49 protein-coding genes and 1 riboswitch (1 of these 50 running past the window's edge) are annotated in these 57671 nt (G+C 63.2%); of the genes, 32 read left to right on the top strand and 17 right to left on the bottom strand.

Annotated features, from left to right (window positions below):
* Positions 1–216 carry the beginning of a hypothetical protein gene (locus NK214_RS10265; protein WP_253314407.1) on the bottom strand. Its footprint begins 231 nt before the window's first position, so the window shows 216 of its 447 coding nt (coding positions 1–216); the start codon lies at positions 214–216; its stop codon lies beyond the left edge, outside the window.
* A 793-nt stretch (positions 217–1009) separates the two neighbouring features.
* On the opposite strand from NK214_RS10265, the gene NK214_RS10260 reads away from it, so the two are divergent.
* The 8 genes from NK214_RS10260 (at position 1010) to NK214_RS10225 (ending at position 8491) form a co-directional block, all read left to right on the top strand.
* Positions 1010–1222, top strand: a complete 213-nt coding sequence (locus NK214_RS10260; protein ID WP_107800125.1) for a hypothetical protein — start codon at positions 1010–1012, stop codon at positions 1220–1222.
* The gene (locus NK214_RS10255; protein WP_107800126.1) at positions 1219–2055 is read left to right on the top strand and encodes a formate/nitrite transporter family protein; all 837 of its coding nucleotides are present in this window, start codon (positions 1219–1221) and stop codon (positions 2053–2055) included. The genes NK214_RS10260 and NK214_RS10255 overlap by 4 nt, the downstream gene beginning before the upstream one ends.
* A gap of 227 nt (positions 2056–2282) precedes the next feature.
* Complete coding sequence (pflB, locus tag NK214_RS10250) at positions 2283–4541, top strand: formate C-acetyltransferase (protein ID WP_107800127.1); 2259 nt, start codon at positions 2283–2285, stop codon at positions 4539–4541.
* A gap of 200 nt (positions 4542–4741) precedes the next feature.
* Positions 4742–5218, top strand: a complete 477-nt coding sequence (locus NK214_RS10245; protein WP_253314406.1) for a VOC family protein — start codon at positions 4742–4744, stop codon at positions 5216–5218.
* Between the two features lie 406 nt (positions 5219–5624).
* The gene (locus tag NK214_RS10240; protein WP_253314405.1) at positions 5625–6278 is read left to right on the top strand and encodes a hypothetical protein; all 654 of its coding nucleotides are present in this window, start codon (positions 5625–5627) and stop codon (positions 6276–6278) included.
* 248 nt (positions 6279–6526) lie between these two features.
* Positions 6527–7000 (top strand): VOC family protein, encoded by a 474-nt coding sequence (locus tag NK214_RS10235; RefSeq protein ID WP_253314404.1) that lies wholly within the window; start codon positions 6527–6529, stop codon positions 6998–7000.
* A 193-nt stretch (positions 7001–7193) separates the two neighbouring features.
* A complete protein-coding gene (locus NK214_RS10230; protein ID WP_253314403.1) occupies positions 7194–7865 on the top strand; it encodes a DUF6610 family protein in 672 nt (223 codons plus the stop codon).
* A gap of 5 nt (positions 7866–7870) precedes the next feature.
* The gene (locus NK214_RS10225; RefSeq protein ID WP_253314402.1) at positions 7871–8491 is read left to right on the top strand and encodes a hypothetical protein; all 621 of its coding nucleotides are present in this window, start codon (positions 7871–7873) and stop codon (positions 8489–8491) included.
* 187 nt (positions 8492–8678) lie between these two features.
* On the opposite strand, the gene NK214_RS10220 is transcribed toward NK214_RS10225, so the two are convergent.
* A complete protein-coding gene (locus NK214_RS10220) occupies positions 8679–9119 on the bottom strand; it encodes a hypothetical protein (RefSeq protein ID WP_253314401.1) in 441 nt (146 codons plus the stop codon).
* 559 nt (positions 9120–9678) lie between these two features.
* On the opposite strand from NK214_RS10220, the gene NK214_RS10215 reads away from it, so the two are divergent.
* Complete coding sequence (locus tag NK214_RS10215) at positions 9679–10353, top strand: M24 family metallopeptidase (protein ID WP_253314400.1); 675 nt, start codon at positions 9679–9681, stop codon at positions 10351–10353.
* 297 nt (positions 10354–10650) lie between these two features.
* Here the strand turns inward: NK214_RS10215 and NK214_RS10210 are convergent, their stop codons facing one another.
* The 3 genes from NK214_RS10210 to lhpI all read right to left on the bottom strand — a co-directional run bounded on the left by NK214_RS10210 (position 10651) and on the right by lhpI (position 13994).
* Entirely contained in the window at positions 10651–11796 is a 1146-nt protein-coding gene (locus NK214_RS10210; protein ID WP_253314399.1) for a branched-chain amino acid ABC transporter substrate-binding protein, read from the bottom strand.
* Positions 11797–11876: 80 nt separating this feature from the next.
* Positions 11877–12893 carry a proline racemase family protein gene (locus NK214_RS10205; RefSeq protein WP_253314398.1) on the bottom strand — a complete coding sequence of 339 codons (1017 nt, stop codon included), beginning with the start codon at positions 12891–12893 and terminating at the stop codon, positions 11877–11879.
* Between the two features lie 189 nt (positions 12894–13082).
* Positions 13083–13994 (bottom strand): bifunctional Delta(1)-pyrroline-2-carboxylate/Delta(1)-piperideine-2-carboxylate reductase, encoded by a 912-nt coding sequence (gene lhpI / locus NK214_RS10200; protein ID WP_253314397.1) that lies wholly within the window; start codon positions 13992–13994, stop codon positions 13083–13085.
* 176 nt (positions 13995–14170) lie between these two features.
* On the opposite strand from lhpI, the gene NK214_RS10195 reads away from it, so the two are divergent.
* Positions 14171–14950 carry a FadR/GntR family transcriptional regulator gene (locus tag NK214_RS10195; RefSeq protein WP_253314396.1) on the top strand — a complete coding sequence of 260 codons (780 nt, stop codon included), beginning with the start codon at positions 14171–14173 and terminating at the stop codon, positions 14948–14950.
* A 141-nt stretch (positions 14951–15091) separates the two neighbouring features.
* Here NK214_RS10195 and NK214_RS10190 read toward each other — a convergent pair whose 3' ends face one another.
* A complete protein-coding gene (locus NK214_RS10190) occupies positions 15092–16225 on the bottom strand; it encodes a hypothetical protein (RefSeq protein WP_253314395.1) in 1134 nt (377 codons plus the stop codon).
* A 450-nt stretch (positions 16226–16675) separates the two neighbouring features.
* Here NK214_RS10190 and pflA point away from each other — a divergent pair, with 450 nt between their 5' ends.
* The 3 genes from pflA to pta all read left to right on the top strand — a co-directional run bounded on the left by pflA (position 16676) and on the right by pta (position 20953).
* Positions 16676–17467, top strand: coding sequence for a pyruvate formate-lyase-activating protein (gene pflA / locus NK214_RS10185; protein ID WP_235087924.1), 792 nt, complete (start codon positions 16676–16678; stop codon positions 17465–17467).
* A 92-nt stretch (positions 17468–17559) separates the two neighbouring features.
* Complete coding sequence (locus NK214_RS10180) at positions 17560–18753, top strand: acetate/propionate family kinase (RefSeq protein WP_043594375.1); 1194 nt, start codon at positions 17560–17562, stop codon at positions 18751–18753.
* 115 nt (positions 18754–18868) lie between these two features.
* Positions 18869–20953, top strand: a complete 2085-nt coding sequence (gene pta / locus NK214_RS10175) for a phosphate acetyltransferase (protein ID WP_253314394.1) — start codon at positions 18869–18871, stop codon at positions 20951–20953.
* A gap of 74 nt (positions 20954–21027) precedes the next feature.
* Here the strand turns inward: pta and NK214_RS10170 are convergent, their stop codons facing one another.
* The gene (locus NK214_RS10170; RefSeq protein ID WP_227107787.1) at positions 21028–22149 is read right to left on the bottom strand and encodes a hypothetical protein; all 1122 of its coding nucleotides are present in this window, start codon (positions 22147–22149) and stop codon (positions 21028–21030) included.
* A 227-nt stretch (positions 22150–22376) separates the two neighbouring features.
* Here NK214_RS10170 and NK214_RS10165 point away from each other — a divergent pair, with 227 nt between their 5' ends.
* Positions 22377–22781, top strand: coding sequence for a DUF3995 domain-containing protein (locus tag NK214_RS10165; RefSeq protein WP_107800141.1), 405 nt, complete (start codon positions 22377–22379; stop codon positions 22779–22781).
* Positions 22782–22965: 184 nt separating this feature from the next.
* On the opposite strand, the gene sph is transcribed toward NK214_RS10165, so the two are convergent.
* A complete protein-coding gene (gene sph, locus NK214_RS10160; protein WP_253314393.1) occupies positions 22966–24486 on the bottom strand; it encodes a sphingomyelin phosphodiesterase in 1521 nt (506 codons plus the stop codon).
* 325 nt (positions 24487–24811) lie between these two features.
* Here sph and NK214_RS10155 point away from each other — a divergent pair, with 325 nt between their 5' ends.
* Positions 24812–25627 (top strand): class I SAM-dependent methyltransferase, encoded by an 816-nt coding sequence (locus NK214_RS10155; RefSeq protein WP_107800143.1) that lies wholly within the window; start codon positions 24812–24814, stop codon positions 25625–25627.
* A 21-nt stretch (positions 25628–25648) separates the two neighbouring features.
* On the opposite strand, the gene NK214_RS10150 is transcribed toward NK214_RS10155, so the two are convergent.
* Both NK214_RS10150 and NK214_RS10145 read right to left on the bottom strand, forming a co-directional pair.
* A complete protein-coding gene (locus tag NK214_RS10150) occupies positions 25649–26380 on the bottom strand; it encodes a transglutaminase family protein (protein WP_253314392.1) in 732 nt (243 codons plus the stop codon).
* Positions 26381–26668: 288 nt separating this feature from the next.
* Positions 26669–28009, bottom strand: coding sequence for a glutamine synthetase family protein (locus tag NK214_RS10145; protein ID WP_107800145.1), 1341 nt, complete (start codon positions 28007–28009; stop codon positions 26669–26671).
* Between the two features lie 403 nt (positions 28010–28412).
* Between NK214_RS10145 and NK214_RS10140 the strand changes: the two genes are divergently transcribed.
* Positions 28413–31736: a DUF748 domain-containing protein gene (locus NK214_RS10140; RefSeq protein WP_253314391.1), complete on the top strand. Its 3324-nt coding sequence runs from the start codon at positions 28413–28415 to the stop codon at positions 31734–31736.
* Between the two features lie 241 nt (positions 31737–31977).
* Positions 31978–34836, top strand: coding sequence for an adenosylcobalamin-dependent ribonucleoside-diphosphate reductase (locus NK214_RS10135; protein WP_253314390.1), 2859 nt, complete (start codon positions 31978–31980; stop codon positions 34834–34836).
* A gap of 69 nt (positions 34837–34905) precedes the next feature.
* Here NK214_RS10135 and NK214_RS10130 read toward each other — a convergent pair whose 3' ends face one another.
* The 4 genes from NK214_RS10130 to NK214_RS10115 all read right to left on the bottom strand — a co-directional run bounded on the left by NK214_RS10130 (position 34906) and on the right by NK214_RS10115 (position 40328).
* The gene (locus NK214_RS10130; RefSeq protein ID WP_253314389.1) at positions 34906–35766 is read right to left on the bottom strand and encodes a hypothetical protein; all 861 of its coding nucleotides are present in this window, start codon (positions 35764–35766) and stop codon (positions 34906–34908) included.
* Positions 35767–36111: 345 nt separating this feature from the next.
* Positions 36112–36699: a hypothetical protein gene (locus tag NK214_RS10125; protein ID WP_253314388.1), complete on the bottom strand. Its 588-nt coding sequence runs from the start codon at positions 36697–36699 to the stop codon at positions 36112–36114.
* A gap of 212 nt (positions 36700–36911) precedes the next feature.
* The gene (locus tag NK214_RS10120; RefSeq protein ID WP_227107802.1) at positions 36912–37934 is read right to left on the bottom strand and encodes a magnesium transporter; all 1023 of its coding nucleotides are present in this window, start codon (positions 37932–37934) and stop codon (positions 36912–36914) included.
* Between the two features lie 82 nt (positions 37935–38016).
* A riboswitch (M-box (ykoK) riboswitch) is annotated at positions 38017–38190 on the bottom strand.
* A 551-nt stretch (positions 38191–38741) separates the two neighbouring features.
* Entirely contained in the window at positions 38742–40328 is a 1587-nt protein-coding gene (locus tag NK214_RS10115) for a PAS domain-containing methyl-accepting chemotaxis protein (protein ID WP_253314387.1), read from the bottom strand.
* 311 nt (positions 40329–40639) lie between these two features.
* Here NK214_RS10115 and NK214_RS10110 point away from each other — a divergent pair, with 311 nt between their 5' ends.
* Positions 40640–41845, top strand: a complete 1206-nt coding sequence (locus NK214_RS10110; RefSeq protein ID WP_253314386.1) for an EAL domain-containing protein — start codon at positions 40640–40642, stop codon at positions 41843–41845.
* A gap of 41 nt (positions 41846–41886) precedes the next feature.
* Here the strand turns inward: NK214_RS10110 and NK214_RS10105 are convergent, their stop codons facing one another.
* Positions 41887–43086, bottom strand: coding sequence for an NnrS family protein (locus NK214_RS10105; protein ID WP_253314385.1), 1200 nt, complete (start codon positions 43084–43086; stop codon positions 41887–41889).
* Positions 43087–43183: 97 nt separating this feature from the next.
* Complete coding sequence (locus NK214_RS10100; RefSeq protein WP_253314384.1) at positions 43184–44512, bottom strand: PAS domain-containing methyl-accepting chemotaxis protein; 1329 nt, start codon at positions 44510–44512, stop codon at positions 43184–43186.
* A gap of 273 nt (positions 44513–44785) precedes the next feature.
* On the opposite strand from NK214_RS10100, the gene NK214_RS10095 reads away from it, so the two are divergent.
* Positions 44786–45490 (top strand): glutathione S-transferase N-terminal domain-containing protein, encoded by a 705-nt coding sequence (locus tag NK214_RS10095; RefSeq protein WP_253314383.1) that lies wholly within the window; start codon positions 44786–44788, stop codon positions 45488–45490.
* Positions 45491–45701: 211 nt separating this feature from the next.
* Here NK214_RS10095 and flgA read toward each other — a convergent pair whose 3' ends face one another.
* Entirely contained in the window at positions 45702–46376 is a 675-nt protein-coding gene (gene flgA / locus NK214_RS10090) for a flagellar basal body P-ring formation chaperone FlgA (protein ID WP_253314382.1), read from the bottom strand.
* A 177-nt stretch (positions 46377–46553) separates the two neighbouring features.
* Between flgA and flgB the strand changes: the two genes are divergently transcribed.
* From flgB to NK214_RS10025, 13 genes are all read left to right on the top strand, one after another.
* Positions 46554–46913, top strand: a complete 360-nt coding sequence (flgB, locus tag NK214_RS10085; protein WP_039755772.1) for a flagellar basal body rod protein FlgB — start codon at positions 46554–46556, stop codon at positions 46911–46913.
* Between the two features lie 3 nt (positions 46914–46916).
* Positions 46917–47342: a flagellar basal body rod protein FlgC gene (gene flgC / locus NK214_RS10080; RefSeq protein WP_107800156.1), complete on the top strand. Its 426-nt coding sequence runs from the start codon at positions 46917–46919 to the stop codon at positions 47340–47342.
* Entirely contained in the window at positions 47339–48022 is a 684-nt protein-coding gene (locus NK214_RS10075; protein WP_107800157.1) for a flagellar hook capping FlgD N-terminal domain-containing protein, read from the top strand. Before flgC ends, NK214_RS10075 begins: the two co-directional genes overlap by 4 nt.
* 38 nt (positions 48023–48060) lie before the next feature.
* A complete protein-coding gene (locus NK214_RS10070; protein ID WP_227107813.1) occupies positions 48061–49239 on the top strand; it encodes a flagellar hook protein FlgE in 1179 nt (392 codons plus the stop codon).
* 16 nt (positions 49240–49255) lie between these two features.
* Positions 49256–49987, top strand: a complete 732-nt coding sequence (locus NK214_RS10065) for a flagellar basal body rod protein FlgF (protein WP_048415605.1) — start codon at positions 49256–49258, stop codon at positions 49985–49987.
* 64 nt (positions 49988–50051) lie between these two features.
* A complete protein-coding gene (gene flgG, locus NK214_RS10060) occupies positions 50052–50840 on the top strand; it encodes a flagellar basal-body rod protein FlgG (RefSeq protein ID WP_253314381.1) in 789 nt (262 codons plus the stop codon).
* On the top strand, positions 50837–51487 hold the full coding sequence (flgH, locus tag NK214_RS10055; RefSeq protein ID WP_048415603.1) for a flagellar basal body L-ring protein FlgH: 651 nt from the start codon (positions 50837–50839) through the stop codon (positions 51485–51487). The genes flgG and flgH overlap by 4 nt, the downstream gene beginning before the upstream one ends.
* 119 nt (positions 51488–51606) lie before the next feature.
* On the top strand, positions 51607–52707 hold the full coding sequence (locus NK214_RS10050) for a flagellar basal body P-ring protein FlgI (RefSeq protein WP_256477420.1): 1101 nt from the start codon (positions 51607–51609) through the stop codon (positions 52705–52707).
* Positions 52707–53153, top strand: coding sequence for a flagellar biosynthesis protein FlgJ (locus NK214_RS10045; protein ID WP_107800161.1), 447 nt, complete (start codon positions 52707–52709; stop codon positions 53151–53153). The genes NK214_RS10050 and NK214_RS10045 overlap by 1 nt, the downstream gene beginning before the upstream one ends.
* Positions 53154–53161: 8 nt before the next feature.
* Positions 53162–54529, top strand: a complete 1368-nt coding sequence (gene flgK / locus NK214_RS10040; protein WP_107800162.1) for a flagellar hook-associated protein FlgK — start codon at positions 53162–53164, stop codon at positions 54527–54529.
* A gap of 10 nt (positions 54530–54539) precedes the next feature.
* On the top strand, positions 54540–55448 hold the full coding sequence (gene flgL, locus NK214_RS10035; protein ID WP_107732399.1) for a flagellar hook-associated protein FlgL: 909 nt from the start codon (positions 54540–54542) through the stop codon (positions 55446–55448).
* 11 nt (positions 55449–55459) lie between these two features.
* The gene (locus tag NK214_RS10030; RefSeq protein ID WP_253314380.1) at positions 55460–56497 is read left to right on the top strand and encodes a hypothetical protein; all 1038 of its coding nucleotides are present in this window, start codon (positions 55460–55462) and stop codon (positions 56495–56497) included.
* A gap of 122 nt (positions 56498–56619) precedes the next feature.
* Positions 56620–57525, top strand: a complete 906-nt coding sequence (locus tag NK214_RS10025; RefSeq protein ID WP_255701212.1) for an ion channel — start codon at positions 56620–56622, stop codon at positions 57523–57525.
* Positions 57526–57671: the final 146 nt, after the last annotated feature.

The following is a 57671-nucleotide window of genomic DNA, read 5'->3' as shown; positions in this document are numbered from 1 at the left end:
GCTGCGGCGAGTGGTTTGCCCATCCGGTTTTTGCTGGATAACTTGATGAATAAAATGAATTAATTCGGTTTTGACGTCTGGGGGCGGGGATGGGGAGACGGTGCTGGGCGCCGCCGCTTGCGTCAAGACATTTGCTATATCAGCAGAGCCGAGGGCGGCCGGTAGAGTATCATAATATGAAATCTGAGCAGCCAAATCGTTTTCGAAAACGAACAAAAATATTTCAAAACGAACATTATTTGGTTGGTTTCCAACATGTCACTAGCGTTCAAACGATCGTTTTTCTATTATCCATATGATTTATATGATGTTTTTTATTGTTTGTTATCGCGCTTGCCATCCGCCTAAGAGCCTGTTCAACGTCAACCAGGCAAGGCCTTGCCGCCGAAGAAGCGGAATACGCAAGGGGCGCATGGGCGCTCTGAAGCCGGTTTCAAGGCCTCGCTCGGACCGTCCCGCTGACGCGCGGCAGGCGGTGAATCGCCTCTTAGGAGCGGCAAACACTCAAGTTTTACGGCTGAAGCAAGGCGCGCCAACGCCGGCGCGACGGGAATCGCTCAAGTCGGCGTACGCGGCATCGGGGTTGCTTGGCCGCGCTAGCGGTTCAAGACCGCGCGATTAGGGGCAAGGCCAGGCGCGGCGGTCTCAAGGGCGGAAGGCGCCAGGGACGCATGCGCATCCTCAAACCGCGATTGCTGTGCCGCGTCCCGTCTGGCGCGGCGGCTCTTCAATGGCTGCGCAATAGGCTGTCAACGTCTCGCGAGCCGGAGCGAGACAGGGCGGAAACCGTTGAGAAAGCGGGATGCGCGCGCGGTGCGTCAGCATTTCGAAGCGGCGCTCGCCGCGCCGCGTCTTGTAAAGCGCGGCAGGCTTTGAACCGGATCTAAGGAGAGCCGGCGGCTGAGCCGCGGCGGAGACGGCAAATCCATTGCCGGGCATGTTGTAAAAAGAAAGGCTTGAGCGAAAGCGTGCCAAGGAAAGGCTTGCGTTTGATAGTTATCAAACAACAATGATGCAATACGAACATAAAATTTTCGTGAATCAACAATCAGGGCAAGCGCAGACGCGGGAACCAATCAAGGATGACAGCCAACCAAGCCAATGCCGGAAGCAGGCTGGGCCGGGCAAAATCCGGCAAAACCTGAAAACGGCATCAGCAGTTGATAGGCATTGCATCAAGATGGACCCGCGGCTGGCGGCGTTGCCCAAGCTCGCGAAATGAAAAACATGAATCACGCCTCCACACTCGCCTACGTCGCGGCAGAAGCCGCCGCCAAACAGACCGTGCTGCGTCAGCACCCCGGCCGCTATCTATTGAGCGCCGGCATGGCCGGCGCGCTGATCGCCGTGGTGCTCAGCGTCAGCCTCAAGCTGGGCCAGGTCTTCTTCGCCGTCGGCTCCCCCGGCTACTACATCGCCGTGGCCGGCTTCTTCGGCGTGGCCCTGGTCAGCATCATCGTCTGCAAGCTGGAACTGTTCACCAGCAATGTGATGTACTTCAGCGTGGGCGTGCTCAGCGGCGACTGCCGCGTCTGCAACCTGCTGCGCAGCTGGACCATGGTCTACCTGGGCAATCTGCTGGGCGTGTTGCTGTTTACCGCCGTGTTCGCCGGCGCCGGCGGCATGGGCAGCCTGCCGGCCGACCACCTGCTGTTCAATGTGGCCGCGCACAAAGTGCACGCCGGCGGCTGGGAAATCTTCTGGAAGGGCGCGCTGTGCAACTGGGTGATCTGTCTGGCGGTATGGGTGCCGCTGCGCATGGCCGGCGACGCCGCCAAGATGCTGATGATCCTGCTGCTGGTCTTCGTGTTCTTCTTCTCCGGCTTTGAGCACAGCATCGCCAATATGGCCTTCTTCTCACTGGCCCTGCTGCACGGCATGCAAGGCCTGGACGCCGCCGCCATCCTGCACAATATGATTCCGGCCACCCTGGGCAATATCGCCGGCGGCGCGCTGGGCGTGGGCCTGGTGGTTTACCTGCTGGAGCGCCACACCCTGCCGGCGCGGCGCGAAGCCGCAAAACCGGCCGCGGCGGCGCTTGGAACGAGTGTTTGATGTTCGTTTTCGAATGTAATGCGCCGGCTACAATGACGGCGTGTTGATGTGGTTTTTCATGGCATTGAAAATAAAGCGTTTTTTAAGAGATTTTGCCGCCGACTCGGGCGGGGCCGCACGCGCGTTTTAGTCTGTGGCAGTTGATCTTTATCAAACGATTTTTTTCGAAACCGAATGTACAATATGTTCAGTACTCAACATTTACTGATAGTTACTAGGAGGCACACATGGATGCTCTGAATCGTGACGCGACTCAAGCCAACCCCTGGCGCGATTTCACCGGCGGTGAATGGCAAAGCAAGGTGGATGTCCGCAACTTCATCCAGCTGAACTACAAGCCGTTTGAAGGCGACGCCAGCTTCCTGGCGCCCGCTACCGCGCGCACCCAAAAGCTGTGGGACACCCTGAGCGAGTTGCTGAAAGAAGAACGCGCCCGTGGCGTGCTGGATGTAGCCGCTGACCGCGGCAGCTCCATCACCGCGCATGACGCCGGCTACATCGACCAAGCCAGCGAAGTCATCGTCGGCCTGCAAACCGATGCGCCGCTCAAGCGCGCCATCATGCCCAACGGCGGCCTGCGCATGGTTGAGAACGGCCTGGAAGCCTTCGGCTTCAAGCTGGACCCGGTCATCAAGGACGTGTGGACCCACTATCGCAAGAGCCACAACCAGGGTGTGTTCGACACCTACACCCCGGACATCATGGCCGCGCGTAAATCCGGCGTGATCACCGGCCTGCCGGACGCCTACGGCCGCGGCCGCATCATCGGCGACTACCGCCGCGTGGCCCTGTACGGCACCGACTTCCTGCGCGCCGAACGCCAAAAAGTATTCCATGAGCTGGACGACGCCGTTTTCAACGAAGACGTGCTGCGCCTGCGCGAAGAACTGTCCGAACAATTCCGTGCGCTGGACGAACTGAAGCAGATGGCCGCCAAGTACGGCTTCGACATCAGCCGCCCGGCCGTCAACGCCCGCGAAGCGGTGCAGTGGACCTACTTCGCCTACCTGGCCGCCGTGAAAGAACAAAACGGCGCCGCCATGTCCTTCGGCCGCGTCGCCACCTTCCTGGACGTCTACATCGAGCGCGATCTGGCCTCCGGCGCGCTGACTGAAGAACAAGCCCAGGAAATGATCGACGACCTGGTGATCAAGCTGCGCATCGTGCGCTTCCTGCGCACCCCGGAATACGATCAACTGTTCTCCGGCGACCCGACCTGGGTGACCGAATCCATCGGCGGCATGGGCGAAGACGGCCGCACCCTGGTGAGCAAGAGCAGCTTCCGCTTCCTCAACACCCTGTACAACCTGGGCCCGGCGCCGGAACCCAACCTGACCGTGTTGTGGTCCACCCAGCTGCCGCGCGGCTTCAAGGACTTCTGCGCCAAAGTGTCCATCGACACCAGCTCCATTCAGTACGAAAACGACGACCTGATGCGTCCGCACTGGGGCGACGACTACGGCATCGCCTGCTGCGTGTCCGCGATGCGCATCGGCAAGCAAATGCAGTTCTTCGGCGCCCGCGCCAACCTGGCCAAAGCCATGCTCTACGCCATCAACGGCGGCGTGGATGAAAAGTCCGGCGTGCAAGTGGCCAAGGGCTTTGAGCCGATCAAGAGCGACGTGCTGACCTACGACGAACTGATGCCCAAGTTCGACCTGCTGATGGACTGGCTGGCCGCGACTTACGTCAAGGCGCTGAACTGCATCCACTACATGCACGACAAGTACGCCTACGAACGCATCGAAATGGCGCTGCACGACCGCGACATCCTGCGCACCATGGCTTGCGGCATCGCCGGCCTGTCCGTGGCCGCCGACTCCCTGTCCGCCATCAAGCATGCCAAAGTGCACATCATCCGCAACGAAGCGGGCCTGGCGGTGGACTACAAGATCGAAGGCGACTACCCGGCTTACGGCAACAACGACGACCGCGCCGACAGCATCGCGGTATGGCTGACCGAAACCTTCATGGACAAGATCAAGGCCCAGCCGCACTTCTACCGCAACGCCATGCCGACTCAGTCCGTGCTCACCATCACCTCCAACGTGGTGTACGGCAAGAAAACCGGCAACACCCCGTGCGGCCGCCGCGCCGGCGAACCGTTCGCCCCGGGCGCCAACCCGATGAACGGCCGCGACGTGAAAGGTTTTGTCGCCGCGGGCGCATCGGTAGCCAAGCTGCCGTATGAAGCCGCGCTGGACGGCATCAGCTGGACCGCCTCCGCCACCCCGGACGCATTGGGCCATAGCGAAGAAGAACGCGTTGCCAACCTGGCCAACTGCCTGGACGGCTTCTCCGACGCCGGCGGTTTCCACGTCAACGTCAATGTGTTCAAGCGCGAAACCCTGATGGACGCGATGGAACACCCGGAGCTGTACCCGCAACTGACCATCCGCGTGTCCGGCTATGCGGTGAACTTCGTCAAGCTGACGCGCGAGCAACAGCTGGACGTGATCAACCGCACCTTCCACGGCAGCATGTAAGTCCAACGCCGCTGGCCACCGCGACGGCCAGCCGGCACAGCGCCAAGCCTCCCTTAGGGGAGGCTTTTTTTATGCGCGCGGCGAGATCGCCAAAATTGTCTACCATGACAAATGTATGTTTTGGGCATGCGGCCATTGCTTATTCTTGTGCATGGCAATGGCCTGTCTTTGAGCGATATGAGCCAGCAAAGGGAAGGGGAATGGGCAAAAACACCATCTGCCTGTGGTACGACCGCGACGCCGAAGACGCCGCGCGCTTCTACGCCGCCACCTTCCCGGACAGCCGCGTCGGCGCGGTGCTGCGCGCGCCCGGCGACTACCCGGCCGGCAAAGAAGGCGATGCGCTCACCGTGGCATTCACCGTGCTGGGCATTCCCTGTCTGGGTATCAACGGCGGCCCAGCCTTCAAACATAGCGAAGCCTTCTCCTTCCAAGTGGCCACCGAAGACCAGGCCGAAACCGACCGCCTGTGGCAAGCCATTGTCGGCAACGGCGGCCAGGCCAGCGCCTGCGGCTGGTGCAAGGATAAATGGGGCCTGAGCTGGCAAATCACCCCGCGCGTGTTGACCGAGGCGCTGGCCGATCCAGACCGGGCCGCCGCCAAGCGGGTGTTCGACGCGATGATGGAGATGGTGAAGATTGATATTGCGGGGATTGAGAAGGCGAGGAGGGGATAGTTGTTATTTTTCAGGTGGCTGTTGACGGCCAAAAGTGGCTGATTTCGGGCAGCAACACGCCATCGACTCACTCCTGAGCCCAATGCTTTTCTTGTTTCAATTGCGTAGAACGTGTTTACGATCTTGCGAGCAAGAGCGAGACAAGGTGAAAACGGCTGAGAAAGCGGAATGTACAAGTGGTACATGAGCATTTCGAAGGCGTACTCATCGTGTAACGTTCCACGCAGCGCAGCAGATCGTAAACAGGTTCTTAGAAGCGTCAGGCGCCTGCTACAGGAAATTTAAAGGGGCCAGATTGCAGTTGCATGCCTTTCGCCGATCGTTCTTCGAGCAGGACTCACTTCGAATATCCGGCTCGGTCAGTCGAAGCTGGTTATGAAAACCGAGAATAAGCAAGGAGCATGTTGTGGCTATCACCCTCGTTTTGGCTTGCAAACAAAGTGACTTCAACGCACGGCATAGTGGCTCCTGCGAAGGCATTTCCTTTTATTTCTGCATGCGCGCGCTCGACTTGGGTCCGGTGCCGGGACTTGCCGACATGTTGGAACAGCGGAATATCGGTCGGAAGGTTGAGCGCATCATGGCTCTGCAGGACCAGATCTGTGATGGCCTCATGACATCCGGCGCCTATGAAACCGACATTGACGACCAACCGATCAGCGACCCCAGAGGGGGCAACCTTCCCGGTATTCGCAATCAGGGCAAGGCCATCCAGGCGTTTCATAACCTGTACTCACAGGAGGCGCAGACCCTGGGCTGCAAGTCGATTGGAACCTTGTCTTCCTTCTTCGAGGGAGGCTTCGTCCAGTTGCTGACGCACACCATCGAGCTGTTGGTGAGCAGCAGGCGCGGCGCGGCCCTGATCGCCATGCAAAGCGCTACGCCCCACTCTGTGGCGCTTGCCTATGACGGTAGCGATCTCTATTTCTTCGATCCCAATTCTGGCGTTCACACATTGACGAACCTCGCCACGGCAGCGACGGAACTGGAGAACCACCTGATGACCTACTATGCCGTCCCCTCCTGCGTTCACGTCAATATGTTCAAGCTGAACCACTGAAACGAACTTCCCAGTGAACGGTTGGGGACAGGTCCATTTGATGGGCGGACTAGCCGCTTGCGGCCCTCCGCGAGGGACAGCTAGGGGGCGTAAGAGGCCGTAAGCTAAGCAATTATTATTTCAGAAAGCGTCACGCCCCAAAGCAAGCCCCGGCCAAAGCCGGGGTTCGTTCTTCCTTACTTCTTCTCTATCCGCCGCACTGAGCGGTTTTCCATGCTCTTGCGTTTGATCTGTGCCCGCTGCTGGCGATGCCGTTCGTCAATGTCCTCGCACCCGTCCACCTTGCGCGCGGCCTGCGTGAGCATGGTTTTCAGATGCTTGAAGAAGCCCGCCTGGTAGCCGCGCTGCTGCAGCCTGCGGAAGTCGATGCCGCGGCTCAGGAGGCTTTTTTATGCGCGGCTGTTTTGGATCAATGCCGCAAAAAATGCCTATGTGCTATAAAGTGGTCTAATTTATACGTCATTACTTCTGGTCGGGTGGCCGCCGAAGACCAGGCCGAAACCGACCGTCTGTGGCAAGCCATCGTCGGCAACGGCGGCCAGGCCCGCGCCTGCGGCTGGTGCAAGGATCAATGGGGCCTGAGCTGGCAAATCACGCCGCGCGCGTTGACCGAGGCGCTGGCCGATCCGGACCGCGCCGCCGCCAAGCGGGCGTTCGACGCGATGATGGGGATGGTGAGGATTGATATTGCGGGGATTGAGAGAGTTCGGAGGGGGCTATGACTTGAAGAGTGACTAACTTGTGTGCAGGTTTTATTTTTGTCTTTCAAATATATGGTTTCGTTATTCTTTTGATAGGGTGGTGAGGGTGTATATGTGCGATGTGTCAGTAGAAAGGCAGGGCGGGGTTTGAATTTTATTGTGGTCATCCAATTTTTTGAAAATGTTGCAGCTCGAACTAATATGTGGCAAGAATATGAATAATAAAGCAGGGCCAATCAAATTTGTGGCTCATAGTAAACGTGTTATAGATCTCGCGAGTCAGTATGGTTGGAGGCCAGGAGCTCGGTATACAAACACAAGAGATGTTCGTCACACTAATTTCGCCGGAGTTGGTTTTCTTGATATTCAATGGAAGCGATATGATTTCAATCGCCATCTTGATGCAGTAGTGAAGCTGCGTCCATTCATGACTGTTGCGCGCGATATTGAATCAGTTTTGCAGCTTGATGATATATTGCGAGAGGCAATGGAACTCAAGCGACATGCAGTACATGTGGTGCTAGTACCTAAAGACCCTAAGCTCCATGGTCGTTTTGAAGAGCTTCTTCCGAAGCCGTTTATCTTAGGTTTTAGTGTGCCTACACGCTATGGGGGTACTCCTCTGGCTCCTGTGAATTTTAATCGGCCGGTGCACCTTTTAGGCGGAAGGCCTGATGTTCAACTTCATTATGCACAAACAATGCCTGTGGCATCTGTGGATTGTAATCGCTTTACACTAGATGCTGCATTTGGAGACTACTTTGATGGGGAGATATTTCGACCACATCCAGATGGAGGCTATGAGCGTTGCCTTAGGGATTCAATAAGGAATATTACCTCTGGGTGGTCTGGGTACGAAGCTGCTGATTTGTCAGGGTTAGGATAAATATTATGGAAAATGATCGTAAAGAATTTTTGATTCAAATGTACAATCAGATGTTTAATGATATTAATCGCCATATTATGGTTGTGTGGCAGTCGGTTGGTGTTCTTGTTGGTGCATTTGCAATATTCTCTTTGGTTGAAAAAAATGTTGTTAGCCTTGATGTGGCTGTTTCTTTGATTGTGCTGCTTTCCGCTTGGCTTATTGCTCATCTTTTAGATGCCGGCTACTGGTATAATCGAAATCTTGTTATTATTGCCAATATAGAGCGCCAGTTTTTGACCAAGGATGATTTAAGGGAAATTCATTATTACTTTGGGGAGCATCGACCTAAAAATAGAATGATCACTCATCTAAGGATTCAAATGGCACTAGGGTTAGGTTTGGTGGTTCTTGTTGTTGGCTATCATGCTTCCAAGCAAGTTTTGCCAAATTTTTTATGTACATCCTGTGCTTTTGAGTTTTCATGCTGGCTCCCTTATTTGATGCTGTTGGCTTCTGCTTGCTATGTGTGGCAGGTGAGCAGAAAGAGCGATGAGAGCTACGAAGAATTCATAAGAAACTCTCCAGGAATTTTGGTTGATACAACCTCAGTTGAGTATGGAGTCGGGCACGGGCATGAAGGCTAGTGGACTTTTTTGTTCTGAAGTTACTTCTGATGGAAGTTGCACTCCTAATTCTGGGTTTAAAGTTGTAATTGAGATGTGTGTTGTCACGAATTAAAAATCTATACGGGGTTATGTGGCATCGTTTTTTAAAGTGTTTTCATGAAGTAAGGAAGAACGAACCCCGGCGTTGGCCGGGGTTCGTTCTTCCTTACTTCTTCTCTATCTTCCGCACCGAGCGGTTTTCCATATTCTTGCGTTTGATCTGCGCCTGTTGCTGGCGGTGTAGTTCGTCAACGTGCTCGAACACGTCCACCTTGCGCGCGGCCAGCGTGAGCATGGCTTCCAGATAGTTGAAGAAGCCCACTCGGTAGCCGCGCTGCTCCGGCTTGCGGAAGTCGATGTCGCGGGTGATGCGCGCCAGCAGGCTTTGGCCGCAATAGCCGGGGTTGTCCTTCAGCCATTGGACGAAGTGCGCGCCGCATTCGCGGCCATAGGCGCAGTCGGCGGCGTAGTCCGGGTGGGCGGCCGGCATCTGCCAGTAATCGGCTTGCGGCCGTCCTGGGCGTCGGGACACGAAGGGGAGCAGGGTTTCGCGCGCTTCCAGCGAGGCTTGGCGATAGCGGCGGCGAGTGGGAAAGGTTTTCGACATGGTGTTTCTCCTGCGCTGACACAAGATAAACCACCTGCCTGTGAGTCGTTGGGTAGGTATAGGCAGGCGCGAGACAGGATTGGCGTACCGAGAAACAAGGAATCGGTGAGCGCTAGGCGCTCTCCCACCACGCACCCGCCAGCCATGCATGAAGTACAGACGTAGAGCGGGTACGGATGAAGGCGCAGACGCGCCTTCATCCCCCTGTTTCGAACGGGACGCCAATCCCGGTGCCGTGAATAACAGCACCCGGCGATTGTTACCGAGTGGGCCGGCAGGGTCAAGCCAGCGGGGACGCGAGAGCAGGGGCTGGCAGGAGGATTTGTCCGTGATTTGAATGTCATGATTCTGCTGCGTTGCGGTATACTTCACTGCCCATTTCATCACTTTATTTTTTGAACGTGTTTACGTTCTCGCGAGCAAGAGCGAGAGCAGGCGAAACCGGCTGAGGAAGCGGAATGTACTCGTGGTATATGAGCATTCCAAAGCGGTACTCACCGTGTCACCTCTCATGCAGCGCAGCAGATCGCAAACAGGTTCTTAAGACAGGGCATTTCTCATGACCACAGTCTCTCTCCCTCCGGAAGCGGTGGGCAGCGCTTTCTCCCTGGACAAAATGATCGTCGCCCGCGACAAAACCATGGCGGCGGTGCGGCGCATCGCCGCGCAGATCCGCCCCGGCATGACCGAACAGCAGGCCAAGGATTTGGCCAAGGCTGAGCTGGAAAGCATGGGCATGGACCGCATCTGGCACGGCATCATCATCCGCTTTGGCCGCAGCACGCTGAAAATCTTCAAGCAGCAGATCGACCCGGACAATGTGCTGCTGGACGACGACATCTTTTTCATTGATCTGGGCATTGTCTGGGACGGCCATGAGGGCGACGCCGGCGATACCTTCGTGGTCGGCGACAACGCGCGCAAGCAGGCCTGTGCGGAGGCGGCGCGCCAGCTGTGGCAGGAGGTGGCGGACAAATGGCGGCGCGATCGCCTGGCCGGCCCAGCCTTGTACCAGTACGCGGCGGAGCGCGCCGAGGCAATGGGCTGGCGGCTGAACCTGGACATCAAGGGCCACCGGGTATCGGACTTTCCGCACGCCATTTACAAGGCCGGCAGCCTGGGCGATTTCGCCCAATGCCCGGACACCGGTTTGTGGATTCTGGAAATCCAGATTGCCGATCCGTCCGGCGAGTTTGGCGCTTTCTATGAAGACCTGCTGGTGACCGAGGGCTGATCCGGGACGGGCGGCGGCGAGCCGCCCGCCAGCTTTGGCGCTTGGCCGGGGTTTGCGTCCGCGACGCGGGCGAATTGAGAACGGCTAACAAAACCCCCGCAGAGAATCTGAGGCAAGGCGGTATCGCCGACGCGCAGCAGATTATGAACTGGTTCTTAGAACGTGTTTACGATCTCGCGAGCTAAGGCGAGACAAGGCGTTGCGGCTGAGAAAGCGGAATGTACGCGTGGTACATGAGCATTTCGAAGGTGTTTTCAACGCCGTATCGCCGACGCGCAGCAGATCGTAAACCGGTTCTTACTGCACCACGGACCGCACCTTCCAGGCATTGCCTTCCACCGCGGAGATCGTCACGGGCGCTTGCTTCAGATTGCCCTTGGTGTCGAAGCTGAAGTCGGCGCTGACGCCCTGGTAGCGGGTTTGGGCCAGCAGCGGCAGGTATTTGGCCGGTTCCGGCGAGTTGGCGCGCTTCATGGCGTCGGCCACCATCATGACCGCGTCGTAGAAGTGCGGGGCGAACAGGACGACGTTTTGTTGGTAACTGGCCTGGTAGCGCGCTTGAAATGCCTTGCCTGCCGGCCGCGCTTCCAGCGGCCCGCCGGGTACGGCGGAGATGTGGCCAAGCGCATTGGCGCCGGCCAGTTTGATAAAGGTCTCGGTGCTCAGCATGTCGCCGCCCATCAAGGTGGCGCTCATGCCCAGGCGCTTCATCTGGCGCGCCATCGGCGCGGCTTGGGCGTCCGCGCCGCCGTAGAACACGATGTCCGGTTTCTGCGCCTTCAGCGCGGTCAGGATGGCGCTGAAATCGGTGGCCTTGTCATGGGTGTATTCACGCTTGATCGGCGGCTTGCCCAGGCGGGTGATGGATTGGATGAATTCATCGGCAATGCCCTGGCCGTAAGCGGTGCGATCGTCGATGACCGCGATGCGCTGCGCCTTGAGCTGCTGTACCGCATAGCGTCCCAGCGCGCCGCCCACCTGGCTGTCGCTGCCCACCAGACGGAAGGCGGTTTTGTAGCCGGCGGCGGTGTAGGCGGGGTTGGTGGAGACCGACAGCTGCGGGACGCCGGCCTTGGCGTAGATGCGCGAGGCGGGAATGGTGACGCCGGAGTTGAAGTGGCCGATCACCGCTTTGACGCCGGCATCCATCAGGCGTTGAGCGGCTTGCGTGCCGGCTCGCGGGTCCGCCTGGTCGTCTTCGGACCGCAGTTCGAACTTCACTTTTTGGCCGCCTAGGGTGATGGGCTTGGTGTTCAGCTCGTTGATCGCCAGCTTGGCTCCGCTCTCATTGTCCTTGCCGTAGTGGGCTTGCGGGCCGGACAAGGGCGAGGAGAAGCCTATTTTCACCACGGTGTCGGCATGGGCGGGGCTGAGGGCGAAGGGGGTCATCATGCCGCCAAGCGTCAATAGGGCGGTCAGGCTGCGAGGATGCTGCTGTTTCATGCGTGTCTCCTTTGCGCGGCTTTGTTTTGATGGCTGGCCGCGCCATCGTCTCTCATGGCCGGGGGCCGCCAGGCAAGCGCTCAATGCAGCAGGAAGCCCCGGCCAATCAAGTCGTCGGGTTCCAGCGACCAACTGGCTTTGCCGCTGTAGTGGGCGCGCCCGGCCACGCGCACCGTCACCGCGTCATGGCCCGGCAGTTGGGCTTGGCGGACCACCGTGCCGCTGAACAGCGCTCCGGTCAGGCTTTCGAATTCACAGGTTTCCCCTGGCGCGACCAGCCCCTTGGCGTGTCGGACGGCCATGCGGGCGGTGACGCCGGAGCCGGTGGGGCTGCGGTCGACTTCGGCATCGGCAAAAACGCAGACATTGCGGCTGCGGCCATCGGCGGTCCGGTCGCGGCCATCGGTGAGGATGCTGCCGTACAAGAAGCTCAGGTCGTCGGCAACGGGGTGGCGCACCGCGATGGTGTCGCGCACCGCCTGGGTGAGGGCGGAGGCGGCGTCCACCAGTTCGCGCAGGGGGCCAGCCAGCGACACGCCCAGTTTTTCAGCGGCGGCGATCGCATAGAAGGCGCCGCCGTAGCCGATATCGACGGTGATTTCGCCAACGCCCGGCACGCTGACGGGCAGGTCCAGGGCAAAGGCGAAGGCGGGCACGCTCTCGAACTGCACGGCGCCGGCCTTGCCGTTCTGGATTTCCACCAAGGCTTCCACCAGGCCGCATGGGCATTCGATGCCCACCCGCGTCAGCGGCGCCACGGCGGGCACTTTGCCGCTGTCCACCGCAAAGCGGGCCAGGGCGATCACGGCATGCCCGCACATGGTGCTATAGCCTTCGTTGTGGGTGAACAGCACGGCGAGGTCCGCGTTTGGCATGGAGGGCTGCACCAGCACCGCGCCATACATATCGTAATGGCCGCGTGGTTCATGCATGAGCAGGCGGCGCACGGGGTCCAGGCGCTCGCTCATGAAACGGCGTTTGGCCAGGATGTCCGCTCCTTGAATCCTGTCGCCAAGGTTGAGTACGATGCGCACCGGCTCGCCGCCGGTGTGCATTTCCACGGTCTCGATGACAAAATCCGCAGGCAATGGATTCATGTGTTCACTCCTCCTAGTTATCGTCGGGTGCGTTGGCGCACCGTTCGTTTAGACCCGCTAACAAAACCCCTGATCCAGCGTTGCGCCTCCTTGTCGTACGGCTTGTACTGCCTGCGTCGGCGCGCCTTGGCTCAGGTACGCTGCGCGGTTTTGTTAGCGGCTCTTGGCTAACTGGACGTTGCCGCCCGGCTAACCGGCCTTCCAATGCGCCAGCGCGCAGCGCGCCGCCGCCAAATCCCAGGCCGCGGTGCCCACGCTCTTGAACAGCCGCGGGCGCTTGATGTCGTAGCGTCCTGCTATCGCCTCAGCCAAGGGCCGCACGGCGTCCCAGTCCACGCCCGCTTGGATCAGGTCTCCGGCTTCATGCCGCGCTCCGACAGGGTCGTCAGAGAACAGCTGGCTGCCGGCGATGGCGGCCGGCCCGATTTCGGCCATGTCCGGACGAAACGCTCCCACTCCCACCAATAGCCGGTTGCTGCGGGCGTCCTCGTGGTAGATCGGCGCTTTGCTGGTGGTCAGTGTGATCACCACGCCGACATCGTCCGCGACGCGGCCGCGGCATGGCCGTAGCGCTAAGGGAAGGGGGGCGTGCCGGCGGCAGAACTCGGCGCTGTCCGCCATTTCCCGGCCATGCACATCCACGCGGATGTCCGGGAACAGGGCGGCAATGGCTTCCAGATGGCCGGAGGCCTGCTTGCCGGTGCCTATCAGCGCGATGGCGGCCGGCCTGCCGGCGTACAGGCTGTTGATCGCCAACATGGAAATGGCGGCGGTGCGCTGAGCGGTCACCGTGGGGCCGTCAAGAATCAGCAGCGGCTGGCCGGTGAGGGCGTCGTACACGCTGACGATGCCATGGATGGTGGGGAGGCCCTGCTTGAGGTTGTCCGGGCACACGTTGACCAGTTTGTGAATGCCGATATCGTTGGCGCTGGCTGGCATGGACAGCAGCACGGCGTCGCCCCGCAAGGGCAGCACCTGCCGCTCCGGGCTGACGATCCGCCCTGCCGTGTATTCGGCGGCGGCAAGGGACAGGGCCTGACAAAGATCGGCAATCGGCAACAAGCTCTTGGTTGCGGAGGCGGGCAGTACGGGGATGGACATGGTGCTCCCTCATCGATAAGTGGCAAAATTCAGACCAAATCCGCGGTTTGCCCTTGGGGTTTTTGCCGGAATCCATGAAATTGGTCTTAAAATTACCTTGTTATATCGTTAACTTGTTTTGTAAGTTACCAATTTGGAGGCGGCGTCACAAGGGCTTCCGCTGCTGCGGCGGGGGCATGGTCGTAATTGTCACCAATTCACAACAAATTGGTTTTGGGGTAACCAGAATGGATGCCAGTACTCTGGAACAGAGCCACTTTCAGCTGCTTCCCATCTATGAGCAGCTTGCTGAACAGATCCGCAACGGCATTGTTGGAGGGGAGTTTCCTCCTGAGTCGCGGCTGCCCTCGGAAAGAGAGCTCGCCGCCCGTTACCGCGTGAGCCGGCCTGCCGTACGGGAGGCCATTGGCGCTTTGCAGAATCAGCAACTGGTGATGACGCGCCGCGGATCGGGCACCTATGTCTGCCAGGATGCCTTGCAACGGCTGCGGCAAGCCGTGCCCGCAAACGAGCGCGGGCAGGCGGACGACAGTCCGATATCGACGCTGGAAGTTAGGCTGATACTAGAGCCGGCCATTGCCCGCATGGCGGCCAGAAAAGGGCAGCGCGATGAACGGGCGGAGTATTACCTGGCGCAAATGAAGGGGGTCAAAAACATAGACATCCCGGCGCAGCAAGTGCTCTGGAGCGAAAGCGACCGCTTGTTCCACCGGCAACTGGCGGTGATGACCGGCGATGCGCTGATGGTGCGCATCGCGGATGAGGTGGCCAAAGCCATGGCGCAGCCTCTCTGGCAGCGCTTGCGCGACGATGGCATCTATGACGAGGAGCGTATTGGCTTGTACGTTGCGGAACATCAGCTGATTTACGAATCCATCATCATCGGCGATGAGGATGCCGCGGCCTTTTACGTCGAGCAGCATTTGCGACGGGTAAGGCGGGATATCTCCGGCTAAGCCGCCAGCGTATGGATCCGCATGGCTGAACGGCTCCGGCCCCGCAGGCGCGCCCGTCACTGGACAGGGCTGTTTGCGGGGCCGGAGCCGTTCATTCGTATCCTGCCGTCAAGGCCTCACCAGACCGGGCATGGCCAGGCGCTATTCCTCCCGATGCGCTCCCGGATAACGCACTTCTCCCTCCGGTATGCCGCAGCCCCACAGCGAATAGGGGTCGGCCATTTCATTGACGCCTTCGCCGTAACGATTCTCCGCCGGCCGCAGGTGCGCCAGGCAGCAGGCGCCCAGTTCGGTGGCGTAGAGCCCGTGCGCAGTGCTGAGCACGCGGTGGCTCATGCTGTGCTGCGAGGGGAAGGCGATGGTTTGTTGCGCTTCCACGCGGCTGTAGTCCGCGCTCATCTTCACTTGCACCACGCCGTTGAGGGCGTTGGCGCTGGCCATGGACGAGGCCAGCAGATACAGCCGCGGCTCCGGGCCGGCGGCGGGCGGAAAGCCCAGGTGGATGAAGCCGGCGCCGGCGGCCGGGGCGGTGGTGAGCTGGAACCAGTCGATCTCGCCGCCGGCCAGCACGCGGCCGAAGCCGCCGTTGCCGCCGGAGGCGTTGCCCAGCAGCGCGAACCACAGATTGCCGTCCGGCCCCGGCACCATGCCCACCGGGGTGTTGCCGTGTTCGGCGGGGATTTCTATGGCGGCCGGCGCGTCGCCGTTGGCCGGGATGCGGTAGAGCTGGCTGGATTGGTCCAGCGTGGCGTACACGTCGCCGCTGTCCGGGTGGAGCTGGACGAAGATGGGCCGCGGCGGGCAGGGATAGAGAGTGGCGTCCGCGGGCATGAGGCTGTTGATGCGCACGATGTGATGGCTGTCCTTGCAGGAGGTCCACAGGATGTCGCCGTCTTCCGTCACCACGTGCGGGCCGCGCGCCGGCGGCGGCAGCGGCACCCGCTTGAGGATTTTTGGCGGCGTGGTGAGGTCAGACGCTATCGGGTCTATCAGCAACAGCTCGGACTGGAATTGCAGCGTCACCCACAGGCAGCCGGGGTGGGTTTTGGAAACGGCCAGCCCGTGCAGGCCGGAAAACGGGTTGTCGATGACGTGGGACACGGCGGCGCGCGGCTGGCCGCTGTGCGGGTCCACGCGCATTTTGACCAGCGCGCCGGACGGTTGCTGGGAGATCAGCAGCAGGTCCGCCCCGATGGCGGCCACTTCATGGGTTTGGCTGGAGGCGGGCAGCGGATATTCGATCACGCTTTTGAGGGCGAGGCGCAGTGCGTTCATGGCGGTTTACCGAAGGTGTGGAATCCCTTTGGCATAATAGGCGGCGGTCATGACGTTTGCAAAAACGGGGCTTGCCTTGATCCAGCTCAGCCGCGGTCCGGCGCTTGCGAGGCCGGGTTTATGCCCCCGGCGTGTGATGACGATGTTCGTGAACGAGCGGAAATATTGCAGTGCAAGGTAAAACTAACGACTGTTTTAACTAGAACTCCACGTAAATCAAGGGTTTGCCGGGTGGGGGGTGTGGGAGGATGTGGCGTGCGCACATCACAATGTACGCTTTTGACCTGTATCAAACACATATTTTCGTTTTAGAATATAAAATGTGTTCGTAAAATAACATTTGTGTTCGGCTCTGGCGTTTTGGGCTCGCCCCCGTTCGGAACCGCGCACTATGCTTTAAAAGGCGGCCTGTTAAGGGCCGGCCTCTGTCGGCCATAGGAGCACAAACGCATGCCAGATACCCAAACCGCCGTGGACACGGTCCCGCAAGAACACGCCATGTCTCCCGAATCCGTGGTGGGTTACCTGCACTCCACGGAGAGCGGGGCCGGGGTGGATGGGCCTGGCATGCGCTTTGTCTTCTTCACCTCGGGCTGCCAGTTCCGCTGCCTATACTGCCATAACCCGGATACCTGGAAGCTGCACAACGGCCGCCAGGCCACGGTGGAGCAGGCGATGGCGGAGCTGGAGCCGTACGCGCGCTTTTTGAAGTTCGCCGGCGGCGTGACGGTGTCCGGCGGCGAGCCGCTGATGCAGGACGCTTTCGTGGGCGCGCTGTTCCGCGAGGCCAAGCGCCGCTTCGGCCTGCACACGGCGCTGGATACCCAGGGCTTTTTGCATGAGCGGGTGAGCGACGAGTGGTTCGACGCGGTGGACCTGGTGATGCTGGACATCAAGCATTCGGACCCGGAGCGCTATCACGCGCTGACCGGCCAGCCCTTGCAGCCGACGCTGGACTTTGCCCGCCGGCTGCAACGCCTGGGCAAGAAAATGTGGGTGCGTTACGTGCTGGTGCCGGGTTTGACCGACGGTGACGAGGACATCAGCAGGCTGGCGGATTTCGTCGCCGGCCTGGGCAGTGTGGTGGAGCGGGTGGAGGTGTTGCCCTTCCATCAGTTGGGCATGGACAAGTGGCAGAAGCTGGGCATGGAATACCAGTTGGCGGATACGCCGATTCCCACGCCGGAGCAAGTCAAACGTGCCCGCGAGTTGTTTTCCTGTAAAGGCTTGAAGGTGACTTGAACGCCTTCCGGCCGGTGGTTTTTGGCTGGCAGCGTCGCCCGGAGCGGCGCTGCTTGTTTATCGAATTATCTATCATGAATCGCTGATATATTATGACGACATCTTCTGAAATTCTGGTGATCAACTGCGGCAGTTCCTCGCTGAAATTCGCGCTGCTGCCCAAGGGCTCCAGCGAGCCGCTGCTGTCCGGTCTGGCCGAGTGCCTGGGCCTGGCGGATTCGCGCATCATTTTCAAAACCGCGGAAGGCAAGAAGACGGAGTCGCTGAACGGCGGCAGCCACGCTGAGGCGATGGAAGCGCTGACCCGTTTCATGGGCGAGCATGAGTGGCTGGACAGCGTGGTCGCCATCGGCCACCGCATCGTTCACGGCGGCGAGCGCTTCCAGGCGTCCGCGCTGATCACCGACGAAGTGCTGGCCGGCATCGAAGAATGCTGCGCGCTGGCGCCGCTGCACAACCCGGGCCACTTGGTGGGCATCCGCGCCGCGCAGAAAGCCTTCCCCAAGCTGCCGCAGGTGGTGGTGTTCGACACCGCCTTCCATCAGACCATGCCCAAGCCGGCCTATATGTACGCCGTGCCGCAGCGCTTCTACAAAGAATACGGCGTGCGCCGCTACGGCATGCACGGCACCAGCCACCGCTTCATCGCCGGCGAAACCGTGGCCGAGCTGAAGCTGGACCCGGCTAATCACGGCATCCTGATCGCCCACCTGGGCAACGGCGCGTCCGCTTCCGCAGTGAAAAACGGCAAGTGCATGGACACCACCATGGGCATGACCCCGCTGGAAGGCCTGATCATGGGCACCCGTTCCGGCGATATCGACCCGGCCGCGGTGACTTTCATCGCCCGCAAGGAAGGCCTGGATCTGGACGGCATCGACAATCTGCTGAACAAGCAGAGCGGCCTGCTGGGCATTTCCGGCGTGTCCAGCGACTGTCGCGCTCTGGAAGAAGCGGCGGCGGAAGGCAATGTGGACGCGCAACTGGCGCTGGACATGTTCGCCCACCGTCTGGCCCGCCTGCTGGGCGGCCTGGCCACCTCGCTGGACCGCATCGACGCGCTGGTGTTCACCGGCGGCATCGGCGAGAACTCCAGCCTGCTGCGCGAGAAGACCCTGAACCACATGAAGGTGCTGGGCTTCGCCGTGGACGCGGCCGCCAACGAGCGCGCCGTGCGCGGCAACACCGGCGTGATCAGCCAGCCGGGCAGCACCACCGCGCTGGTGATGGCCACCAACGAAGAGTGGATGATCGCCAAGGATACCGCCGACCTGGCCGGTATCTGATAGGACTTCGCGGCGCAAGCCGCGTCCGTATCGCGCGGCCGGCGCTCCGTCGGCCGCCGCCTGATTCTGAACGCCGGGCCGCTTTGCGGCGGCGCGCGCGTCGAAAGTAAAACTCATGACATCGCAACAACCGAAACGAGTGTTTTTCCTGGCTTCCTATGGTTCGGACGCCGGGCTGACCTCCATGACCCTGGGCCTGGTGCACGCGCTGGAGCGCGACGGCATCAAGGTGGGCTTCGTCAAGCCCATCGCGCAGCCCGCCAGCGTGGGCGCCGAGCTGTCCAGCCACTTCGCCCGTCAGCTGTGCAATATCGATGCGCCGGCGTCCATCCCGTTTGCCCGTGCTCAAGCCATGCTGCGCGAAGGCGAGCTGGCCACCTTGATGGAAGATGTGGTGCGCCTGGCGGAACAGGCGCGGGACAATCACGATGTGCTGATCGTAGAAGGCCTGGTGCCGGACAGCGACGCGCAAACCGCCATCCGCCTGAACGCGGAAATGGCCGGCAGCCTGTCCGCGGAACTGTTGCTGGTGCTGTCCGGCGCCGGCCGCGGCGCGCGCGACATCGCCGAATGCGTGCAGCTGGTGCAGCGCCAGTTCGGCGCCGACGGCAACGGCAAGCTGGCCGGCCTGCTGCTGAACCGCGGCGCGGAGTGCGGCAATCTGGCCGGCCTGCGCGCGGAGTTGGCGGCGCAGGGCTGCGCCACGCCGCTGCTGGGCTGCGTGCCTTACGACGCCAAGCTGGACGCGCCGCGCGTGCTGGACGTGGTCAGCGCGCTGGGTTTGAAGATCGAACACGCCGGCCAGATCGAGCAAGCGCGCATGCGCGAAACCGTGGTGGCGGCCCGCACCGTGGAGAAGATGGCCGAACGCCTGCTGCCGGGCACCCTGGTGGTGACGCCGGGCGACCGCAGCGACGTGGTGTTGGCCACCTCGCTGGCCATGCTGCGCGGCGTGCCGCTGGCCGGCCTGCTGCTGACCTGCGGCGAACCGGTGTCCGGCAGCATCCTGCCGCTGATCCAGTCCGCGCGCCAAGCCGGCCTGACCATTCTGTCCACCGAGCGCGACACCTATGAGACCAGCACCATGCTGGCCAATCTGGACCGTCACGTGGCGATGGAAGACGCCGAGCGCATGCAGGCGATGATCGACTTCGTGGCCGAGCGCATCGACACCGCGGTGCTGGTGCAGAAGATCGGCGAGCCGCGCGAAGTGCGCCTGCCGCCGCCGGCCTTCCGCCATCGTCTGATCGAGAGCGCGCGCCGTTCGCAAAAGCGCATCGTGCTGCCGGAAGGCGACGAGCCGCGCACCATCCAGGCCGCCGCCATCTGCCACGAGAAGGGCATCGCCCGCTGCGTGCTGATCGGCGAACCGGAGCGCATCCGCCAGGTGGCGGAAGCCCAGGGCGTGACCTTGCCGGCCGACATTGAAATCCTGGCCCCGAAAGAGGCCGCCGGCCGCTACGTGGCGCCGATGATGGAAATGCGCAAGAGCAAGGGCCTGACCGCGCCGCAGGCGGCGGAACAGCTGGAGGACAGCGTGGTGATCGGCACCATGATGCTGGCCCTGAACGAGGTGGACGGCCTGGTATCCGGCGCGGTGCACACCACCGCCAACACCATCCGTCCGGCGCTGCAGCTGATCAAGACCGCGCCGGGCGCGAGCATCGTGTCCAGCATCTTCTTCATGCTGATGCCGGATCAGGTGCTGGTGTACGGCGATTGCGCGGTGAACCCGGACCCGAACGCGGAACAGCTGGCCGACATCGCCATCCAGTCCGCGGATTCCGCCAGCGCCTTCGGCCTGAGCCCGCGCGTGGCGATGATCTCTTACTCCACCGGCACTTCCGGCAGCGGTTCGGACGTGGAGAAAGTGCGCGAAGCCACCCGCATCGCCAAGGAAAAGCGCCCGGATCTGATGATTGACGGCCCGATGCAGTACGACGCCGCCAGCGTGGAATCCGTAGGCCGCCAAAAGGCGCCGGACAGTGAAGTGGCCGGCCGCGCCAATGTCTTCGTGTTCCCGGACCTGAACACCGGCAACACCACTTACAAGGCGGTGCAGCGCTCCGCCGGCGTGGTGTCGGTGGGCCCGATGCTGCAAGGCCTGCGCAAGCCGGTCAACGATCTGTCGCGTGGCGCGCTGGTGGACGACATCGTCTACACCATCGCCCTGACCGCGATCCAGGCGGACGCGCAGTAAGCGGCGAGAGCGCTTGATCTGAAAACAGCCCCCGGCGCGAAAGCGCCGGGGGCTGTTGTCTTATGCGGCCTTGTTTAGTGGCGCTGCGCGGCGATGGGGCGCGTCAGCGCCACCCATTGCTCGGAGGCGGGAGAGCCAGCCAGTTCCACGCCGGCGTCGGCGAAATACACTTTGGAGACTTTGCCGTCGAACAGCTCGGGCTGACGCAGCACGGAGCGGACTTCGGAGTAGGTGATCGGCTCGTAGCTGTGCTGGAAGCGGCGCTGCTGTTCTTGCCAGGGTTTTTGCCGTATCGCTTCAAGGTCCATCTTGCCGCGGCCGGCGTCGTTCCAGGCAAAGGCGATTTCCGCGCCTTGCTGGGCGAAGAATTCCAGGCCCAGTTTGCTGGAGTTGCGGAAGAAGTGCTTGATGAACAGTTCGGACAGGTCCAGCAGGTCGCGCTGTTCCAGCGTGCGCTTGCCGAGCGCGGCGGCAACGTCGTCGGCGTTTTTGCAGCCGCAGGCGTGCACCAGATAGAGCAAGGTGTTGACCGTGGTTTCCGTGCGGCAGCCGCCGCTGGTGTTCTTCAGCACAAAGCGGGTGGCCACGGCGGAGCGCTCCGCCGGCGGCACGTCGGCCAGCAGCGCGTTGAGCCGGACAAACGGGTCCAGCCGCGTGTGATGGGCGCCCAGGTAATCGGCCCAGGCCTGGAGGATGGGGGCGGCCGGCTGCGGCGCGCGCTTGACCAGCTTGCCGGCGGCGGCGTCGCTGATGTGGCGGCTGAATTCCTGGATCAGCTTGCGAGGCGAGATGCTATACATGGCGTCGTCGCGGCTGTAATGGACGATGTTCAGCTGCTTATTGTAATTGGCGATGGTGGCGACGTTTTGCATGTCCAGTTCGCCGCGCACGAAACGGGACAGCTGCATTTGCGCGTGACTCAGGCCGTACAGCGCCACCGCTTGGTCCTGACGCGCAGGGGAGGCGTTGACCTCGCCGTTGGCCACCCGGAACAACAGCGACTGGAAACGGGCTTGCTGCGGAACGGGCCCTTGCGTGGTTTGCGGGCGGTCCGGCGCGGCGGCGCAGCGATTCGAGGCGCTGGCCAGCTGCCGGCCCAGGCCCAGTTGTGGCTGAGCGGCGGCGGCGCGGGCAGTCGGCAAGGCCGCGGGAGCGGCGAGAGGGCGAGTGGCGCTGTGGGCGGTGATGTTTGGCATGGGGTCGGCTTTCAAGTGGAAGACATGGAGTGATTCGACCCCGCTACTGTCGTCAAAAAGCCGGAGGGCGGCTTGCAGAATTCACTCAGCGCGCCATCCGCGGCGATGGGCGCGAGTTTGCCCGGCGTTGCCGTTTTTTTGCCGAAAATCAATGCAGATGGGATTGTGTTATAATCAAGGCGAGGTTGAACTTCCGATAAACACTTAATTAGAAAGGGAACCTGCTTATGCTGAGCCTGTTTTTGATTACTGTTTTTCTGATTATCAGTCTGGTCCATTGCTATTGGGCGCTGGGCGGCACCGTGGGCATGGGCGCCGCCGTGCCCGAGGTGGACGGCAAGCCCTTGTTCCAGCCCACCCGCGGCGGCACGTTCGCCGTGGCCGGCGTGTTGGCCTTGTCGGCGCTGGCGGTTGCGCTGCATGGCCATCTGACGCGCTTCTGGCAAATGGAGACCGTGCGCTGGGGCTTGCTGGCGCTGGCGGCGGCGTTGCTGCTGCGCGGCATCGGCGAATTCCGCTACGTCGGCTTGTTCAAGAGCGTGCGCGATAGCCGCTTCGCCCGCAACGACACCCGTTTCTATTCCCCCTTGTGTTTGTTGCTGGGCAGTTTGTTGCTGATCCTCGCCTGGTAACGCTCCTGAAAGCGGGCGGCTAGCCGCCCGCTGTTCTCGTTGGAACCTGTTTACGATCTGCTGCGCGTCGTGGACGTGGCACGGCGAGTGCCGCTTCGAAATGCTCATATACCGTGTGTGCACTCCGCTTTCTCAGCTGTTTTCGCCTTGTCTCGCCTTGGTTCGCGAGATCGTAAACACGTTCTTAGCGCTTCTTGTTCTGCGCGTAAATCAATTGCGCTTTCCAATCCTGCCGCTGCGGCTGGCGCGCGATGCCGACGCGGAAGCGTTCGCGCGGGCCGACGCCGGGCTGCCATAGATAGAGCTGGCCATCGTGAGCGCCGCCGTTCCAGGCGGTCAGATAGTAATCGCTCTGCCGCGCCCAATCCTTGAAGCTGACGATGTCGCCGTCCCGCAGGCAGCCGTCCGGCCGGTCCTGAATCTGCAGCCGCAGTTCCGTGGAGGCGTTGAGCGGGCCTTGCTTGGTGTAGTAGGCGTATTGATTGGCGTCCAGGCCGCCCCACCAGGTCCAGAACCAGCCGGGGCGGTCGGCGCGCTCCACCCGCAGATAGTCGCCTGAGCGCAGGCAGCCGTTGTCGCGCATGGCGAAGTTGTTGGACAGATTGAAGCGGGCGGCGGGGCCGTTGCCGGGGCCGGTCTTCAGCCAGCCGTCGTTGGCGGCGGCGCTTTGCAGCCATTGGCCGTTGCCCAGGTTTTGCAGGCTTACCTGGCGGTAGCTGCCGGCCTGGTCGGTATAGGATTGCGTGGGCGTGGCAGCGTCGGCCCAGGCGAAGGCCTGCACCGGGTAGTGGTCGCTGTAGTCGGTGTAGGCGTAGGTGTGCTTGCCGACGGATTGCACCGTCCACTGCGGGGACGGCGCGTCCAGCGCCAGATTGTGCCAGGCGGACGGCTGGCGGTGGGCCTTTAGCGTCAGGATGTAGTCCAGGTATTCCGGGACGTCGCCGCCGCGCGCGCCGTAGCGCTCCAGCGCCAGGCCGTTGCGCGCGGTGTCGAAGCTGTCGGCGACGCCGGCGTAGCGCGGCTCGCTGGCTTGCAGGATGTCCAGCATCGCGCGGTATTCCGCCGGCTTGCGGCGGTCCACGTTCATGTCGCCGGCAATCAGCACCATTTCGTCCTTGGGCAGTTGCCGCGCGCGCAGCCAGTCGGCGATTTCGCGCAGCTGGGCCTGGCGCGCCGCGGCGTGGTCCTTGCAGCCGCTGTCTTCCGACTGCAGGTGGGCGCCCAGCACGTGATAGTAGCGGCCGCCCGCTTGCAGCTTGGCGTAGGCGAAGCCCTTGAGCGCGTATTGTTCCCAGCTGCAGCCGGCGGTGCGGAACAGATATTGCCGTTTTTCCACAATCGGCCAGCGGCTGACGATGGCGACGCCGCCGTCTTCCGGCTTGGCGCCGTTCCAGCCTTCGGTGCCGTCCCAGCCGCTCTGGCTGCGGCCTATCACCGGGGTCTGATGCGGGAAGCGGGCTTTCAGGCCTTGCAGCAGCGCTTCGGAGCTGCTGTTGTCCTGCAGTTCCTGAAACACCGCCACGTCCTGGTTTTGCAGGATGGGAGCGGCGGCGATCAGCCGGGCGCGCTGTTCCTGGCCGTAATTGGGATAGAGCGACTGGGGCAGCAGCATCGCGTTCCAGGTGGTCAGCCTGAGGTCGTCGGGATAGGCGGCGAGGGCGGGGGCGGCCAGCAGCGCGGCGCACAGTGCCAGGCAAGCTTTCATCATGTCTCCGAGGGGTGGGGGAGCGCAAAGCTTGAATGGCGTGGTTTACGGAATTGTTATGTCATTTAAATTTGATCTGGCGTAGAATGAGCGCCTGCGCCGCATGCTTGCGCGGTTTGAATCTCTTCAGTGTTGTCCCGATAGGAGCGCGCCGGAATGAAGCTGTAATGCCCGTCACTCGTTTGCCCAGCCAGGGCCGTTTGCCGCATTGCCGTTTCGTTTGGTCTTCCGCTTCGTCTTTGCCCCTTCGCGGGGGCTGTCCATTTCGCTATGGATGCGCTTTTGGCTGGGTGTCCCCAATTTTCTGAATGGAATAGGACTCCCCATGTCGGAACACGTTTCTCTCGATATTTTTTCGCATAATCAGGCCGCCTGGGACCGCCAGGCCGAGCAGGCCGGTCCGTGGTCGCAGCCGGTGGACGCCGCCGCCGTCGCCGCCGCGCGCGCGGGCGATCACCGGGCGCGGCTGACGCCGGGGCCGTTGCCGGCCGGCTGGCTGGATCAGGTGGCCGGCTGGCGCATTCTGTGTCTGGCCAGCGGCGGCGGCCAGCAGGGGCCGCTCTTGGCGGCGGCCGGCGCCGAGGTCACGGTATTGGACGCCTCCGAGCAGCAGTTGGAGCGCGACCGCCTGGTGGCGCGGCGCGAAGGGCTGAGCCTGGCGACGGAGCTGGGCGATATGCGCGAGCTGTCCCGTTTCGCCGACGCCAGCTTCGATTGCGTATTCCACCCGATTTCCAATCTTTACGTGCCGGACGTGCGTCCGGTGTGGCGCGAGTGCTTCAGGGTGCTGCGTCCGGGCGGCCGCCTGCTCAGCAGTTTTTTCAATCCGGCGGCCTTCATCGGCGACCGCGATCCGGAATACGCGCGCCAGGGCCTGATCCGGCCGCGCTATCCGGCGCCGTATTCCGATCTGCGGGATCTGGCGCCGGAGGCGTTGGCGGCCAAGCGGGCCGGCGGCGAGGCGCTGGTCTTCGGCCACAGCCTGGCGGAGCAGATAGGCGGCCAGCTGGAGGCCGGCTTCTTGCTGGCGGGGTTTCACGAGGAGATGCAGCCGACGCCGCGCTTTGTCATCGACGGCTATCTGCCGGCCTTCATCGCCACCTGGGCGTGCAAGCCGGGAGCCGGCGGCTTGCCGTCATAGCGGCCGCGCCGGCCGGCCGCGTCAGCGGGCGGGATGCAGCCGGCTGTTCAGATAGCGTTCGCCGCGCCGGCGCAGCGGCGACGGCGCCAGCTTCAGCCATTGGTTGAAGTGCAGGCCCAGCAAGGTGTTGTTGCCGGCTTTTTCCTGCAGGGCGATGGCCAGGTTGTCGTAGACCGGGTCTTCGTCGTGGAGGTCGTCGGCGCCGGCTTGGCAGAAGCTGTCGGCGTCCGCGCTCCAGCGGCAGTTCGCGCCCAGGCGCAGGCCGTAGCCGCGGGGCAGGCCGGAGGCGAGCAGGCGCGCGTATTGGCGCTCGAAGCCGTCGGGGTCGAACAGATAGCTGTCGCAGTGCAGCCAGCGGCCGTCCAGCCGCGCTTGCACCAGGCCGTGGAACAGGTGTTCCGGCAGGCAGAGGTAGATCGGGGCCGGCACCGCGTGGCGCAGCACGCGCTTGTCCAGCCGCACGAAGCGCAGCCGCGCCGGAATGCCGGCGGTGGTCAGCAGCGCGCGCAGCAGGTCGCCCTGGGCGTTGCAATGGCCGCGGCCCAGCGCCAGCGTGCGTTCCGGCGTGACGGTTTCAAACTGGCTGGTGAAGCCGAAGCGCACGCGGTCGCGCACGAAGTCGTGCAGCGCGCGGCAGTAGTCGCGGTCGTTGTCCGGGGAGGCGTCGCTTTGCACCTGGCGCAGGACTTGGCTCAGGCTCAGCCCGGCGCAGGACGCTGGGCGGACGGGGTCGGGCTGGGGGCTTGGGTGCATGGAATGCTCTGGCGGCAAGTGTTAAGCATATTGAATATTCTGAGCCGGGGATTGTCAATGCACAGTTTGATGACGGTGGGGCGGAAAAGCCGCCGGTCCGGAACAGGGGCCGGCGGCGAGCGGTCCGCGCCTTAAGAAGCGGTTCAAAGTCCGCAGCGCATTGTGAAGCATTGCACGGCGAGTACCACTTCGAAACGCGCGTCTACCGTGTGCGCGCTCCGTTTTCTCAGCAGTTTTCGCCTTGTCTCAGCTTGGCTTGCGAAACGGTGAACACGCTCTAAGCGCCGATCAAACGTGCAGCAGCAGGAAGCGCCGCTCCCACGGGCTGATCACGTCGAAGTATTCGCGGTACTCGGCTTCCTTGATCGCGCTATAGGTGCGGATGAAGTGTTCGCCGAAGAGATTGGTCAGCGGTTCGCACTTGAGCAGCATGTCGATGGCGTCGTCCAGGTGGCGGGGCAGCTGGTGCGGTTGCTCGTAGGCGCTGCCGCTTAGCGGTTCGGACGGCATCAGGCCCTGTTTCATGCCCAGATAACCGCAGGCCAGGCTGGCGGCGATGGCCAGATAGGGGTTGACGTCCACGCCGGCCAGGCGGTTTTCCACTCGCCGCGCCTGCGGGTCCGAGTGCGGCACGCGCAGGCCGCAGGTGCGGTTGTCGTAGCCCCAGGACAGATTGATCGGCGCCGAGGTATAGCGGCTCAGCCGGCGGTAGGAGTTCACATAGGGCGCGAAAAAGGGCATCGCCGGCGGCAGATAGTTTTGCAGGCCGCCGATGAAATGGAAGAATTTCTGCGAGGGCTGGCCGTCCTTCAGGCTGAAGATGTTCTTGCCGCTCTCCCTGTCCACCACGCTCTGATGCAGGTGCATGGCGCTGCCGGGCTGGCCCTGCATCGGCTTGGCCATGAAGGTGGCGTACATATTGTTGCGAATCGCCACTTCGCGCACGGTGCGTTTGAACAGGAAGACCTGGTCCGCCAGCGCCAGCGGGTCGCCGTGGTCCAAATTGATTTCCATCTGGGCGGTGCCCATTTCGTGGATCAGGGTGTCCAGCGCCAGGCCCTGGGCTTCGCACCAGTCGTACATCACGTCGAAGATGCCGTCGTATTCGTTGACGGCGTCGATGGAGAAGCTCTGCATGCCGGCTTCGGTGCGTTTGGTACGGCCAACCGGCGGGCGCAGCGGGATGTCTTCGTCCGGCTGGATTTCCACCAGGTAGAACTCCATTTCCGGCGCCACCACGGCCTTGAGGCCTTCGTCTTCGTACAGCTTGAGGATGCGCTTGAGCACATTGCGCGGCGCCAGGTCCACCGGGCGACCGTCGAAAAAGGCGCAGTCGTGGATGATCTGGGCGGTGGGCTCCAGGTTCCACGGCACCGGACGCAGGGTGCTGGCGTCGGGAATCAGCCGCATGTCGGGATCGGCGAGGGAGGTGAAGTCCTGGTCCGGGTAGTCCCCGGTCACGGTCATGGACAGCACGGCTTCCGGCAGGCGCAGGCCTTCGGCCGGATTGTATTTATGGCGCGGCACGATCTTGCCGCGGGCGAGCCCGGTCATGTCCGGGATCAGGCATTCCACTTCGGTGATGCGATTGTCGTCCAACCATTTGTTGATTTGTTCTGCGTTATTCATAAAGCCTCTGTTGTCATGTGTGCGCGCCCGAGCTGCTGTCGCGCCGGGCGTCGTGCCTCAGCGTATGCGGCCGCTGCGCTTGTACTAAAAATAATCTACGGTCCAGTGTGCGGCAGCCGGGGCTGCGCGGGCAGGCGGGACGGGGCTGGAATCGGGCCCAATGATGGATCGGCAATCCGGGTGCTCCTCTCAGATTTGGTAATACGGCACAATGCCGCTTTGAAAGCATTGATCGTTTTTGGTTCGAAATGTTCAATATTTTGAACGAATGCATGCTAGTCCCGGCGCGTGGACATTCGCAATGATTATTGATTGGATGCAGGTCAGTTGTTGGTTTGCGGCAACAGGGAAATCTGCCCAGGGGACTGTTAAGACCTCTTTATGAGTATTAGAATTAGACGATATGGAAAACGATACCGAACAGATCACTCCCGCTTCAGATTCCAAGCCGCCAGCGTCTAAACCGCGCCGTCGTTGGCTGCGCTGGCTGGCGGTTCCCATCGTCTTGCTGGCCCTGCTGTGGGGCTTCCTGGGCTGGCTGGCGCCGGGCATGATCAGCGACGCCGCGGCCAAGTGGGCAAAGAGCATAGGCCGCACGCTGAGCATGGGCGAGGTGAGGATCACGCCTTGGGACATGTCGCTGGAGGTCAGGGATCTCAAGCTGAGCGAGGGCGACGGCCGGCCGCTGTTCGCGGTGAAGCGGGCGTATCTGAACCTGGATCCGTCCATGCTCTTGATCGGCCGCTGGCAGGCGCAGGAGTTTTCCCTGGAAGAGCCGCGGCTGGCCCTGGCGCGCAACCGCGCCGGGCAGTGGAACTGGGCCAGCTTCGTCGCCGACGCCGCCGGCCCGGCCAAGCCCGAAGGGGGATCGGACAAGCTGCCGCGGCTGATGATCAAGGCCTTGAACATCCGAAAGGGCCAGGCGCAGTTGTCCGATCAACTGGGCGGCGACGAGCGCTTCACCCTGGTGCCGTTGAATCTGTCGCTGCTGGACCTGTCCACGCTGCCGGAAAACGGCAGTTATACGATGCAGGCGGCCATGACCGACGGCACCCGCTTCAACTGGAAGGGCAGCATCAATCTGCAACCGCTGAAGTCGGACGGCGAGGCGCAGATGGCGGAGTTGCCGCTGGCCTCGGTCTGGCCCTATGTGCAGCCGCATTTCAACACCGCGGCGCCGGAAGGGCGGCTGTCCGTGTCTGCGCGCTACCATTTTGAAATGTCCGGCAAGACGCCGGAGCTGACGGTGTCGCCGTTCCGCGCCAGCCTGCTGCGCTTCGCGCTGAAGGCGCCGGGCGGCCGCAGCGAACTGACGATTCCGGAAGTCCGCGTCGAAGGCGGCGCGCTGGATCTTGCGCGTTCAATGCTGAAAGTGCAGTCCATCGAACTGGACCAGGGTCTGGCGATGGCCGGGCGCGACCGCGACGGAACGGTGGACTGGCAGAAGGCGATTCCGGCCGCGCCGGCCGCCGCCAAGCCGCAGCCGGCGGCCGCGCCGCTGCCGTGGCTGGTGAACATCGAAGCGATCAAGCTGCGCAATTGGCGCGTGAGCTACGCGGATCAGGGTTTCCGCCAGCCCTTGGCGCTGGAGGCCAAGCTGCCTTTGCTGTCCGGCCGTTTCTCCTTGTCGCCGGACAACGGCTTCGCATTGACCGGCCTGCTGGCGCGGCTGGACGAGCTGAAGCTGGGCGCGCAGGGCGCGGCGCCGGTCTTGAGCCTGGCCAGCGCCGAGCTGGCGTCCAGCCAGCTGTCGCAAAAAGGCCGTCGCATCGAGCCGGGCAAGCTGAGCTTGAGCGGCCTGGATGCGCAAGTGGAGCGCGACCGCGCCGGCCAGATCAATCTGGCCCGCTTGTTCGAGCCGGCCGGCGGTTCCAAACCGGCCGCCGCCCCGGCGCGCGCGCAAGGCGAGGCCGCGCCGGCCTGGAAGTTCGATTACCCGGAAATGGCTTTGCAGGACAGCCAGCTGCGCTGGACCGACCGCAGCCTGTCCAAGCCGGCCAGCATGACGCTGTCCGGCCTGGGCGGCACGGTGGCGGTGGACGACGGCCGGCAATTGGCGCTGGATCTGGCCGGCGGGCTCAACGGCGGCAAGCTGGCGGTCAAGGCCGATATCGACGCCGCGGCCGGCGCGCTCAAGGGCAGGCTGCGCGCCGACGGGGTGCAGCTGGCGCCGCTGGCGCCGTACGCCTTGAGCGGAACCTCGCTGCGTTTCGGCGGCGGCGCGTTGTCCGCGGATCTGAATCTGGATGTCGGCGCGCGCGGCTGGCGCGTCGGCGGCTCCGCCGGCGTGGCGCGGCTGGCGGTGTACGAGCCGGGCGAGAAGCTGCCCTTGCTGGGGTGGCGCGATCTGCAAGTGCGCGGCCTCAGCGCTCAGGGCATGCCGCTGAAAGCGACAATCAACGATGTGCGGCTGCAAGGGCCCGCGGCGCGGCTGGTGCTGGACGAAAAGCGCGAACTCAATTTGACCCGGCTGTTCGCCGGCCAGGGCGGCAAGCCGGCGACGCCGGCGCCGTCGGCCAAGGCGGCGCCGCTGCCCTTGGTGGAGGTCAGGTCCATCCATGTGCAGGGCGGGCGGGTGCAGTTCGCCGACCACGGCATGAAGCCTGACTTCGCGTCCGACATGCATAATCTGCGCGGTTCCATCCAGAACCTGTCCACCCGCGCCAAGCAGCGCGGCAACATCACGCTGGACGGCGACGTGGACCAGTTCGGCGACGTCAAGGTGCGCGGCGCGCTGTCGCCGCTGGCGCCCACGGACAACACCGACATCACCCTGGCCTTCCGCAATATCTCCATGGGCACCTTGAACCCGTATTCGATGAACTTCGCCGGCTGGCAGGTCAAGGACGGACGCTTGTCGGTGGACCTGCGCTATCTGCTGGAGCAGCGCCAGCTCAAGGGCGAGAACCGGGTGGTGATCGATTCCCTGCAACTGGGCGACGAGCTGCCGGACAGCGAATACAAGGGCCCGCGGCTGCCGCTGCGGCTGGCGGTGGCCATTCTGGAGGACAGCGACAAGCGCATCGACCTGGACTTGCCGGTGGCCGGCAGCCTGGACGATCCGCAGTTCAGCTACGGCAAGATCATCTGGAAAGCCATCGTCAACGTGGTGACCAAGGTGGTGACCGCGCCGTTCCGCGCGCTGGGCGCCTTGCTGGGCGGCGAGGGCTTCGACGATATCCGCTTCGTGGCCGGCGAGGCCAATGTGACGCCGCCGGAGCGGGAGAAGCTGGTCAAGGTGGCCGGGCTGATGGTCAAGCGTCCCAAGCTGATGCTGTCCATCAGCGGCGGTTACAACGCCGACGCGGACCGCAAGGAAATGGCGCGCGCGCAAACCGATCTGGCGATCTTCGCCGCCGCCGGCCACCAGCTGGGCGCCGGCGAGCCGCTGCCGCTGCCGGACATGCAGGACGAGGAAATCCTGTCCGCGGTCAAATCGGTGTACGGCAAGCAGATCGGCCGCTTCAAGCTGCTGGGCCACACGCTGAAGCCGGGCGGGCCGTCCGGCGCGGCCTTGGGCAAGCTGCTGCGGGACGAGTTGATCGCCGCGCAGAGCATCACCGACGCCAGCCTGCAGCAACTGGCCAAGCAACGCGCCGCCAACGCGCGCGCGGCCATGCTCAAGACCGATCCGGCCTTGCAGGAGCGCATCCAGCTGGGCGAGCCGGTCAAGGTCTCCGCCGGCCGCGACGGGGTGCCGCTGGAGGTGAAGCTGAAGACGCCGTGAGGCGGCGGCCGCGCGTCGTGTTTTTACCCATGACAAGCGGGAAAAGCGGCGGCGGCGTGGAATAGCGCTTGATATGTGTCAACGAACGGCGTAACTACATATAGTGTAATACGCCGTTTTTCTTTTCCAGATATTGCGTATCGGACGTGTTGAAACCTTTTGCGGCCCACACGGTCCATTGCATGCTGGAAGGGGGCCGCCCTGGCCGCCGCAGGCCGCAATTCAAGAGGAACCGGGAACCATGAAGCAGGAAAACATCGCCGCCATGACCGAGCAGGACATCTCCCGCGAGGTGCTGTTGGAAAAATACGCCAAGAACGGCGAGCAAAGCGTGGGCGAAGTGCGCCTGCGCGTGGCCAAGGCGCTGGCGGCGCTGGAAAGCGAGCCGGCTCGTTTCGAGCCGTTGTTCTATCAGGCGCTGGAAAACGGCTTCATTCCCGGCGGCCGCATCAATTCCGCCGCCGGCACCGATCTGCGCGCCACCTTGATCAATTGCTTTGTGCAGCCGGTGGGCGATTCGGTGTCCGAAACCGAAAACGGCAAGGTGGGCATTTACGAGGCCTTGCTGCAGGCGGCGGAAACCATGCGCCGCGGCGGCGGCGTCGGCTACAACTTCTCGCGCATCCGTCCCAAGGGCGCGCGGGTCAAGGGCACCAATAGCCGCGCGTCCGGCCCGGTGTCCTATATGCGGGTGTTCGACCGCAGCTGCGAAACGGTGGAGTCCGCCGGCGCGCGCCGCGGCGCGCAGATGGGGGTGCTGGACATTTCCCACCCGGACGTGGAGGACTTCATCCACGCCAAGGACCAGGGCGATCTGCGCAATTTCAATATCTCGGTGGGCGTCTCCGACGACTTCATGCGCGCGGTGGAGGCGGACGCCGCCTGGGAGCTGACCCACGCGGTGGAGCCGTCGTCCAACGCTTTCCCCGACAGTTATCAGCGCGCGGACGGCCTGTGGGTCTACCGCACGGTGCCGGCGCGCGAGCTGTGGCGGCAGATCATGGCCTCCACCTACGATCACGCGGAGCCGGGCGTGCTGTTCATGACCCGCATCAATCAGGACAACAATCTGTCCTATTGCGAGGTGATCGAGTCCACCAACCCCTGCGGCGAGCAGCCGCTGCCGGATTACGGCTGCTGCGACCTGGGCTCTATCAATCTGTGCCGCCACGTGCGTCAGCCCTTTGGCGACAAGCCCAGCTTCGACTTCAAGAGCTTCGAGAAAGTGGTGCGCATGTCGGTGCGCATGCTGGACAATGTGTTGGACCTGACGGTGTGGCCGCTGGAAGAGCAGCAACGCGAGGCGCAGGCCAAGCGCCGCGTCGGTCTCGGCTTCACCGGCCTGGGCGACGCGTTGATCATGCTGAAAATACGCTATGACAGCGAGGAGGGCCGCCGCTTCGCCAGCCGCATTTCCGAGGCGATGCGCGACGCCGCCTACGACGCCTCGGTGGATCTCGCCATCGAGAAGGGCGGCTTCCCGCTGTTCGACGCCGACGCCTACCTGGCCGCGCCGCATTGCGCCAGCCGGCTGCCGGAGGCGATCAAGGCGCGCATCCGCAAGCACGGCATCCGCAACTCGCACCTGTTGTCCATCGCGCCCACCGGCACCATTTCGCTGGCCTTCGCCGACAACGCCTCCAACGGCATCGAGCCGCCGTTCTCCTGGTTCTACACCCGCAAGAAGCGCATGGCCGACGGCAGCCAGCAGGAATACCTGGTGGAAGACCACGCCTACCGCGTTTACCGGATGCAGGGCGGCGACACCAACGCCTTGCCGGACTACTTCGTTTCCGCGCTGGAAATGAGCGCGCTGGACCATATGCGCATGGTGGCGGCGGTGGCGCCCTATATCGACACCGCCATTTCCAAGACGGTGAACGTGCCCGGCGATTACCCCTTCGACGATTTCGAAAGCCTCTACCTGGAAGCCTGGCGCGCCGGCCTGAAGGGCATCACCACCTACCGGCCCAATAATGTGCTGGGTTCGGTGCTGTCGGTGGAGCCGGCCAAGCCCAGCGCCGCCACGCCGCAGGACCTGTCCGGCAGCGGCGACGGCGACCCGGACCGCCGCGTGGTGCTCAACACCGCGCCGACGCCGGCGCTATCCAGCCTGAAATGGCCGAACCGGCCCAAGCTGAAGGAAGGCAACCCGTCGTGGACCTTCATGGTGGAAGGCGACGCCGGCGATTTCGCCGTGGTGGTGGGCCATGTGGAGAACGGCCGGGTGTCGCCGTTCGAATGCTGGGTCAACGCCACGGAAGAACAGCGCGGCCTGGGCGCGGTGGCCAAGACTCTGTCCATGGACATGCGCTGCCGCGATCACGGTTGGCTGGCGGCCAAGCTGGACGCGCTGTCGCACACCAACGGCGACAAGCGCTATGTGTTCGATCTGGGCGAGCGCACCGTCTACGCCACCTCAGCCTCGGCGGCCTTGGGCCAGGTGGTGCGCCACCGCGTCGAGCAACTGGGCGCGCTGCCGGCGGACCAGAACGAGCCGACGCCGGTGATGGACGCGCTGTTTGCGCGCAAGGAGCCCAAATCGGGCACCGACGGCACCATGAGCTGGTCGGTGGACGTCAGCAACCCGCAAACCGGCGACGACTTCGTGCTCTTCATCAAGGAACTGGTGCTGCCCAACGGCCAGCGCCGGCCGTATTCGATGTGGCTGGCCGGCGCCTACCCGCGCGAGCTGGACGGCCTGTGCAAAATGCTGAGCCTGGACATGCGGGTGATAGATCCGGCCTGGATCGGCCTCAAGCTGCGCAAGCTGCTGAGCTACGCCGAGCCGCAGGGCGATTTCTTCGCCCGCATCCCCGGCGTGGAAAAATCGCAGAGCTGGCCGTCCACCGTCGCCTATCTGGCGCAGCTGATCATCCACCGCTACGCGATGCTGGGCGTGCTGACCGAGGAAGGCGTGCCGCTGGAGGAAATGGGGGTGATGGTGCCGGAGCAGAGCGATCTGTTCAGCCCGGAAGCCAGCGCCGCCTTGAAACAGGTGCCGGGCAAACCCTGCCCGGAATGCGGCAACCACGCGCTGATCAAGAAAGACGGCTGCGAGTTCTGCACCGCCTGCGGCCACGTCGGCGCTTGCGGTTGAGCTTTAAACGGGTCGACTAAATGCAATGGCCCCGGCGTTTGCCGGGGCCATTGTCGTTTGGGGCCAGCGTCAATACAGCCCGTTTTGAACCGCCTTGCTGCGGCACTGCACATAGGGCAGGCCGTTGGGTTTGCCCGGGAAGGGATAGCTTTCCCCCACCTTGCTCAACATCGCCGCGCTGCTGCTCTTGCGCTGGGCTTTCTTGATCGCGCTCTTGATGGCGGCGGCGTCGCCGTCCACGAACAGCGCCAGGAAACCGCCGTCCACTTCGGACAGCTGCACGGAGCGGATAGGCAGGCCGCCGTAGTCATAACCTCCCGGCAAGGCCAGCTCATGTTCCCATACCTGATTGGGCGCGGTGCCGGCGGCGGCGGCCAGCAGTTTGGCGACGCCGTTTTCGCTGAGGTTGAGATTGTGGCAGCTCAGCTGCGCCGCCAAGGCCTTGTTCTTGCCGCCGCCGGCCTGGGCGCCGCCGGCCGCTTTACTCAGACGATAAACGCCGTCGAAGGGCACGTCGCCGAAGGCGCTGGCGCACCGCTCCACCTGCACTTGCACCGCGGAGGTCTGGGGCAGGACGTTCATCGTGCAGATGCCTTCGCTATAGCGCCACTGTCCGCCGTTGGCCTGCAACTGTCCGCTGCCGGAGCCGGAGCGCAGTTGGCCGGGTTTGCCTTTTTGCATGACTTCCAGTTCGAACTTGCCGTTGGGACGGATGGTCAGCGTGCGCTCGAACTGTTTGTCGGAGCCGTCGTAGACGCCGGGAGCCATCGGGGCGGCGGCGCCGTCCGCGGCGGGGTCTTTTTGCAGCGCCTTCTTGATGCCGTCCTTGAGAATGGCGCCCAGGTCGAAGGTTTCGGCGTGGGCCGCCAGCGGCAGCGCCGCGGCCAGCGCCAGCGCGGCGGCGAAGCGTTTACGGTTTGAATGGGTCATGAAAGAGGCCGTTTAAGTGGCGTTGCGATGAAATGAGGTGCCGGCGTATGTCTTGATTATTTAAATTTATCAGGACATTAGCATGACTTCTGGGCAAAAACAATGTGGCGATGATGTGATAAAAACCAAGGGAGGAGGACTGGCCTTAGCGCCTGTTCAAAGGGGCTTGCGTTTCGTGAAAACATGGGGCGGGAAGCGGAGTGTCTATCGCCGTGCGCGCGCATGGCCTCTTTCGCTTTTGGCTTGCGCGGCGAGGGCTGCCCCAAGGCCAGGCGCGCCGACGCGCCAGCGCAGGCGGCGCGGCGCGTCGGGCAAGGCAGCGTCGGTTGTGTTGTGAATCGGCGCTTATAAGAGCAAACCCGCCCAGGTGCTGCCGCCGGACATCACCGCCGCGTGCCAATGGCCAAATTCAGCGGCAAAGTGATCCAGGTGTCCTTGCAGCCGCGAACAGGGAAGGGCTCCAGGCAGCGCGATAGTCGATTTCAAGCGCATGCCGCCATGAATGTCGCGCATTTCATGCGCGGCATAGGCGATGGCTGCTCCATGACCGTCATGGGCACGCACCGCAAAGCCCAAGGGGTAGTCTTTGTCGGCTGTCATGGGGTGTTCGGTTTGGATGGGGCTGATACAGCTCATTGCGGGACTGGGGCAAGGCTGCGGCCCTAGGCATTTGAGGGAGGGATACACGGTTTGCAGCGCCTGCGCGTCATCCATCGCCAGCATGCCCATCAACAGCGTGTGGAATAGGGCGGCATTGGTTTGAGGGAGGTCCAGAAGCACGCTGGCGGATTGCCACTCGTCGGCCGGGCGGGTCGCCTTGTCCGATTTCAGCTTCGGCGCGGTCTGCTTGCTCAAGTTGCCAAGCAGCGTGTGGCAGCTAGCGGCGGCGGGGCTGAGGCCATCCTGATGATTCGTTACCGTATGGTTTTTCATCGGGATGGTTTTTCATCGGGTAACTCCTTGCAATATTGCCGGTGGCGGCGCGCCGGCAGGCGCCGGCATGGCCGCTCGATTTTGATGGGGCTTGGCGCGCTCTGCCTTGCGATCAAGCTGGAGGCAGGGACAGGCGTAGGCTGTCCCCGGACTTGAGTCGTTTGCGCGATGCTGTTTGGTCTCGCGGAGGTCCGCGAGACCTTGAGCGGGCTTTAGGCCAGGTCGGAAATCACCAGCATGGCGATATTGAAGTAAATCACCAGACCGGTGCCGTCGATGAAGGTGGCGATGAAAGGCGCCGACACCACGGCCGGGTCGATGCGCATTTTCTTCAGCAGCATCGGGATGATGGAGGACACGATGGCGCTCCAGATGGTGATGGCGATCAGGGTCAGACACACCACCAAGGCCACTTCGTCGCCCACGCCCAGCATCCAGGCCCGTATCCAGGCCACCACGCCGATGGCCAGCGCAATCATGAAGGAAGTGGTCACCTCTTTGCGCAGCACCGTGCCGATATTGCGCAGGCTGACTTCGCCCATCGCCATCGCGCGCACCAGAGTGGAGGTGATCTGGGTGCCGCTGTTGCCGCCGGTGCCGATCAGCAGCGGGATGAAGAAGGCCAAGGCGATGGCGGCTTCCAACTGCTCTTCGAACACTTGCAGGATGGTGCTGGTGTAGGCTTCCGCGAAGAACAGCAGCAGCAGCCAGGGCAGGCGCTTTTTCCACAAGCTCCACGGGGAGCTTTCCAGGTAGGAGGTCTCCAGCGGCAGGCTGGCGCCCTGGCGTTGCGCGTCGTCGGTGCCTTCGTCGCGGATCAGCGCGGCGATTTCCTTTTCGTACAGAGCGCCCAGCAGCTTGCCGCCGCTGACCACGGGCGCGAGGTCCACGCCCTTGTCTATCAGCTCCGGCACGATATCGCGGCGCTGTTGGTTAGGCTCGACGACAAAAGCGGTGGGGCCCATCAGTGCGGAAACCGGCAGCGTCAGGTCGGTTTCGGTCAGCAGGCGCTTGACCGAGAGTTGACCGTGCAGGAAGCGGCTGCCGTCGATGACGAAAATCTGGGCGGGAATGTCTTCGTCGCGCAGCTGTTTGAGCATGTGCTCGCGCGCTTCGCTGACTTTCATGTCGCGGCTGAGGGTGATCAGCGAGTCGCTCATGTAGGAGGCGACGGTTTCTTTCAGATTGACTTCGTTTGCCTGAGCGGTAGGCAGGGTGATGCTTGCAAAAGACATTTTGAGGTATTCCCCGTTAGCTGTTTTATAACCACAAACAGTTGTCACAATGGGGGCGTAAACCAGAAGAGAGAGTGCAGAAAAGCTATCTCCGCGTCTAAGTTTTGGCACTATGCAACGTATCCCGACTGCATGCGGGAAGTCACTTTGGGCTATACCTTAATCCGATAAAGCCTGTCCTAACCTTGGGCGTCTCTCGACGTCGTCAGATCAGTGACCTGTGTTTGCATAGGAGCCTCGCCGAACGAGACACTGCATCTGAGAGCCTATTCAATTGTCCGCGTTTGTAAGGCGGGACGCGGTGACTGGGTGTTCAGAATGCTCGCGCGCCGTAGGCGCATTCGCATCTTCAACTATCCTCGCCTTGTCTCGCTTTGCTCGACGGACTTTGAACGGACTCTGAGAACCGCTTGATTCCTTGCCCGGGAGCCGCGTGCGGCTTGGGCGAGATCATGTTCACGGCTCTGAATGGAAGGCCGGGCGCGTGGCCGGGCGATTCCGGCGCCGGACTCGACGCCGCTCTAGCGGCGGTGCGTCGCGTTAGGCGCGATGTTATTGGACGGCGACCTCCTTAAGCTTGGCTTGCGATTGGGGTTTCGGGAGCGCGGGCGGGCGGCATGCGCCGCCTGCCTGCGCCGTCTTCGTCGCGACCGGTGTCATGGTGCAGTGCAGTAGAGCCGCGACGAATAACGGTTATGAAAGAATGGTTATCAAGTAGTTCCGTAATTTTTCACAGTTTGTGTAATAAAACTCGTTTGCATGAATATTTTTCGCAAACATGCCATACGGCCGCAGGATGGATGCCGCTCACATATGTTTTTCGAATTGGCTGACCAGGCGGCGCAGATCGCTGGCGGTGGTGTGCAGCTTCTGCGCCACTTGCAGGGTGGCGGCGATGCTGTGGCTGTTCTGTTCGGTCAGCGTGCTCATGGTTTCCATGCTCTGGGCCACTTCGGTGGAGGCGGACGATTGCTGCTGCAGCATATTGGCCACGCTGGAGGAGGACTCCGCCACTTTCTCGTTGGCGTTGCGGATCGCCTCCAGGCCCTCGGCCGCCGCTTGTATGGTTTCCTCGGCGGTATGGACCTTGTTCACCGCGGCCTTCACTTCCTCCAGCGCCTCTTGCGAGCGTTCGCGCAGGAAGGATACCGATTGTTCTATCTCCAGCGTGTTGCCGGCGGTGCGTTCCGCCAGCTTGCGCACTTCGTCCGCCACCACGGCGAAGCCGCGGCCCTGTTCGCCGGCGCGCGCGGCTTCTATCGCCGCGTTCAGCGCCAATAGATTGGTCTGGTTGGCGATGTCCTTGATCACGCCGGTGACGGTGTTGATCGATTCCACCGATTGCTCCAGCTTGATGATGATGTCGCGGGTGCAGGACACCTCGCTGACCACGGCCTGGGCAGCCTGGCGGGTGTCGCTCATCTGAGCCTCGCCCTGGCTGGCCAGTTCGGTGGCCTGGTCGGCGAACTCGGCCCCGGTGCGGGTGGATTGCGAAATCTCGTTCACCGACACCGACAGCTGCTGCAAGGCGGCCGCCACCCGGGTGATGCCTTCCAGCGTGGATTCGCCGCGGGCGTTCAGCGATTCGGCTTCGGCGTGGGTGGCGGTGGCGGCTTCGCTGACGTCCTCTGCGCCGGCGACCACGTCGGCCAGGATGGCGCGCAGGTGGATGCGCAGGGTTTCCATCTCTTCCAGCACCGCGCGCGGCTCGCGCGGGCCGGAGGGGGGAATCTGGGCGCTGAAGTCGCCTTCGGCCAGCCGCATCAGCGCGCGCCGCGCCGCGTCTATCGGCCGCGCCAGCCAACGCCCGGCCAGGTAGGAGGCCGCCAAGGCCCAGACCGCCGCCAGCGTCAGCAGCGTCAGACGCAAGGCGCCGTCCGCGGCGGCGCCGGCCAGGATCAGCGCCGCGGCGGGCAATTGCGCGCACAGTAATAGCGAGGCCGTCGTCGGCGGGGCGGCGTGGCGGGTGTCCGGAAACGCCTGACTCCGTTCGCGGACGCGGGCGTAAAGCTGCTCGGCGTCGGCGGTCTGCTGTTTGGACGGGGCGCTGCGCACCGACATATAACCCACCGGCTGGCCGCCCTCGCAGATGGGCGTGACATAGGCCTCCACCCAATAGAAATGTCCTTGCTTGGTGCGGTTCTTGACCAGGCCCTTCCAGGGGCGGCCGGTCTTGATGGTGCTCCAGAGATCGTCGAAGGCGGCCTGAGGCATGTCCGGATGGCGGACGATATTGTGCGGCTGCCCGATCAATTCTTCTTCGCTGAAACCGCTGATATCGATGAAGGCGCGGTTGGCGTAAGTGATCTGGCCTTTCAGGTTGGTCTTGGTGACGATGGGGCGGTGGGGCAGCAAAAACACCTCGGTGCCATCCACGGGAAGATTGCTTCTCATTGCCGGGCCTCCTGCTTGACGTTGCCGGTATACGACGCGGGCGCCGGACGCGCTCATTCAATTTGGGTCAATCCGGGCTGTGGCCGTCGTTTTTCGCGCTATTTGCTTGATTGGACTGGGATTTCATCTTGGCGGTCTCCAATGGTGATATAGAACAAAAACGCGCTCTCATGCGGCAAAGTTTGATGCGATTTTGATAAGAGCGGAAAAAACCATATCTGGAAATTCACCGGCAAATTCAGCATCTTCCTATTCCTTACACTTGGGCCGGCTAAGGAAAATAGCGCTCTGAAAGGGACAGAGAACATGCCATGGAACCGATAACCGCCAAACCCGGCCCGGCGCCGATGCGGGTTTTGATCGTGGACGATCACGATTTGCAGCGTTGCGCGCTGAGCCAGGCTTTGCGCCAAGTGGGCATCGACCGCATCGACGAGGCGCGCGACGGCGCCGACGCGCTCGAGCGTTTGCAGCGACATCGCTACGACTTGATGATCAGCGACCTCAATATGCCGGGGATGGACGGCATCCTGCTGTTGCGGCATCTGTCCGGCCTGCCGGCGGTGCCGCCCATCGTGTTCAACAGCTCGCTGTCCAAGGACATGCTGATGGGCGCTTACCGCGTGGCCGCGTTTCACAATCTGCCGGTGATAGGCAGCCTGAACACGCCCTTGTCCATGGAACAGCTATGCAAGCTGTGGGAAACGGTGGCGCGCCGGCCGGCATGGGACGGGGCGTCGTCGGATTTCGACCGTCAGGAGCTGGAGCGGGCATTGCGGTGCGGCGAAATCCTGCCCTGGTATCAGCCGCAGGCCGATTCCGCCCGGCTGAGGGTGGCGGGGGTGGAGGCGTTGGCGCGCTGGCGTCACCCGGAGCGGGGCTTGCTGGAGCCCTCGGCGTTCTTGCCCGGTCTGGAGCACTACGGTCTGGACGAAGACTTGTTCTTCGTCATTTTCCGCGCGGCGGTGGAGGACTATCGCCGTTGGAGCGGACAAGTGGCGCTGTCCGGCCTGAGGGTCTCGATCAATCTCACCGCCAGCCAGTTCTGCAACCCGGATTTGCCGTCCAGCCTGGCCGAGGCGGCGGAGGAACTGGGCATGGCGCCGGCCCTGTTGACGCTGGAACTGACCGAAACCCAGCGGCTGAAAAACATCTATCAGGCGCTGGAAAATGTGATACGGCTGCGCATGGCCGGTTTCCGCGTGTCCTTGGACGATGTGGGCTGCGGCTACAGCGGCCTGGAGTATCTGCGCGAACTGCCGGTGAGCGCGATCAAGATAGACCGTTCGCTGGTGGCCGGGGCCGCTGACGACAGCGTGGCGCGGGAGATTCTGGAATCCACCATCCGGCTGGCCAAGGACCGCAATATCCAGGTGGTGGCCGAAGGCATAGGCGAAGAGGCGGATTTACAGTTGATGCTGAGGCTGGGCGTGGACTATGTGCAGGGCTATCTGCTGGGCTGGCCGATGCCGGCCGACGAAGTGCCCGATTATCTGCGCCGGCGCGGGCAGGCTTGAGCGCAGGGCTCAAAGCCGGCCCGCGGACCGTGAACAGGTTCTCAGCCCGGCTTGCCGTCCGCGCGCCGCCGCCAGTAGCTGGGCATGAAGGCGCGGCCCCAGGCCGCCAGCGTCAATAGCCAGCCCAGGGCCGCCGCGCCGTACAACCAGCCGGACCAGACGCCGGGCAGCATTTCGGTGGCCACCCGGGTCAGCGCCAGCCAGTGCGCGGCCAGGTAGAGCCGCCACAAGCCGGGGCCGGCCTGCAGCGGCTGGCCGGAGTGGCCCAGCGTCACCCGCGACACGAAGGCGATCATCATGGTCAGGAAAAAGCCGACGGTGACCGCGTGCAGCGCCGCCAGCGCCAGGCGCGGCGAAGCCAGCCAGCCATTGAGCGCGTATAGCCCGAAGCCGACCGGCAGCCAGGCGAAAGCCAGGTGCAACATGCCCAGCAGCCTGACCCGCAACGCCGCGACCAGCCGCCAGCGCCAGCTGACGTAAGCCAGCAGCGCGGCCATCGCCGCGTCCAGCGGCCAAGCGGGCAGGCCGAAGCCGTCCAGCAGGCCATGACCCAAGGAGCCGGCCAGCAGCGCGGCCAGCAGCCAGCCCGGTCGCCAGGGCTGGTACTCCGGCAGCGCGTTGGCGGAGAAGAAGGGCAGCATGCGATGGCAGACGGTCAGAAACACCGGCAGCAGAAAGCCCCACAAGGCCAGATTGCGCATCCACAGCCAGGCCTGGCCGTCCTGGAAGATCAGCCAGTAAGCGCCGGCCAGCAGCGCCAGCGCGCCGCAGAACAGCGCGGCCAGCACCGCGCAGGCGTGGCGGCGGTCCGCTTGCGGGCTGGCCAGCAGCAGGCAGGCGAAAGTCAGCGTGAGACCGCTGAAGCCCAGCGTGTACAGCGCGTGGCCGATCAGCGTCCAGGAGATGCCCAGCCACAGCCCGGCCAGCCACAGCAGCAGCCCGCCCACCATCAGCGCCGGCACGCCGACGAAGATAAGACGGCCGGGCGGCTCCACGCCCAGCCAGCGCGGGCCGGCGGTGAACAGAAAGCCGGTCATGAACAGCGGGAAGAAGCCGAACAGCATCAGGAAGCCGTGGGCCAGCGAGGAGGGCACCGCCAGCGCGGCGTGGACGCCGAGCAGGCGGCTGGCCAACTCGGCGCTCCAGGCGGCCAGCAGCAGGATGGCGAACAGCATGCCGGGCAGAAAGGCGGCGCGATGCGGCGCCTGGGCCAGCATCGCCGCGGGGTGGGGGTGTTTCATCGCGGGCTCGGGAAAGGTGTGGGCGCCTCAGTATCGCCGCGTCCTGGCGGACGCGGACATGATTTGGATCAAGGCTTTCCGAGCCTGCCTTCCAGGCTCAGGCGCGCTGCTGCAGCAGCTCCGACACGTCGCGCACCACTTGCACCACCTCCTTGGCGCCGGCGCGGATCTCGGCGATGGAGTCGCGCGCCTGTTCGGACAGCTGCAAGCTGGTGTCGGCCAGGCCGCGCACCTGTTGCATGGAGGTGATGGCGGACTTGGAGTCTTCCTGGATGCTGCGCACGATGCCGGAGATCTCGCCGGTGGATTGGCTGGTGCGCTCGGCCAGCTTGCGCACCTCGTCCGCCACCACGGCGAAGCCGCGGCCCATCTCGCCGGCGCGCGCCGCCTCGATCGCCGCGTTCAAGGCCAGGAGATTGGTCTGGTCCGCAATCTCGCTGATGGTGCTGATGATGGTGCCGATCTGACCGGAGCTGTCGCCCAGCTTGGTGATGATGATGGAGGAGCTTTCCACGCTGGACGCCACCTTGGTGATTTCGCTGGCGGCCTGTTCCAGCACCGCGCTGCCCTTGACCGACAGTTGCTCGGTATTGACAGAGACTTCCACCGCTGACTGGGCATTCTCCGCCTGGGCCTGCAATTGCTGCACCCGGCGGCTGATGTCCTGGGCGAACTTGACCACCCGCACCGGCTTGCCGTTGAGGTTGTAGACCGGGTTGTACGTGGCTTCCAGCCAGATGGTTTGCCCGTTTTTGCTCAGGCGCTTGAACTGGCCCTGGAAAAACTTGCCCTGGCGCAGCTGGCGCCAGAACTCCGCGTAGTCCGGGCTGGCGGCGTAGTCGGCGTCGCAGAGCATGCGGTGATGCTTGCCGCGGATTTCGGCCAAGGTATAGCCGAAGGTGTTGAGGAAGTTTTCGTTGGCGTCCTGGATATTGCCGTCCAGATCAAACTCGATCTGGGCCATGGAGCGGCTGATCGCCAGGCGGATGGCCTGGTCGTTCTGTTCCTGATGCACTTGGTCGGAGATGTCGGACGCCACTTTGACCACGCCGCACACTTGGCCGTCGCTGGACAGCACCGGGGTGTAGCTGGCTTCCAGCCAGATTTCCTCGCCGTTCTTGGCGTAGCGGCTGAAGCGGCCGTTGACCGGCTCGCCGCGTTTCAGCTTTTGCCAGAACTCGGCGTAGGCGGGGCTGGAAACATGGTTTTTATCGCAGAAGATGCGGTGATGCTTGCCGATGACTTCTTCGCGCCGGTAGCCCATGGTGCGCAGGAAGTTTTCATTGACGTTGGTGACGATGCCGTCGGGAGTGAATTGTATCATCGCCATGGAACGGTCGATGGCGGACAGCATGCCGCGCAGGCCGTCCAGTTGGCCGGTCAGCTCGTTGAGCTGCTCCTTGAGTTTTCCGGAAAAAAAGGGCATGGCTGCCTCCATTGTAATTGCCATCCAGGAGTGCCATTGGAGCACGCCAACCTCATTTCAAACTAATACATTCCACATGATTTAGAAGGGAAATTTATTTTTGAATGAATTGCTTATTGGTGGGCGGCGTTGACCATAGGCACGGATTAACAGTGTATCCAGCTATTGCGTCAATAACATCTCGCCATTGACGAGCTGCTGATTTAAGACAAATGCAAAAGCCGGGCTTATCATGGGCGCGCAACCCACCCGTCCAAACTCAATGGAGCGCGTATGAGCGATTTATCCGCCTTTCCCATCACCCGCAAATGGCCTGCGAAATATCCGGAACGCATTCAGCTGTATTCGCTGACCACGCCCAACGGGGTCAAGGCGTCCATCATGCTGGAAGAAACCGGCCTGCCGTACGAAGCGCACCTGGTCAGCTTCGACAGCAACGATCAGCTATCGCCGGAATTCCTGTCGCTGAACCCCAATAACAAGATTCCCGCCATTCTCGATCCGGCCGGCCCGGGCGGCAAGCCGCTGGCCTTGTTCGAATCCGGCGCCATCCTGCTGTATCTGGCGGAGAAGAGCGGCCAATTGCTGCCCGCCGATCCCGCCGCGCGCTACGAGGCCATACAGTGGCTGATGTTCCAGATGGGCGGCATCGGCCCGATGTTCGGCCAGGTGGGTTTCTTCCATAAATTCGCCGGCAAGGACTACGAGGACAAACGTCCGCGCGATCGTTATGTGAACGAATCGCGCCGCCTGCTGGCGGTGCTGGAGCAAAGACTGACTGGCCGCCAATGGGTGATGGGGGAGGAGTACGGCATCGCCGACATCGCCATCTTCCCCTGGGTGCGCAATCTGATCGGTTTTTACGAGGCCGGCGAACTGGTGTCGATTGCGGACTTCCCGCAGGTGACGCGCGCCTTGGACGCCTTCCTGGCGCGGCCGGCGGTGCAGCGCGGGCTGACGATTCCGGCGAGACCGTAAACCGCTTGTTCCAGGCGGCCTTGCCCGCGCAAGCAAAAGCCCCCAAACGGGGGCTTTTCATTTGCTTAGAGCCTGTTCAAAGTCTCGCGAACTAGGGCGAGACAAGGCGAAAACCGCTGAGAGAGCGGAATGTACAAGGGGTACATGAGCATTTCGAAGCTGTACTCACCGTGTCACATTTCACGACGCGCAGCAGACCTTGAACAGGTTCTTAGTCCACCGGATTGACCTCGCCCGGCAGGCTGGCGCGGGCGCGTATCACCTTGCCGGTGGCGCTGTTGCGCACGCGGATGATTTCGCCCTGGCGGCCGTTGCCCAGCGCCTCGCCGGCGGCGACCACCTCGATGCCGCTGTTGCGCGCCACGATGCGCACTTCCTCGCCGCGCTTGACCAGCAGGCTGGCTTCCAGCGCCTTGAGCCGCAGCGGCTGGCCCTGGCGCAGCGCGGTGCGGTTGCTCAGGCCTTCCAGCTTGGTCTTGGCGCCCACCATGTCGGCCGGGTCCAGCACCGGGCGTTCCTGCCATTCGATGTCGCCGGCGTCCAGCAGGCTGCGCGCCGGGATGTCGCGCGCCGCCACCGCCACGCGGGCGCTGATTTCGGCGCGGACGATGAATTCAGCGTCCCAGCCGGCGGCGTCGCAGCGGGCTTGCAGCCGCATGCGGCTGGGGGAGCGCTCGTCCAGCGCGGCGACGCGCACCGGCTCCGGGCAGGGCGGGGCGTTGAAGCCGCGCGGCGGCAAGGCCTTGAGATTGACGCGGGCCGCCGCCAGACCGGCTTTTTCCAGTTTTTGCAGCAGCAGAGAACGCGCGGTCTGTTCCACCGCGGCGGCGGCCGGATAGGGGGCCGCCAGCGCCGGAACGCAGGGCAGAATGAGCAGCGCAGCCAATAGCGGCGCGGTTTGATGCCGAGAGGATGTGAAAATTCCCATTACAGATGACTTGGTAATTATCCCGTATACGTGAGGGGGTGCGGTTATTAGTATCGCTTTTCAATCGACCGGCCATTTAATGTGAATTAGATAGCCGATGTTTAAATATGGTAGAGAACCGCATGGGTCTAGGCAATGGGTTTGCACCTTGATAAAGCATTGAGCGTCCACCCGGCTGCCTTGCAGTTGAGGGCGGAGCGCACCCGTATTCTGGCGTCCAACATCGCCAACGAGAACACGCCCGGTTATCAGGCGCGGGACATCGATTTCAAAACGGCTTTGGCCGCTTCGGCGGACGACGCCGCGTTTCCGCTGGATTCGCCGTCCGGCGAATTGCAATACCGGCTGCCCAACCACCCGGCGCGCGACGGCAACACCGTGGAGCTGGGCGTGGAGCAGGCCGAGTTCGCGCAGAACGTTTCCGAATTCCAGACCAGCCTCGCCTTCCTGAACATGAAGTTCCGCGGGCTGGCCAAAGTGATAGCAGGTCAGTAAGCCATGTCCTTCCGCGATATTTCCCGCATTGCCGGCTCCGCCATGACGGCGCAGACGGTGCGTCTCAACACCGTGGCCAGCAATCTGGCCAACGCCGACACCGCCGCCGGCAGCGAACAGGCGGCCTACCGCTCCCGCAAGCCGGTGTTCGCCACCCAATACCGGGGCGGCGACGGCTTCGACGGCTGGCGCGGCGCCAGCGTGGGCGTGCTGGACGTGGTGCAGAACCAGGAGCCGGTGCGCAAGGCGCACGAGCCGGGCAATCCGCTGGCCGACGCCGAGGGCAATGTTTTCTATTCCAATGTGAACGCGGTGGAGGAGATGACCGACATGCTGTCGGCCTCGCGCGCGTTCCAGACCAATGTGGAAGTGCTGGCCCGGGTCAAGGGCATGCAGCAGGACCTGCTGAAACTGGGAGACAACGCATGAGCGTGAACGCCGCGCAAAACGGGCAGCAGAGCCCGTCCGCCGCCTCCAACGGCGCCAATCCTGCAGTGGCGCCGGCCGCCGGACAAAACCCGGGCATGGACGATATGTTCATGAAGCTGCTGCTGGCTCAGATCCAGAACCAGAACCCGCTGGACCCCACCGACGCCTCGCAGTTCGTCAGCCAGCTGGCGCAGATGAGCCAGATGAAGAGCTCCGCCGACATGCTCAAGCAGTTGCAGGGCAACGCTTTGATGCTGCGCGAGCTGCAGGGCGTGTCGCTGGGTTCGCAAGTGGGACGCCAAGTGCTGGTGCAGGCCGACCAGGCGCATCTGAGCGGCAAGGACCCCTTGTCCGGCCGCGTGACTCTGTCCGGTGAAGAGCAGCAGGTGTCCCTGGTGCTGACCGACTCCGGCGGCCAGCAAACCGTGATCGACCTGGGCAAGCGCCCGGCCGGCGAGTTCGATTTCAACGTGGACCCGAGCAAGCACGGCCTGGTGGAAGGCGATTACAAGCTGGAAGTGCGCACCGCGTCCAAATCCAAAGCCGGGCTGGAAATGCAGGCCACCGTATCCGGCGTGCGCCTGCCCATCAACGGCGGCGAGCCCACGCTGACGCTGGCCGGCCTGGGCGAATTCCCCGCTTCCGCCATTACCCGCCTGCTGGGCAAGACCCAGGCCTGAAGCGCCGATTCAAGACACCTACGAACTTTGGAGCGACCATGAGTTTCGACATTGCTTTGTCCGGCATTAACGCCGTCAACAACCAACTGGGCAATATCAGTAACAACATCGCCAACACCGGCACTTACGGCTTCAAGTCCAGCCGCACCAGTTTTTCCGCCGCCTACGCCGGCGCGCAGCCGATGGGGGTGGAAGTGGTCGGCCACAGTCAGAACATGGCGCGCAACGGCAATACCGTGCGCACTGGTCGTCCGCTGGACGCCGCCATCGACGGCCGCGGCTTCTTCGTCAGTCGCGATCTGAACGGCGGCATGGCCTATTCGCGCGTCGGCATCTTCAACGCGGACAAGGACGGCTACCTGGTGGACGGCTTCAACCGCCGCGTGCAAGGCTACGGCAAGGCGGACGGCAATGCGCTGGGCGCCTTCGGCGACATCAAGATCCCCAACGGCAACATCCCGGCCAAGGCCAGCGACAAGCTGCAATACGTCGGCAATATGTCGGCGGGCTGGAGCGTGCAGACCGTGCCGTTCGACAAGGCGCAGAACACCTTCAACAGCTCGGCGGTGTCCACGGTTTACGATTCCCTGGGCAATAAGCTCAACCTGACCCAGTACTTCTGCAAGACCGGTCCCAGCACCGTCACCGTGCACTACACGCTGGACGGCGTCGACCTGCCCACCACCGCCACCCTGAATTTCGACACCGACGGCAAGCTGACCAGCCCCACCGCGCCGGTGGCGCTGAACCTGGGCACCCCCGCCGGCGCGTCCCCGCTGGCGGTGAAGCTGGACTACACCGGCACCACTCAGTTCGCCGGCGAAAGCAGCCAGACCCTGAACGCCAGCAACGGTTACCCGTCCGGCTCGATGACCGGCACCAGCCTGAACGACAACGGCGACGTAGTGGCGGCCTACAGCAACGGCCAGAAGCAAGTGGTGGGCACCTTGGCCATCGCCAACTTCCCCAATGAATCCGCGCTGCAAGCCACTTCGCAGACCAGCTGGGTGGAAACCGCCGGCTCCGGCACCGCGGTCTACTCGCGTCCGGGCGCCGGCCTGTCCGGCAATCTGCTGGCCTTCACCCTGGAACAGTCCAATGTGGACATGACCTCCGAACTGGTGGACCTGATGACCGCGCAGCGTAATTACCAGGCCAACACCAAGGTGATTTCCACCGAGAACCAGACCATCCAGGCGTTGATGCAGGCGGTCTAAGGCGAGGCAAGGATAAATGGACGCACTGATCTACACCGCGATGAGCGGCGCCGACCGCATGCTCAAGGCGCAGCAGATTCACGCCAACAACATCGCCAACGCCGAAACCGGCGGCTTTCGCGCCGACATCGGCGTCAGCACCAGCCAGACCGTGCCCGGCTACGGCTACGACGCGCGCCACCTGAGCCAGAACGGCGCCAACGCGGTGGACGTGCGCAGCGGCGCGGTGGTGGAAACCGGCCGCGACCTGGACGTGGCGGTGAAGGGCGAGGGCTTTTTCGCGGTGCAGGGGCCGGACGGCAACGAGGCCTATACCCGGGCCGGCGCCATGGTGGCGGACGTGGACGGCAAGCTGAGCGTCAACGGCCATCCGGTGCTGGGCGACGGCGGCCAGATCACCTTGCCGCCGGACTACGTCAAGCTGCACATCGGCAGCGACGGCGTGATCTCGGTGCTGGCCGCCGGCGAAAGCGAAATGCAGCCGATAGACAAGCTCAAGCTGGTCAAGCCGCTGCCGCAGGACATCGCCAAGGACCCCAACGGCCTGGTGATCAGCCGTCAGGGCGGCGTGCTGGCCGCCGACGACACCGTCAAGGTGCAGGGCGAGCATCTGGAGCGCAGCAATGTGTCGGCGGTGGAGGAAATGGTGGCCACCATGACGCTGAACCGCAACTTTGAAATGCAGATGCGCTTGTTCAACTCCGCCAGCGACATGGTGGAGGCGGGCAACCGCCTGGTGCGCGCCTGATCCGGCCTTCCAATAACAGCGCCGCGGCCAAGGCCGACGGCGCAAACCATCGGGGAATCGAAACATGAATCCAGCAATGTGGGTGAGCAAGACCGGCATCCAGGCGCAGGACGCGCGCCTGACCGCCATCGCCAACAACCTCGCCAACGTCAACACCGTCGGCTTCAAGCGCGACCGCATGGTGTTCGAAGACCTGTTCTACCAAGTGGACCGCCAGCCAGGCGGCAAGACCGACCAGGACAACACCGCGCCGCTGGGCGTGCAGCTGGGCAACGGCACCCGCTTGGTGGGCACCCAGAAAGTGTTCACCTCGGGCACGCTGACCACCACCAATCAGTCCTTGGATCTGGCCATTGTCGGCCAGGGCTTTTTGCAAGTGAAAATGAGCAACGGCGAAACCGGCTACACCCGCGCCGGCCAGCTGCAGCGCAACGACCAGGGCGCCATCGTCACCCCGCAGGGCCTGCCGCTGGAGCCGTCCATCACCATTCCGGCCGACGCCTCCTCGGTGACCATCAGCGAAACCGGCACCGTCAGCTACACCCGCGGCAGCGGCAGCACGCTGGAAACCGCCGGTCAGATCGAACTGGCCAGCTTCGTCAACCCGGCCGGCCTGCTGGCGCTGGGCGACAATCTGTTCCAGAGAACCGCCGCCAGCGGCGATGCCACCACCGACGCGCCGGGCTCCGGCTCCCTGGGCAAGCTCAAGCAGGGCGCGCTGGAGGGCTCCAACGTCCAGGTGGTGGAGGAAATGGTGGACATGATCGCCGCGCAGCGCACTTACGAGATGAACACCAAGGTGCTGAGCGCCGCCGACAATATGATGCAGTACCTGGCGCAGTCGGCCCGATGAAGCTGCTGGCCCTGAGCGCGCTGGCGCTGCTGCTGGCCGGCTGCGCGCAGCCGATTCCGCCGCAGACCACGCAGGAATTCGCCTTGCCGGAATTGCTGCAGCAGCCGCAGCGCGGCAAGGGCGGCGGCGTGTTCACCGTCGCTGGCGCGCAATCGCTGACTTCGGACAGCCGCGCCTTCCGCCCCGGCGACGTGCTGACCGTGGTGCTGGAAGAAACCACTCAGGCCAGCAAGAAGGCCGGCACCAGCTTCGGCAAGAAATCCGGCGCCAACATCGCGCCGTCCTTGTTGGGCAACACCACCTTCCGCGCGCAAGTGGGCGTGGACGCGGGCCGGGACTTCAACGGCTCCTCCACCTCCACCCAGCAGAACATGCTGTCCGGCGCGCTGACCGTGGTGGTGCACAAGGTGCTGGGCAACGGCCTGCTGGAAGTGAAGGGCGAAAAACAGCTGGTGCTGAACCAGGGCGAGGAATTCCTGCGCCTGGCCGGCTATGTGCGGGTGGAAGACATCGACACCGACAACCGCGTGTCCTCGCTGCGCATCGCCAACGCCCGCATCGGCTACTCCGGCCGCGGGGCCTTGTCGGACGCCAACGAACCCGGCTGGCTGATGAAATTCTTCGCCAGCCCGCTGATGCCGTTCTGAGCGGCGGGGCGGCGGGGAGTCCGGGCGGGACAACAGGCGGGCGCTGACGGGCGTCCGCCGTTCGCGTATGCGGCCCTTGGGGCGAGCAGACGCAATCACAGAATCATTCAGGGCGGATCATGCACGGTTTTATCAAGCAAATAACGGGATGGACACTGCTGCTGGCGGCGACGCTGGCGACGGCGCAGCCCTTGCGCAATCTGGTGACGGTGGAGGGCATCCGTGAAAACCAGTTGATCGGCTACGGCATCGTGGTGGGCCTGGGCGGCACCGGCGACAACTCCCAGGTGAAATTCTCCGGCCAGTCGGTGGCCAATATGCTCAAGCAGTTCGGCCTGAAAATGCCGGAACGCACCGACACCAAGGTCAAGAACGTGGCGGCGGTGATGGTCAGCGCCAGCTTGCCGCCGGGTTACGGCCGCGGCCAGACCATAGACGTCACGGTGTCCTCGCTGGGCGATGCCAAGAGCCTGCGCGGCGGCACCTTGTTGCTGACCCAGCTGAAGGCGGCCAACGGCGAAATCTACGCCTTGGCCCAGGGCAATGTGGTGGTGGGCGGCGTGTCCGCCCAGGGCAAGAGCGGTTCCAGCGTCACCGTCAACACGCCCACCTCCGGCCGCGTGCCCAACGGCGCGTCCATCGAACGCGAAATTCCCAGCGATTTCGAAGAGGGCGACAGCGTGCGTCTCAGCCTGCGCCGGCCCAATTTCGAAACCGCCACCAATATCGTCAAGGCCATCAACGCCAGCTTCGGCCGCGTGGCCAGCACCCGCAACGCCACCACCATCCAGGTGCGCGCGCCGTTGGACCCCACCGAGCGCGTCGCCTTCGTCGCGCGGCTGGAGCGGGTCAATGTCGGCGTGGGCAGCGAAGTGCCGCGCGTGGTGTTCAACTCGCGCACCGGCACCGTGGTGATCAGCCAGGGCGTCACCGTGCGCCCGGCGGCGGTGTCCCATGGCAGCCTGCGTGTGGTGATCTCGGAAAATCCCAGCGTCAGCCAGCCCGGGCCGTTCAGCAACGGCCAGACCACGACTGTCCCCAACTCCACCGTCAACGTGGACCAGGGTTCCGGCCGCATGTTCCAGTGGCCGGCCGGCGCCAGCCTGCGCGCCATCATCGACACCGTGAACAGCACCGGCGCCACGCCGGACGACATCATGGCGATACTGCAGGCGCTGGATCAGGCCGGCGCGATCGACGGCGAACTGGTGGTGATCTGATGGAAAGCAAACAGATACAAGCCGCGCTGGCGATGCCGGCCGACGCCAAGGACGAGCCGGCGGTGCAGCCGGCCTCGCCGGAATACCGCCGCAAGGCCGGCGCCGCGGCGGAGCAGTTCGAAGCCCAGTTCGTCCGCGAGATGTTCAAGCAGATCCGCAAGACCACGCGCGAAATCGCCGGCGAGGACAGCATCTTCGCCAACTCCATCAACGGCGACATGATGGATTTCGCCGACGGCGCGGTGGCGGACCAACTGGCCAAGCAGCGGGTGTTCGGCGTGGCCAACGCCATCCTGCGTCAGCTGCTGCCGGAAGAGGGTGGCAATATTCACCTTAAGAACGGCGGCGCGCCGGTCGCAAGCGATAAACAGAACCCCGGCTCGCTGCCGGACGCGCAGGGTCTGGCCGCTTTCGCGCCGCCGCTGCTGCCGCTGAATAAAAGGTAAGAACCGCCATGCGCATGATAGACAACGCGCTGACCGGCGCCGTCGCCTCCCAGGCCGCGCTGAACGCCGTCAGCCAGAACATCGCCAACCAGATGACTCCCGGCTACTCGCGCCAGGGCGTGGTGCTGACCGCGCTGATGCCCGGCAGCGGCGACCCGTACAGCTCCGGTTCCGGCGTGGTGGTCAACGCGGTGCGCCGCTTCAACGACGACTTCAAAAACCTGCAGCTGTGGCAGGCGGCGTCCAGCCAGGGCGAACTGGTGGCGCAGAATCCCTACTTCGGCCAGTTGGAGCAAGTGATGGGCCGCGACGGCAGCAGCTTGTCCGCCGGTTTCGATCAGTTCTTCCAGGCGCTCAGCGCCGCCAGCCTGTCCGGCGACGCGATGCGCGACCCGGTGATCCGCAGCGCCGAAGCGCTGGCGCAGCGCTTCAACAATCTGGACAAGGTGTTCGGCTCCCAACTGAGCGCCATCGCCGAGCAGCGCTCCGCCACCGTCACCCAGATCAACAGCTCGGTGTCCAATATCGCCGACCTCAACGCCAAGATCTCGGCCGGCAAGGCCATCGGCACCAATACCTCCGGCCTGGAAGACGAGCGCGACCGTCAGATCGATTCGCTGTCCGCCCTGGTGGAAGTGCGCGTGGTGTCGCAGCCGGACGGCAGCAAGAACGTCAGCCTCAAGACCGGCCTGCCGCTGGTGGCGGACACCCAGGCGGCCACGCTGAGCAATACCAGCCAGCCGGACGGCAGCCAGGTGCTGACGCTGAACTTCTCCAAGGACAAATACACCCTGGCCGGCGACGGTCTGGGCGGCCAGCTGGGCGGGCTCAATCAATACGAAATCCAGACCGTGCGCCCGATGCGCGCGCAGGTGAAAACCCTGGCCAGCGAAATGGCGAAGCGCGTCAACGATCAATTGGCGCTGGGCTACGACAGCAACGGCCAGCCGGGCAAGCCGCTGTTCGTCTACGACGCCTCCGGCGTCAACGGCATCCTGAAAACCAGCGGCATCACCTCCGCCGAGCTGGGCTTCTCCGGCGATCCGGCCAAGCCCGGCGACAATAGCAATCTGCTGGCGGTGATCGGCCTGCAGCAGCAGAAAATCACCATGCCCGGCGTCGGCGCCGTCACCATAGGCGACGCCTACTCGCAAATGGTGGGCAAGCTGGCGGTCAGCAGCAAGCAGAACAAATCCGGTTTGGAAAGCGCCAAGGTGATTCGCGCCGAAGCGGAAAAGAGCTGGCACAACACAAGCGGCGTCAATCGCGACGAAGAAGCGATGGACCTGCTGGAGTTCCAGAAAATGTACCAGGCCAATATGAAGGTGATCAGCGTGGCGAACCAGCTGTTCGAAAGCACCTTGTCCATCTTGTAAGGAAGACAGCATGCGCGTTTCCAGCAATCAATACCTGTCCACCATGCAATTGGCGATGCAGACCAGCAACTCCGCGCTGGCCGAGCTGCTGCAACGCATGTCCAGCGGCGACCGGCTGCTGGCGCCGTCGGACGACCCCATCGCCAGCGTGCGCCTGTTGCGCTTGCAGCGCGAAGAAGCCGCGCTGGACCAGTACCAGCAAAACATCGGCGCGCTCAGCTCCGCCTTGTCCAAGAACGAATCCATCCTGGACAGCATCAGCCTGGACATCCGCGACGCCAAGGACCTGCTGACCGCGGCCGCCAACAACCCGCCGGTGGACGATCTCAAGGCGATGGCGACGCCGCTGCGCAGCCTGCGCGAAAGCCTGTTCTACTCGGCCAACACCAAGGACGCCGAAGGCCGCTACATGTTCTCCGGCTCCAAGCCGGCGGTGGCCGCCCTCGCTTACGACGCCGCCCAGCCGGCGGGCAGCCGCTACAGCTTCACCGGCAATACCGACAAGCAGCAAGTGGTGGTGGGCGACGGCATTACCCAAGCTTCCAACGTCACCCTGGAAAACATGGCCGACATCCTCAATCAGCTGGACAAAACCATAGGCCGGCTGGAAGACCCGGCGCTGGACAATAAGGATCCGACCGTCGCCGCCGACATCCGCAGCGCGATGAACGCCAGCGACAAGGCGCTGGAAGGCATCTCCAGCAAGATCGCCCAACTGGGCGGCACGCAGAACATCATGAAAACGCTGGCCCTCAATCACGACAACGTCAGCCTTTCCAATAAGCAGACCATGACCAAATTGGGCAGCCTGGACTACGCCGACGCCTTCATTCAGATGAACGGCTACACCATGGCGCTGCAGGCCAGCCAAAAAGCCTATGGCCGCGTCAGTCAGCTGTCCCTGTTTGACGTGATTTGATCGAGCGCGGCATGAACACCCCGATTTCCTCCGTCAACGTCAAACAAAGCGGCAAGCGCTGGGGCAAGGACGCCGGCGCGGTCGCCGCCGCCAGCGTGATCGAGCGCGCGCCGGCGCCGCAGGCGCAGCCGGCCGCGCAAGTGCGCGGCGCGCCGGCCTCGGGCTGGCGCTACAGCGCCCAACTCAACGAGCAACTGACCTCGGCGCAGCAGGCCCTGTCCTTCGTCGACGGTTTGCTGGGTCAACTGGAAGGCGTCAAATCCGGACTCAGTCGCGAACTGACCCAACGCCAGTTGAATCAGGGCGATTTGCAGCGCCAGCTTGAGCAATTCAATGAACAGTGGCGCAAGCGCCAGGCCGCCAGCGGCGGCAGCCTGGACGGCCAGCTGCGCTTCCATCTGGCCGCCGACGCGCGCCAGGGCTTCACCGTCAAAGGCCTGGATCTGGCCGCCCTGTCCGGCGGCCAGGCGGAAACCCTGGTGTTCTCCACCGGGGAATCCGGCGCGGCGCCGGCGTCGGTGCAAGTGGGTGGAGCATCCGAAGAAGAGGATCTCCTGCGCCGCTTTAATCGCGGTCTCGCCGCCAGCGGCGTGCGCGCGGAAATGAATGAAGACGGACAGCTGGCGTTCAGCGTGCCGGAATCGCAATGGGGCGCGCTCAGCGAGCGCATGACCGTGCGCGGCGGCGGCATTCGTTTTCCCGGCGGCATTCCGCAGCGGCTCAAGCTGCAGCCTGAGGCCGAAGCGTTTCAGCCCGAGCGCTGGAAAGTGGGCGACCACGCCCAGGTGCGCCAGGCGCTGCAAAGCGTGGTGCGCTCCATCGGTCAGCTGCAGCAGACCCGCGCGGCGATCAATAGCGCGATCGCCGAGGCGCAGCACTCCATCGAACAGCTGTCGCATATGAACGAGCAAAGCTGGGCCAGCCAGTTCGTGTCCGATTTCAACGCGCGTCTGAATCAGCCGGACGGCTATCGCAACTTCTATGAGTTGGTGCCGGCCCTGATCGGCGTCAGCCGTTACCGGGTGGTGTCGCTGTTGTCGCTGGGCTAGAAACGGCTCCAGCGGCAACGTTGGAGGGTGACCAGGGCGTCGATGGCCTTCGGGTTTATTGACGCCGGTTCGCGATCTTCACACAATCAGCCATTCCCACCTCAAGGACGGGCTGGCCATTCATGACTTCCCCCGGTAACAAGCCGGCTCGGCGCGTAGAAGTAGGGGGCCGCAGCGTCTACCTTCACAGCGTTCCTCGCCACTCGCTGCAAGACCTCTACCATTTCTGCATGACCATCAGCTGGCCGCGCTTCTATCTATTCATCGCCGCCGCCTTCATCGCGCTGAATCTATTGTTCGCCGGGCTCTACCAGGCGCGGGCCGGCGGCATCGCCAATCAATATCCGCCGGGCTTCCTCGGCGCCTTCTTCTTCAGCGTGGAAACGCTGGCCACCGTCGGCTACGGCGATATGCATCCGCAAAGCCTGTACGCCCATTGGGTCTCGATGCTGGAAATCTTCATCGGCATGATGAGCATCGCGCTGATCACCGGCGTCACCTTCGCCCGCTTTTCGCGGCCCAGGGCGCGCATCGTGTTTACCCATAGTCCGGTGGTGCGTTTGCTGGACGGCAAGCCCGCGTTGATGCTACGCGCGGCCAATGCCAGAAATAATGTGATCATCGACGCCAGCGCCCGCTTGCGCCTGTTGCAGCATGAGGTCAGCGCCGAGGGCGTGAGCTTCCGCAAGCTTCACGATTTGGAACTGGTGCGCGACCAGCACCCTATGTTCGTGCTCGGCTGGACGCTGGTGCACAAGCTGGAGGAGGGCAGTCCCTTATATGGTCGCGACGCCGAATCGTTGGCGGCTGCGCGCGCGCAACTGATTCTGTCCATCAACGGCATCGATGAAACCACCATTCAGCCCATGGTGGCGCGTCACACCTTTTCGCACCAGGACATTCGCTGGAATCACGCTTTTGCCGACCTGATCTATACCGACGCGGAAGAAAACGACCATATCGACTATCGGCGATTGCAGGAAGTCAGCCCGCTGCCAAGGGATTCCGGCCGGCGCGAAGAGGGTTGAGCGCCCGTGCTCGTCAGCGCTTTCATTGCAATTCAAGGGCTTAATGCAAGAGGGCGCTTTTTTGTGTCGAAAGGTGTTGACGGGTTTAGGGGCCTGACGTATAGTTCGCCTCCTCAGCAGACAACGCAGCGGCGGAAACGAAACGC

Source organism: Chromobacterium sp. S0633, assembly GCF_024158805.1.
Classification (GTDB): Bacteria; Pseudomonadota; Gammaproteobacteria; order Burkholderiales; family Chromobacteriaceae; genus Chromobacterium.
Note: the sequence above shows the minus strand (reverse complement) of the source record. Positions and strands in the feature narration are given on the sequence as shown.

Coding starts and splice junctions, on each gene's coding strand:
- flgH (WP_048415603.1), top strand. CDS start 50,837: ATGAAGCTGCTGGCCCTGAGCGCGCTGGCGCTGCTGCTGGCCGGCTGC.
- NK214_RS10170 (WP_227107787.1), bottom strand. CDS start 22,149: ATGCCAAACATCACCGCCCACAGCGCCACTCGCCCTCTCGCCGCTCCC.
- NK214_RS10260 (WP_107800125.1), top strand. CDS start 1,010: ATGATGCAATACGAACATAAAATTTTCGTGAATCAACAATCAGGGCAA.
- NK214_RS10045 (WP_107800161.1), top strand. CDS start 52,707: ATGGAAAGCAAACAGATACAAGCCGCGCTGGCGATGCCGGCCGACGCC.
- NK214_RS10150 (WP_253314392.1), bottom strand. CDS start 26,380: ATGCACCCAAGCCCCCAGCCCGACCCCGTCCGCCCAGCGTCCTGCGCC.
- NK214_RS10235 (WP_253314404.1), top strand. CDS start 6,527: ATGCCGTTCGTCAATGTCCTCGCACCCGTCCACCTTGCGCGCGGCCTG.
- NK214_RS10155 (WP_107800143.1), top strand. CDS start 24,812: ATGTCGGAACACGTTTCTCTCGATATTTTTTCGCATAATCAGGCCGCC.
- NK214_RS10165 (WP_107800141.1), top strand. CDS start 22,377: ATGCTGAGCCTGTTTTTGATTACTGTTTTTCTGATTATCAGTCTGGTC.
- pflB (WP_107800127.1), top strand. CDS start 2,283: ATGGATGCTCTGAATCGTGACGCGACTCAAGCCAACCCCTGGCGCGAT.
- NK214_RS10050 (WP_256477420.1), top strand. CDS start 51,607: ATGCACGGTTTTATCAAGCAAATAACGGGATGGACACTGCTGCTGGCG.
- flgG (WP_253314381.1), top strand. CDS start 50,052: ATGAATCCAGCAATGTGGGTGAGCAAGACCGGCATCCAGGCGCAGGAC.
- sph (WP_253314393.1), bottom strand. CDS start 24,486: ATGAAAGCTTGCCTGGCACTGTGCGCCGCGCTGCTGGCCGCCCCCGCC.
- NK214_RS10215 (WP_253314400.1), top strand. CDS start 9,679: ATGACCACAGTCTCTCTCCCTCCGGAAGCGGTGGGCAGCGCTTTCTCC.
- NK214_RS10125 (WP_253314388.1), bottom strand. CDS start 36,699: ATGAAAAACCATACGGTAACGAATCATCAGGATGGCCTCAGCCCCGCC.
- NK214_RS10195 (WP_253314396.1), top strand. CDS start 14,171: ATGGTCGTAATTGTCACCAATTCACAACAAATTGGTTTTGGGGTAACC.
- NK214_RS10225 (WP_253314402.1), top strand. CDS start 7,871: ATGGAAAATGATCGTAAAGAATTTTTGATTCAAATGTACAATCAGATG.
- NK214_RS10245 (WP_253314406.1), top strand. CDS start 4,742: ATGGGCAAAAACACCATCTGCCTGTGGTACGACCGCGACGCCGAAGAC.
- NK214_RS10130 (WP_253314389.1), bottom strand. CDS start 35,766: ATGACCCATTCAAACCGTAAACGCTTCGCCGCCGCGCTGGCGCTGGCC.
- NK214_RS10100 (WP_253314384.1), bottom strand. CDS start 44,512: ATGCCCTTTTTTTCCGGAAAACTCAAGGAGCAGCTCAACGAGCTGACC.
- NK214_RS10255 (WP_107800126.1), top strand. CDS start 1,219: ATGAAAAACATGAATCACGCCTCCACACTCGCCTACGTCGCGGCAGAA.
- NK214_RS10095 (WP_253314383.1), top strand. CDS start 44,786: ATGAGCGATTTATCCGCCTTTCCCATCACCCGCAAATGGCCTGCGAAA.
- NK214_RS10120 (WP_227107802.1), bottom strand. CDS start 37,934: ATGTCTTTTGCAAGCATCACCCTGCCTACCGCTCAGGCAAACGAAGTC.
- NK214_RS10025 (WP_255701212.1), top strand. CDS start 56,620: ATGACTTCCCCCGGTAACAAGCCGGCTCGGCGCGTAGAAGTAGGGGGC.
- NK214_RS10145 (WP_107800145.1), bottom strand. CDS start 28,009: ATGAATAACGCAGAACAAATCAACAAATGGTTGGACGACAATCGCATC.
- NK214_RS10210 (WP_253314399.1), bottom strand. CDS start 11,796: ATGAAACAGCAGCATCCTCGCAGCCTGACCGCCCTATTGACGCTTGGC.
- NK214_RS10205 (WP_253314398.1), bottom strand. CDS start 12,893: ATGAATCCATTGCCTGCGGATTTTGTCATCGAGACCGTGGAAATGCAC.
- NK214_RS10115 (WP_253314387.1), bottom strand. CDS start 40,328: ATGAGAAGCAATCTTCCCGTGGATGGCACCGAGGTGTTTTTGCTGCCC.
- NK214_RS10065 (WP_048415605.1), top strand. CDS start 49,256: ATGGACGCACTGATCTACACCGCGATGAGCGGCGCCGACCGCATGCTC.
- NK214_RS10135 (WP_253314390.1), top strand. CDS start 31,978: ATGAAGCAGGAAAACATCGCCGCCATGACCGAGCAGGACATCTCCCGC.
- pta (WP_253314394.1), top strand. CDS start 18,869: ATGACATCGCAACAACCGAAACGAGTGTTTTTCCTGGCTTCCTATGGT.
- NK214_RS10110 (WP_253314386.1), top strand. CDS start 40,640: ATGGAACCGATAACCGCCAAACCCGGCCCGGCGCCGATGCGGGTTTTG.
- flgL (WP_107732399.1), top strand. CDS start 54,540: ATGCGCGTTTCCAGCAATCAATACCTGTCCACCATGCAATTGGCGATG.
- NK214_RS10230 (WP_253314403.1), top strand. CDS start 7,194: ATGAATAATAAAGCAGGGCCAATCAAATTTGTGGCTCATAGTAAACGT.
- NK214_RS10075 (WP_107800157.1), top strand. CDS start 47,339: ATGAGCGTGAACGCCGCGCAAAACGGGCAGCAGAGCCCGTCCGCCGCC.
- NK214_RS10220 (WP_253314401.1), bottom strand. CDS start 9,119: ATGTCGAAAACCTTTCCCACTCGCCGCCGCTATCGCCAAGCCTCGCTG.
- lhpI (WP_253314397.1), bottom strand. CDS start 13,994: ATGTCCATCCCCGTACTGCCCGCCTCCGCAACCAAGAGCTTGTTGCCG.
- flgB (WP_039755772.1), top strand. CDS start 46,554: ATGGGTTTGCACCTTGATAAAGCATTGAGCGTCCACCCGGCTGCCTTG.
- NK214_RS10180 (WP_043594375.1), top strand. CDS start 17,560: ATGACGACATCTTCTGAAATTCTGGTGATCAACTGCGGCAGTTCCTCG.
- NK214_RS10070 (WP_227107813.1), top strand. CDS start 48,061: ATGAGTTTCGACATTGCTTTGTCCGGCATTAACGCCGTCAACAACCAA.
- flgK (WP_107800162.1), top strand. CDS start 53,162: ATGCGCATGATAGACAACGCGCTGACCGGCGCCGTCGCCTCCCAGGCC.
- flgC (WP_107800156.1), top strand. CDS start 46,917: ATGTCCTTCCGCGATATTTCCCGCATTGCCGGCTCCGCCATGACGGCG.
- pflA (WP_235087924.1), top strand. CDS start 16,676: ATGCCAGATACCCAAACCGCCGTGGACACGGTCCCGCAAGAACACGCC.
- NK214_RS10140 (WP_253314391.1), top strand. CDS start 28,413: ATGGAAAACGATACCGAACAGATCACTCCCGCTTCAGATTCCAAGCCG.
- NK214_RS10190 (WP_253314395.1), bottom strand. CDS start 16,225: ATGAACGCACTGCGCCTCGCCCTCAAAAGCGTGATCGAATATCCGCTG.
- NK214_RS10030 (WP_253314380.1), top strand. CDS start 55,460: ATGAACACCCCGATTTCCTCCGTCAACGTCAAACAAAGCGGCAAGCGC.
- NK214_RS10105 (WP_253314385.1), bottom strand. CDS start 43,086: ATGAAACACCCCCACCCCGCGGCGATGCTGGCCCAGGCGCCGCATCGC.